This window comes from Moorena sp. SIO3H5 (assembly GCF_010692395.1).
Lineage (GTDB): Bacteria > Cyanobacteriota > Cyanobacteriia > Cyanobacteriales > Coleofasciculaceae > Moorena.
Window position 1 is genome coordinate 1621 of record NZ_JAAHHS010000029.1, and the last position, 46239, is coordinate 47859.

The window sequence follows — 46239 nt, forward strand, 5'->3', positions numbered from 1 at the left end:
AATTTCTGCCATCCATAGCTACTAAATGGGCTTTGAGGAGTGTAAAAAACTGCCGCTTGGCGTTGACCTATCTTAAGTAGGTGGTCAACTAAAATATCAGTTTCGTCTTCAGTAGTAGGTACAGTCCGAAATAAAAAATTTCGAGGGTTACTTGTGAGTTCTGTTGTCATCGCATAGGGAGCAATCAATACCAGCTTCCCATTTTGATAAGTATCTACAGCGGCAAGAGTTGTTTCACTACTCCAGTGACCGATGACTCCTAGAATACTCGATTGCTTCACCAATAAGCTTGCTCTTGCTTTCGCCTCCTCTTGACGATTGGCATCATCAGCAATTAAGACTCTGAGTCCAATCCTATTATTAATCCCTTTACGCTCAGGCCGTTGGCCAGGCTTCGCGCTCAGAAAATCTTTACCTGGAAATTGCTGAATCAGTTGGTTATTGTCTTCAAAGAGTCCCAAATTAACTTCCGTTTGAGCTTGGGCAATTCCTCGCATAATTTCTTTAGCAGCATTAGCATCTTTTACTGATTGATTTGGGTTATCTTGATTTGGGGTATCAATTATGGGAATTGTAACAGCTATTGTATAATAGTTTTTTCCTTCAGCTTCCAGTAGCGCATTATTCAAGTAAATTAAGGTTTCCGGATCCGCTCCATCCTGTTGCCAGGATTGTTTAAGTAACTTAACAGCTGTTGTATAGTGAGCTTTTGTCCAAAAGCAATTCCGAACTTTTTTCCTAGTTTCTTGACGCCAAATTCCTAAATAATTTCTGAATGGCTCCTGACACGTGGCTACTAACTTCACACTCCGTTCCTTTAAGTATGGTGCAGAGGTTGTATCCAGTATTTCTTCTCCATAACTAATCTTGTCTCCTAGTGGGTTAGGCTCTGTGGCAATTTTATAAATTCCATAAATGCTAAGGATCGCAACAGTTCCTAACGCTAATTTAATCAAAAGTTTAACTAATGATCCTGACACTGGCGAACGCCAAGGTTGTGCTTTAGGATGGTGATAAATCACCGGTAACCAGGTGGCGTAGGGTAATTTTTTCTCTAATCGATTCTCTAGATAATGCAGTCTTTTTCGTGCTAGTTTAACTGCCTTATGGAGAGACTTTCCTTGAGAAAATTCTTCCAAAAATAACCTGAGAAAAGTCTGGGCAACTTCATCGGGCACTGGCTCTTTCATAATAATGGCTTGTGGCATTTGTAATCTAGCTAGACGATTGGCTAAACCTAAGCCATCACAGCTATTAAATATAGCTAGCTTCAAGCCGTTTTTAATGGCTTGCTTGAGACCAGGAATTAAATCATCAATTATAATACTGTCTTCCTGATTAATATAAATTCGACCGGTTTCATCATTAGATTCGCTAGAACTATGACCAGCAAAAAACAGAATATCCCAGCCTTCTTTTTCCCAAAGTTTTTGGTCTAACTCCTCTCGTGTCGGTTCTACTAGAAAGCAAGAGGATGAGTCTAAATTAGAGACTTGCTGCCAATAGTTGCGGTCAGCTTCGATATCAATTCCGTCACTGTTACCAAGAATGGCTAATAGTCTGACTCGATTTCTCAGTTTAGTTTCTGGAGTTGGCTGGTATTCCAAGGGAATTAAACTAAATTCAACGGAGTCATGATTATTTTCCCATACATCCCAGAGGTGCCATGGTAATCGTTGAAGCTGAGGATTATCGGTCTGAATCAATACCCGAGTATCACGATGACGGCTTAACTCAGTTGTTAATTGATTTCTGATCTTGTCAAAGCCATCCGATTTAGAATTCAGCCATTGGTTAATATTGTTGCTTAACTCGTCAACCAATTGCTCACAGGATTTAACCGAAGAGATGTACACTCCTTTGGGAGTTAAGCGCGGCTTTCGGTAAAAATACTCTAAAGTACGATATCCTTGCTGCCAATCGGTGTATAGTTGATAAATTTCGGGGTTTGGTGCCAACCGACTCATAATTTTTCCTTCAGCTGACTTGTCTGTTGTTCCCCATGTCAAAGTGACTCGAATTCCACTATCTAGGTCACCATCTAGTGTTAAAATAATTACTCTATTCATTTCTATTGATTGCCGTATTTTGCTAGATTGCCAGATCCAATAACCTACAGGAGTCTGCTTGACTCTGATTCACTGACGAAAATTTGCATGTTGATGATTAGCGCTGTTACTCCCTCAGGATTTACTAGGAATTTTAATCCTAAGAATTGTAATTCAAACAGCGCTTTGAGTTATGGGGGTATGGGATTTAGGCAACTAGCATACTTTATAGTATATGGATAATACCATATTTTTGATATTATCCAGAAATATTTAAACTATCTTCACACTCATTTGAACAAAATCGCGACGCATTCCCCCACCTGGGCGTAGGCCACGCTACGGGAACGCCAAATCAAGACACCTTTTCATAAAACCTTATTTTTAGACTGAAGATAAATATATGGGTAGATTCAGGTAACTAGCATTGCACAAAAAAAGACAAACAATGATGAACCTTCAACAAACCCAACTCTATCAACGCCTTCAGGCATTTTCTTTAGATGACCCTGATGCCAAATTTCCCTTTAGCAAGCGACTAGCTCGGGAAAATCAGTGGAGTCTTAAATACACTCAGCGGGTAATTGATGAATACAAAAAATTTGCGTTTCTAGCAGTAGTAGCTGACCATCCCGTCTCCCCTATGGTGTTTACAAATTCAAAGGACGAAGCGATGCACTGAGGTCTTGGGGAGCCAGTTGCTCCCCACACTTTCCACACTTCCCTTACTCTTCCCCCTAAGCCGAAGTTCCTTATTATTGACGCAGGCAGCCTTCAACCGCCTATCTTTAGATGGCGGATGAAGGCAAGGTAGCGCTTTTAAGCGCCGTCTTCATCAATGAGTATTGTGATGAGGGTCATTAATATATTTCATAATGACTTTAGAACTGACACTACCTGCGGTTGTGTGAAAATATGAACGAGTCCACAAGCTTGGAAGCTTCAGCAGGTGAGGAAATTCTCGTCTTAGATAACACGATGACCTACCTTTGAAAGCTTGCACAACCTGGGTAATAGAATAATTGGGCTGATGACAAACGAACAAGTGAATGTGGTCGGGTGCTATTTCAACGGCTTTAATTTCCCATTCTTTCTCAATAGCCAATTCATAAAATATTTCTCTACAGCGTGTTGCGACATCCCCGATTAGGACAGGTTTCCTCCTCTTGGGAATCCATACTAGATGAACACACGCCAATCCCACTGAATGGTTATGATGCTTGTATTTTATAGACTTCAGTCTCATTGTTGAGTTGTTTGGCGAATCCTATCGACAACTAGATGGTACTGTGCTATGTTGATAGCAGCAAGCAAACAACCATATTGACTCGGTCGAATCAATGCTAGTTTTAGAGTACAAAGTCAAAGCCAAACAAGCTCAATATCAGGCTATTGATGAAGCCATCAGGACAGTTCAATTCATTCGCAATAAGTGTTTGAGGTACTGGATGGATGCACCCAGAGAAGCCAATATATTGCGTTTTGACTTAAACAAGTACTCAACAGAACTACGCAACGAATTCATTTTTGTTAAAGACCTTAATTCTATGGCTTGTCAAGCATCTGCTGTTCGCGAAGCGTGCGCGTTAGCGCATACGGGCGTGGTTGGCAATTTCTCGGTTTTACGACAATTGCAAGTATCATAAACCAGGAAAGAAAGGATATCCCAGATTCCAGAAAGACAACCGCTCTGTTGAGTACAAAACCACGGGTTGGAAGCTTCACCACACAAAGCGGCGTATCACTATTACTGATCAAAAAGGTATTGGTGAGCTGAAGCTTTTAGGTAAGTGGGATATTCATATCTATCCTGTAAAATCTATCAAGCGAGTTCGTTTAGTACGTCGGGCTGATGGCTATTATTGCCAGTTTTGTGTTGATATTGAGTGTGTTGATGCTCAGCCCAAAACAGGTCTTGAGATTGGGCTAGATGTTGGTCTGGAGTTTTTCTATACTGACTCCAATGGCTACCAAGAACCTAATCCCAGGTTCCTAAGAATTGCTGAATCTGACATCAAACAGGCTCAACGTCGCATCTATAAAAAGCAGAAAGGTTCGATTCGACGCCGTCAAGCCAGAGCTAGATACTCCAGAAAACACTTGAGAGTAAGTAGGCAACGGAATGAACATGCCAAGAGAGTGGCGCGTAACGTCTGCAAATCTAACGATTTAGTAGCCTATGAAGACTTAAGGGTTAGCAATATGCTCAAGAACCACTGCTTAGCTAAGTCAATCGCTGATGCTAGTTGGTATCAGTTCAGACAGTGGATAGAGTACTTTGCTGCCAAGTTTGAGAAACTAGCTGTTGCTGTTCCACCACACTACACTAGCCAACAATGCAATCAGTGTAAACGGGTAGTCAATAAATCTCTGTCTACTCGTACTCATGTCTGTCAGTGTGGCTGTCAGTTGCATCGGGACACCAACGCGGCTATCAACATTTTGCAGAAGGCAAAATCTAGGGTAGGGCATACCCGAAGTAACGCTAAGGGAGTAGCAACCTCTACTTTGCTTGGGGCAACCCTGGTAGAGCAAGTAGCTACGGTGAACTTAGAATCCCCGTCGCTAAAGCGCGGGGAGTGTCAATCTTGCTGTTTGTGATCACAAGAAGAATACTCAAGGGGCACAAACTCTAACCCAAAGAAGCTCTTCGGACAAGGCACGATATGAACTAATTCTCCAGGAGGATTCTTGCGATGACCGTTGGATGTAAACTCAATGGTTCCTGTTGCACCCTCGGCACTAAAATCAGGACTTGCTAATGTTTTCTGGATACCCTTACGTGTCGGTTTCTTTGACATTTCTAACGCCTTAATGAAGGTACGAGTGGCATCATAGGTCATAGCTGTGGTCGGATTTACTGATCCATACCACAATTTATCAGTGTCTTCAGTAAATTGTTGGTTGGGACTGCTTTGGGGATGCCAGGGAACAAATAAAACTACTTTCTCCAATAGCTTTGAATCTTCGATGCTTAGAGTCTGGGGACTGTAGAGAACCCATCCCCCTACTATCAAATTACGACTGTTGTTAGTTTTGATTAACTCAATAGAATTCTTCAAAGCATCAGTGATGTTACCATCTGGAAATAACACCAAGGGGGTTTCCCCATATTTCCTTACTTCCTCTAGGGCTTTGTTGGCGTTGAATTTACTTTTGGATAAATCATTCTCTCGGACTTTTATGATCTTTCCTCCCTTGGCTTGAAATTTTTGTTTGAATTTCTGCCATCCATAGCTACTAAATGGGCTTTGAGGAGTGTAAAAAACTGCCGCTTGGCGTTGACCTATCTTAAGTAGGTGGTCAACTAAAATATCAGTTTCGTCTTCAGTAGTAGGTACAGTCCGAAATAAAAAATTTCTAGGCTTAGTTCTGAGTTCTGTTGTCATCGCATAGGGAGAAATCAATACCAGCTTCCCATTTTGATAAGTATCTACAGCGGCAAGAGTTGTTTCACTAGTCCAGTGACCGATGACTCCTAGAATACTCGATTGCTTCACCAATAAGCTTGCTCTTGCTTTCGCCTCCTCTTCACGATGGGCATCATCAGCAATTACGACTCTGAGTCCAATCCTATTATTAATCCCTTTACGCTCAGGCCGTTGGCCACGCTTCGCGTTCAGGAAATCTTTACCTGGAAAGTCCTGAATCAGTTCGTTATTGTCTTCAAAGAGTCCCAAATTAAATTCCGTTTGAGCTTGGGCAATTCCTCGCATAATTTCTTGAGCACCATTGGCATCTTTTTCTGATTGATTCGGGGTGTCAATCATGGGAATTGTAACAGCTATTGTATAATAGTTTTTTCCTTCAGCTTCCAGTAGCGCATTATTCAGGTAAATTAAGGTTTCCGGATCCGCTCCATGCTCTTGCCAGGATTCTTTAAGTAACTCAATAGCTCTTTTATAGTGAGTTTTTGTCCAAAAGCAATTCCGAACTTTTTCCCTGGTTTCTTGACGCCAAATTCCTAAATAATTTCTGAATGGCTCCTGACACTCGGCTAGTAACTTCACACCCCGTTGCTTGGAGTATGGTGCAGAGGTTGTATCCAGTATCTCTTCCCCAGAACTAATCTTATCTCCTAGCTTGTTAGGCTCTGTGGCAAGTTGATAAATTCCGTAAATGCCAAGGAGCGCAACAGTAGCTAAGGCTAATTTTATCCAACGGTTTACAGATGGTGCTTCCTCTATAGGTGGTGCAGTTTCTTCCAATGATACTGACACTGGCCAACTCCAAGGTTTTGCTTTAGGATGGTGATAAATTACCGGTAACCAGGTGGCGTAGGGTAATTTTTTCTCTAATCGATTCTCTAGATAATGCAGTCTTTTGCGTGCTACTTTAACTGCCTTTTGGAGAGACTTTCCTTGAGAAAATTCTTCCAGAAAGAACCTGAGGAAGGTCTGGGCAACTTCATCGGGCACTGGCTCTTTCATAATAATCGCTTGTGGCATTTGTAATCTAGCTAGACGATTGGCTAAACCTAAGCCATCACAGCTATTAAATATCGCTAGCTTCAAGCCATTTTTAATGGCTTGCTTGAGAGCTGGCATTAACTCATTAATCAGAATACTGTCTTCATTATTAATATAAATTCGACCGGTTTTATCATTACATTCACTATAACTATGGCCAGCAAAAAACAGAATATCCCAGCCTTCTTTTTCCCAAAGCTTATGGTCTAACTCCTCTCGTGTCGGTTCTACTAGAAAGCAAGAGGATGAGTCTAAACTAGAGACTTGCTGCCAATAGTTGCGGTCGGTTTCGATATCAATTCCGTCACTGTTACCAAGAATGGCTAATAGTCTGACTCGATTTCTCGGTTTAGTTTCTGGAGTTGGCTGGTATTCCAAGGGAATTAAACTAAATTCAACGGAGTCATGATTATTCCATACATCCCAGAGGTGCCATGGTAATCGTTGAAGCTGAGGATTATCGGTCTGAATCAATACCCGAATATCACGATGACGGCTTAACTGAGTTGTTAATTGATTTGTGATCTGGTCAAAGCCATCCGATCTAGAATTCAGCCATTGGTTAATATTGTTCCTTAACTCGTCAACCAATTGCTCACAGGATTTAACCGAAGAGATGTACACTCCTTTGGGAGTTAAGCGCGGCTTTCGGTAAAAATACTCTAAAGTACGATATTTTTGCTGCCAATCGGTGTATAGTTGATAAATTTCGGGGTTTGGGGCCAACCGACTCATAATTTTTCCTTCAGCTGACTTGTCTGTTGTTCCCCATGTCAAAGTGACTCGAATTCCACTGTCTAGGTCACCATCTAGTGTTAAAGTAACTACTCTATTCATTTTTATTTATTGCCGCATTTTTGTAGATTGCCATATCCAATAACCTACAGCAGTCTCCTTGACTCTGATTGACTGACGAAAATTTGCATGTTGATAACTAGCGCTGTTACTCCCTCAGGATTTACTAGGAATTTTAATCCTAAGAATTGTGAGTCAATCAACGCTTTGAGTTATCGGGCTATGGGATTCAGGCAACTAGCAGACTTTCTAGTATAAGAATTATACCATGTTTTTTATATTACCCAAAAATATTCAAACTATCTTCAAATTAGTTTGAAGCCAGACTGCCGCTCTCATGGTATTGGTAAGCAAATATACTGCTACGCGCAAGTCAGCAAAGTGGCAACTCAGAAGTCAAAAGTAAGCTATGACTTGAGCTACCTAAATCATTTGTAAAATATGCAAAATTGTAAATTATTACTGGGAAAAGGTTATAGCGATCGCTTCGGCTAATATATTTTACGAATCATATAGAATTGCTATAAGTTTCAGAGTTTAGGAGCGATGCCTCAGGTGCGACCCGTGGCGAATTTAATTACGGGTCAAACGCACCAAAGCCCAACCTGCGGGGGTTTCCCTATAAGCGACTGCCGTGGTCTCCCCCACTCGCGCTTTGCATGGCTGACAATGTCAAACACCTTAATGCCTAGTGCTATATCAGGCTGCTGAGAAATGGGATTGACCGTAGATCACCCTACGGGAACGCAAAATCAAAACACCTTTTCATAAAACCTGGTTTTTGGGCTGAATATAAATATATGGGTAGATTCAGGTAACTAGCATTGTACAAGAAAAAACAAACAATGATGAACCTTCAACAAACCCAACTCTATCAACGCCTTCAGGCATTTTCTTTAGATGACCCTGATGCCAAATTTCCCTTTAGCAAGCGACTGGCTCGGGAAAATCAGTGGAGTCTTAACTACGCTCAGCGGGTGATTGATGAATACAAGAAATTTGCGTTTCTAGCAGTAGTAGCTGACCATCCCGTCTCCCCTTCTGACCCAGTGGATCAAGTGTGGCATCTACACTTGACCTATACCCATTCTTACTGGGGGGAATTTTGCCCAAACATTCTACAAACCCCCTTTCATCATCTGCCTAGTGGTGGTGGTGCCAGTGAAAAGTCTAAATTCGACGATTGGTACACTAAAACCCTAGCCAGCTATCACTATTTCTTTGGGGAAGCGCCACCAGTAGATATTTGGGCACCTGCTGATATTCATGTTAGTCAGCATGTCAATTTTGTGCGGGTAAACCCTCAGCAGCACTGGATTTTACCTAAGGTTAGTTGGTTTTGCCCCCCTGCCCCCCAAAATTGGGGGATAATGATGTCAAAGTCCCCCAGCGAGGGATTGCTCGCTGGGGGATTTAGGGGGCACTTACCTAAGGTTAGTTTAAACTCACTCCCCAACTTCAGCCTCAACCAATACGCGATTGTTTTCCTATTGTTCGTTTTGGCAGTAACCATCACAGGTTGTGAGTCATTAGCCTTAGTCAATAGCGCAAACCCACTTAATTTTACAGGACCATTATTTCTCGGGTTTTATCTAGTTCTAGTAAGTGCTGCGGTAGTCTTGGCCTACGGTTTACGTTGGTATCTACTACAACCAGCTTCCGATCCTGAGGGGAAATCCATCTCTCTCCATGCCTATGAGACAGCCTATTTAGTTGGTGGTCAACAGCGAGCCATCGATACAGCCATCGTTAACCTTGTGCAGGAGCAACATTTAAGACCTGTGCCTGAATACCGAGGGCTAGAATTAGTGAATCCTTTGGTTTACAAAAATGATCCCCTTGAGTTGAAAATTGACATTGGTGCTAGAACTGGTCAGACTATAACTCAAATTAGAGCATCCGCTGCATCCGCTACAGACCAAATACGCGATCGCTTAACCAATCTCAATCTCTTACTTACAGAAGACCAAGCCAAATCAGCCCAGCAATATCCCGCACTTCTTCTGTTTGCTGTCTTGCTCCTAGGAATCACCAAGATTATAGTAGGCATTTCGCGAGATAAGCCAGTCGGTTTCCTGATCATACTGTGCATCATCACAGCAATTATTGCTTGGCGCTTTCTGGTGGTACCAGTAAACTGTAGTCGTTACGGCGATAGTGTATTAGGAAACCTAAGAGCTACCCATGGGATGCTGCGAAACCCTAAAGACAAGTCTCAACTAGCCCTGGCATTTGCTCTATTTGGTACTACAGTTTTAAACCAATATGGTCTAGAAGACTTGCAAAAGCTATTTAATCCTTTAACCAATTTTGGTAATAGCAGTAGCAATAGCAGTAGCCGCCGTAGCCGTAGCAGTGGTAGAAGTAATCGCAACAATAGCGGTGGTGGTGGCTGCGGTAGCAGTGGCTGCGGTGGCAGTGGCTGCAGTAGCGGTGATAGTGGCTCCAGTAGCAGTGATAGCGGCAGTAGTTGCGGTGGTGGCTGTGGTGGTGGTTGCGGTGGCTGCGGTGGTGGCTGTGGTGGTGGCTGCGGTGGCTAAAGAGTTATAGCGGTTTCAGCGACTGTGAGGTACATCTCGAGCAGCCCTACTAGGGGAAAGAAATTTGGTATGTACCTCATCTAACTACAGAATCGCTATAGTTGATGGTTATCTTTGTGTTTTCCTATTCCCTATTCCCTATTCCCTATTCCCTATTCCCTGTGTCCAGCGCTATAATTTGCTTAAGTTTCATATTCATTTGACGCAATAGAAGCGAGTGGCTTGATCGTATTTAAAATCTGATCAGCCAGGGTTGCCTCCGCTAGTTCAAGCTCATAATGCTGCTGGAGGTTCAACCAAAATTGGGCAGTAGTACCGAAATATCTGGCCAGTCTCAGAGCCGTATCTGTAGTAATAGTTTTTTTGCCGTTTACGATGCCATTGATCCGTGTTACGGGTACATGGATATCCTGAGCCAGTTGATTCTCGCTAATGCCTAGTGGTTTGATAAATTCTTCTAGAAGAATTTCACCGGGAGTAATAGGGGTAAGTTTTGTAGTCATTAGTTTTTAGTAATTAGTGATAATCCACAATCTCAACGTCATAGGCATCTCCATTTTCCCACCTGAAACAGACTCGATGCTGGTCATTGATTCTAATGCTGTACTGACCCTGGCGATCACCCTTTAAAGCCTTTAGTCTGTTACCTGGTGGAACCCGCAAGTCTTTTAGGTCATAGGCCGCATTAAGCATTTTAAGCTTCCTGAGAGCAGATGTTCGGAAATTTGCAAATCGAGAGACGCTGTAGTTTTTGAAAAGCCGTTCAGTATCTTTGCAGCGAAATGATTGTATCATCAATAGTATATTCCGTTTTCCGTTGTCCTGCAACATGGAATACAGGGTATCGCTGCACTTGTCAACCCTCGAAGATGCAAATACTTTTTTATCCTTAAGTCAGAGCAATTAACTATTACCCTGATCAGCCGCCCGTCCTATGACTACACTCTTACCCCTGAGCCGAAGTTACCTATTCCAAACTTCAGCAATCCAACCCTTACTCTTGCTTTTGGTAATCACAAGAAGAATACTCAAGGGGCACAAACTCTAACCCATGGTCCTGGTTGGGACAAGGCACCACATGCACTAAGATTCGTGAGGGATTCTTCCGATTACCGTTAGCCGGTTCAAACTCAATTTTTCCCGTTAGCCCATCCGCACTAAAATCAGGACTTCTCAAGGTTTTCTGCATACCAAGACGTGTGGGATTATTCTGTTTTTCGATAGCCGTAATCAACACACGAGTTGTATCATAGGCTAAAGCAGACCGGAAAGTTAAGGAATTGAAAGATTTTCCCCATAAGGTTTGAGCATCTTGAGTAACTTGTGGGTTAGCACTATTTAAGTGATGCCAGGGCACAGAAACCACAAACTTCTCGAATAGATCAGGATTTTCAAGTGCTAGTGTTTTTGACCTGGCCATTCCCGAGGAACCCACTATCACATTACCACGATTGTTTTCCTTGATCATATCGATAGCATTAGTGACAGCATTGGTGACTTGACCATCGGGAATTAAAACAATAGCTGTTTCCTGAGTTTGTCGGATTTCCTCTATTGCTTGCTTAGCATTAAAGTTCTGCTTAGATATATCATCGTGTTTGATATTGACAATTTCTCCTCCTTGGTTAGTAAACTGCTGTTTAAATTCCTGCCAGAACGAGTGAGTGAATGGACTTTCTGGATTATAAAAACCCGCCGCTTTTTGGTGACCATTTTCAACCAAATAATCAACCAAAGATTGGGCTTCGATTTTAGCGCTAGCTACCGTCCGTAAGAAAAAGTCCCTAGGGTGCTCTGTCAGTTCTTCCGTTGTGGAGCCAGAGGAGATTAAAACTAGCTTATTCGTGTTATAAATATCCACAGTTGGTATAGTCATATCACTAGCATAGTGACCAACTACCCCGTAGATATTTCGTTCCTTGACTAGTGCTTTTGCCCTTTGGATCGCTTCTGATGGGATATTGGCATCATCAGCAATAATAACTTTGAGTCCCTTACCCTTGATCGATTTACCGTTTAAAATATCCTTTCCTGGTAATTTGTCATTATCCTGAAAAAGTTCCAAGTTAACTTCTGTTTGAGCGTGAGCGATTCCTCGAAGAATTTCTTGAGCTAGCTCCCGATTTTTGACAGAGCCATCCTTGTTTCTAACAATGGGTACCGCCACCGCAATGGTGTAGTAATCGGATTTAGTAGCGTCTAAGAGGGCATTATTCAGATAAATTAACGTTTCTGGGTCTTTGTCTTCCTCTTGCCAGGATTTAGAGAAGAAATTAACAGCGTCTTGATAGTTAGTCTTGCTCCACCAACATTTCTGCCATCGTTGCCAATTTTTTTGACTAAAAATAGCTAAGTTATCTCTCCAGGGAGTCTGACATGCTGCCACCAATTCAACACCCCGTTGCTTAAAACGTGGAGCAGAGGTTGTATCCAGTATCTCTTCTCCAGAACTAATCTTGTCTCCTAGCTTGTTAGGTTCTATGGCAAGTTTATAAATGCCGTAAATGCCAACAAGCGCAACAGTAGCTAAGGCTAATTTTATCAAACGGTTTACAGGTGATAGTTCCTCTCTAGATGATTCTAATGATTCTGACACTGGCCAACACCAAGGTTTTGCTGTAGGGTGCTGATAAATCACCGGTAACCAAGTGGCGTAGGGTAATTCATGTTGTATCGATTCCAGTCTTTGCCTAGCTACTCTGACTGCTTGCTCCAGGGGTTTTCTTTGGGTAAATTCTGTCAGAAAGAACTCCAGGAACTTATGAGCGACCTGATCAGGAATCGGCTCCTTCATAATAATAACTTGTGGAATTTGTAGCTCAGCCAGGGCATTGCCTAAGCCTAAACCATCACAGCTATTAAATATCGCTAACTTCAAGCCATTGTTAATCGCCGTTTTTAGAGCATGTTTTAACTCATCAATGGTTAAGCTATCGGTGTCATTAATATAAATCCGACCCGTCATCCGGTCTCTTTTTCTCTCGCTAGAACTATGACCCGCAAAAAAGAGGATATGCCATCCCAGGGCATCCCGCAGGGAAGCTTCTAACTGCTCTCGTGTAGGCTTGACCAGAAACTCAAGTAACGAGTCTTTACCAATTAATTCCTGTAAGTGTTGTTTATCTGGTTCAATATCAATTCCCTCACTGTTACCGAGAATCGCTAATACTCTGACCTGATCATTAGGAGGGTTTGCTGTAATTGTTTCGTACTCCAGAGGACTTAAGGTAATTTCAACAGAGTCATGATCGTTCCAAAAATCCCACAGGTGCCATGGGAGTCGCTGAAGCTGAGGATTATCGGTCTGAATCATCACCCTAATATGAGTATTCCTATCTGTATTGCTTCTTAACTGTGCTGCTAATTTATCCCTGATCCGGCGAAAGCCATGATTAGAGTTAAGCCATTGGTTAAGATTTTTGTTCAATTCATCAGCAAATTCCTCACATTCTTGTTTAGAAGAGAGGTATATTCGTCTGGGCTTTAAGCGGGGATTTCGGTAAATATACTCTAAATTAAGATATCGTTGCTGCCAATTACTGTAAAGGTGAGCAATTTTGGGATTTGGTGCTAACTGAGTAGTAATTCTACCCTCAGCTAACTGACCCTGAGGTCTCCATTCAAAGGTAACCCAAATGTCACTCTCTAGGTCACCAATAAGTCTTAATACAACTACCTTAGTCATGATGGTATTCCTTTAGGGTTTAACGAGATTATACCAGGCAACTAGACAACAAAATACTCACTAAAGCTAGCATCGCCTAAGGCTACTTTTAGAGTAAACTCTTCTTGGCGTTCACCAAGAAATCCATGGCTGATAATAGTATCATTAATTCCAGCAGATACTTCCGAAAATATTTCTCCTGAGTCATCAATCACCATCAGCTTGAGACCAAGGGGTAGATGATCAATGTCTCGAGCATTCACTTGTATCTCTATATCACTCTCTTGCTGTGATTCTTGAGTGACAGTAACTACTAAATCCATGGGATAACTAACCAGGTTTGTCTCCAAAGTGATGGATTTAGCTGCTGTAACTCTAGGTCTCCTTAAACGAAAAGCTGGCTGGGGTGCTGAAGGATATTTTTGGGTTTTAACCCTTTGCCAACCTTTGTCACAAATCTGGTTAAACCATTGGCTCAAGTTTACACATTGGCTGAGGGTTTCGATATGTTCCAGGAAATCTTCCAGAGACCCTAACTCAGATAGAGGTAACTCCTGAGTGCTGGCGGTTTTACTAAATCCTAGTAAGGTTGCTTCTGTAAGAGATTCGTTTAGTTGTACAGCTATATAACCAATCCGATTGTTCCAGACAATAGGGGGAATCTTAATAACTTGGGATTGAGGTAGCACAGGTAGACACTCTAGTTTACCGAGATTATTGAGATATAAATCTGCTATATCTCCCAGAGTTGGTATTACTGGAGTCAAGCTAGAACTCTTGGACAAATCTGTATCAATTCCCATACACTGACAGTAAAAATTCATAGCATAGACAGCCAAGGTATTGAGATAAACTTGTTTGCCTTGATCAGGATTAGATTGCTGCCTCCGGAACTTTTCTGCCAAGCGATGGGCTGAAGGGGTTAGGGCAACTTTGAAGGTTAACTTTTCTTCTGTATTGTTCATAGTATTGTTGATATAGCAAAGGGAGCAGGGAACAGGGAACAGGGAATAGGGAATAGGGAGCAGGGAGTAAGGAGCAGGGAGCAGGGAGCAGGGAGCAACTAAGAGTAGTAACAAAAATATTTAATCAAAATAGTCTTTTAACTGATTAGAAAATTTATTTAAACAACGGTTGTGAAATCCACTCAAAGTCTTCAGGGAAATTCCTAAATTAGATTCTAAATCTTTCCAAGAATATCCTTCAATGCGTTTAAGGGCCAAAAATTTAAAATTGGCTTCAGGATGATTAGTGACGTAGGTTTCTTGAAAAATACCATCAGGGTCGGATTCTATCCAGGCGATGAGTTCACTTGACAAAAGAGGATTGTTGTGATGGTATTTTAGCTGATCCAACTCATCGATAGACACTCGTTTGATAGAAGAATCTTCTGGAAAAATAGCTAGAGTTCCTAAAATCGAGTTAATAGCATCAGGAAAACGTTTTCTGATCAGAAAGTTAACCCATTGTAAGACTTCACCTTTCTTGGGGTCATACTTATCAATATTTTGGCAGAGGTAAAGAAAGACTCGATTACAAGCTTCATCATAAATTTCTTCATAAAACCCGATAAATTTACCACGATGGGGACGACATAGCTGACCGGATTCCCGAATTGCTTTGACCAATTTGGTTAAGGCTATCTGTCGCATCCTTGTCTTAGGAGGATACTGTTGGGCTTTTGTAGCTAGCTGTCTGAGTTTCTCGTCTTGCTGTTGATTCCACACTTGAGTTTTACTAGGTATCTATAGGAAACAGGGAAAAGTCGGACAGAGCTCCGAGGATTTGTTGATATTATGATCAAATGGGATTTGATTTGATCAGCTATTTAGTTTTCTGTTCATCAGCTAAAGGCCTTGGCCTATGGCCACGCTACGCGAACAGCCATCAGCAGTCAATGGGCCAGGCATGAGATAACGGATGTAACGGATGGGAGTATCATCCTTGATTCTTTATCCTTGATCCTTCGATATAGTTCTCTGGCTTAAGCTTAGGGTTTTCTGCCAAATCCCGTTAATTGTTACAAAAGTTAATATTGCCCTGTATTGATGCGTTCGCGTAGCTACCTGTAGGGTGGGCAAGGTTTTGCCCACCCTACCCATGGATTATGTGCGTAAGTTTTGCCCACCCTACCCATGGATTATGTGCGTAAGTCCTGATTTTGTAAAAACCTAGTGTAAATTAAAGCTCCGATGGTTAATGGCGAATCACAATAAACCATACTCCGTAATTCTGCGAGATCTCATACATTAGGCAAACCCAATTGCAAACATTGCTTTGCCACCATGTATATATAAGTTCTCAAATAACGACATCACAAACTGGCCAAGGAAATAATGTTTAAGGCTTCCAGGATTTTGATGTCGTTATTTTATGTCCGTCTTTTTTTAGACTATCAAAGAATCGGCCTGAATCCTTTGTAATCTATCGCTTCCCGCCACCTTGAGCTACATCTCGCTCAGGGTAAAAGGGGAGAGTGGCAAGAGAGGAAGGAGGGGGAATAAATTTGGGTGTAGTTAATCCCAATGTTAACCCCTATCCGAACATTCCCGAAGGCAAAAACAAAAAGCTAAAAAGCATATATAAAAATCAAAATTACCAATTTAAAATTACCAATTTATAATCCCCAATTTATAATTAATAATTTCCAATTTTATTTTAATTATTGGATATTGCTACCAATCTAAACCATCGTCAACCCTATAGCTTTAAAGCTTTTAATTCTATGTTTACGTCAACTCTCGCCAAAGTCGGAGCAGTTTTTGCCACTGCTTCTGCTGTGATGCTAGGTTACACTTCCAATGCACAGGCTGAAATGTTGTTTGACCGAGGACTACCCACAGAAAATCTCAATACTATTTCTGAAGCAAACCGCAGTAATGTCCGTTGGGCTACAGATTCCGAAAACCTGGGCTTCTATGGTGATGATTTCACTATCGGCAATGTCGGAGACACTTTTGTTATCGATACTATCCGCACTTGGATGGTACCTGGTATTACGGGTATTGGTGACCCAGACAACTTGGGAGATTGGTTTGAGAGCTTTACTCTGTTAACAGGTCTTGCCGCTGAGGATGATATCTCTCCTTTCGCCAGTGTAACGTTAGACTTTAACAGTAACGTTACCAGCAACCCAGATGTTACCATCACCCAAGTCCCTTATCCAGATGCTGCTGAGTCGATATACGATAACTTTGGTGATTTCGTCAATATTTGGCAAGTGGATTTTAACAATCTCAACTGGACTATCGAAGGCGGTACAACCTATAACTTCGGAGTGCGGGGTGTTGGTCGTGAGATCCCTGATCAGGGTCTTTTCTATCCCTGGTTTAACCATGCTTCCAACGCAGCATTGAGTGCTTCGCCCCAGGATGGTGCTGACAATCGTTTCTTGCAGTTTGATGCCTCAGGTAACTTCGTTGATACCGTCGATAGCAATGGTAACGGATGGGACAAGTCTTCGGATATTAATGTGCAGATTTTTGGCGAAGCGACTCCTAAGACTTCTGTACCGGAACCAGCTTCTGTATTAGCTTTACTGGTGTTTATTACGTTTTTGAGCGCAGGTTCACCAAAGAAGCAAGAGAAATCAAAGTAACCATTCAGCCTTATGGGATCAGCTAACCTTAAAATAAATCCCCTACCGAGGTGAGAGGTAGGGGAGCAAGGTATTGTCTTGAACGCAGACTGAGAGCTAGTAACTTGTGTCTAGAGCTTGTGTGTCTAGTTACTTGTGTTTGAACAAAAACAGACTAAGCAATACTTTAATTACAATACTGTTTGCTCTGTTTGTGTCGCCAAAATGGCTCCAATTAAAAAAAAAGGGAGCTTTGGAGTAGGGAAGTCGGAAGTGGAAAAAAATCCTGTGTACCTGATTACGATGAGCACCGCTATAACCAGTGGGGATGAAAACCGATGCGATCGCTAGCCAACGCCCTTCGGGCTAATCGCATAAGCGCGGAAGCTGAGGCCTTTGGCCACGCTGCGCGAACGCTTCATCGCTAGCCAACGCCCTTCGGGCTAATCGCATAAGCGCGGAAGCGTTTCGGCAAAGCCCGAATCGCATCCCCAAATCCCAATCATACTGAAGCAGTACCCGAAACCCCCAAGCCAGAAGCAAATCAGCCCCCTGTAGAGCCGAGCGCATTATTTTGCTTGATACGGCAGAGATGAATGGTGCAGATTGATTTTCAGATCACCGTTTTCATCGCGAACATAACCAAAAGAGTATTCTACCTTGATCTCGCTACCGTCTGTTTTGGTGAAAAAATACTCACCCATCGACATGGCTGTATCGCAGTCGGTAATAATTCCTTCATTCTCAAAGCGCACTTTATTATAGGGCGCAAGAGCAAAACCTTTATCTTCGCTGATGCTGCCGCCGACAAAATAAGACAAAGCCTCTTTCTCCGTGCCTCTGAACGGATCATCGCTGGCCAGTGTTGGTTTGAACAAAACCGTACTAATATCATAAGCATAAAGTCTGTCAAGAGTACTTTGTGCTTCTGCTTGTGGGCTTTCTGCCTTACCAATGGCGACAATGGCTTTGCCCCAGCTTTCCTGTGCAGCTAGAACATCGTTTGTTGTGACAGGATTTTCGCATGGCGCAGCCTGTGCACTTGGCGTACCACCAACGTTCGTGCAACCAGTCATTGTGGTTACTGTGGATAGGATTAAAAGTGCAGAGAAATATGGTTTCATGGTGATCTTTTTATTTTATAAGACTAGGCGTAAATGTCAGTACAGGACAAAAGTTGCGAAGAGAGCAGCTTGGGCGTAGCGCAATCGGTGATGCGCGAATAAAATAAGCTGTTAGCGCAGCGTGAGCTGTTAGCTCACGGCTGTTCCCTTAGCTTGCTTGACGGCCAACGGCTGACGGCACCTCAAGTAGCGTCAGCTTTTGGCTGACGGCTTAATGCCGACGTTACAGATTTCGAGATCAAGCTGCTGAATCCGGATTCAGCTGTTTTAGCGATCTCAACCCCGTAGCAATACCAAAAATACTCTACCACCATTCCCCTCACATAATCCCAAATAATTGGGGTAAGTCGCTGATTTGAAATCTCCTCGACTTGAAACGTTGAGGATTTTGGGCTGATGGTGTGCAACCCTTGGCTAATCGCTGTTAGTTGACGAAATTTCAGATTACCACAGCAACCTATGTATTTTACATTACATTTACAATTCTTTACATTTAGGCGAAAATTGATATAATGAAACAGATTGTGTACATGTGATCTACATCAGGAGCAATATCTATAGGGAAATCAAAAGCTGTTTAGGCTTGAGCCAAAACTGTTCCGTGATCATAAGCTCTGGGAATTCTATTAGAAAGTCCTAGACAGATTGATCTGAGTTTTCTAAATCCGGAACCAACAGCTCAACTGTTGAAGTCAAGCATAGGCAAAACGCTTACCGTCCAAGCTTAAAGTCAGGATATCAGTCCTGAATTCATAGCGGGGAACAGTTTCAGCTTGACTAGCTCAGCTGAGATATTCAACCTTGCCTGGCTATAGAAAACAACCTATCCACCAAAAGCAAAGCATCTACTGAGTTTTTCGGTATTGAGTAATTCTTACTACTGAACACTCAATCTATACTCACTATACTCACTACTCAATACTCCTCCAACGGATCGGTTTCGGGAGGGGTTTAGACTCGCTTTCTTGAAATTGTTACGGATATCCCTACGGAGTATACCTTATGAATATTACCATTATTGGTTGCGGTTATGTTGGCACAGCTCTAGCAAATTTCTGGCATCACCACCAGGGTCACCAGGTGACAGCTACCACTACTACCCAAGAACGGGTAGCAAAGCTGAAGGAAGTCGCCTCACAGGTAGTGGTGATGAAAGGGGATGATGCCCAAGGGATGCAGTCGGCGCTTATGGATCAGGACACTATTGTGCTGAGTATTGCTCCGATCAGTAATCGGCAAGTTGATGCCAACCTCTACGAAGCGACCTACATCCCCACCGCCAGTAATTTGGTAGCAGCTTTAGCAGATCATCCCACCGTGAAGCAGGTAATTTACCTAAGTAGTTGCGCCGTCTACGGTAACCAAGAAGGGGCATGGGTAGATGAAAATTCTCCTATCGTTCCAGCCAACGACCATGGTCGGGTTTTGTCTTTGACGGAACATATTCTATTAGGAGCAAGCAGTGAAAATTGCAACGTCTGTATCCTGCGCCTTGGAGGGATTTATGGTCCCGGTCGTGAGTTAAGCAAGCGCTTTGAGCGACTGGCTGGCACGACGCTTCCTGGCAGTGGCGATAACTTTATTAATTGGATTCACCGAGACGACATTGTTCAGGCTGTGGAGTTTGCCCGACGAAATCGTTCCCAAGGTATCTACAACTTAGTTAATGACGTCAAACTCACGACGCGGGAGCTGACTGATCAAATATGCGATCGCTACAATTTTCCCAAAGTGTTATGGGATTCCTCACAACCTAACTTCCGAACCAATAACGCCCGTGTCCATAATGAGAAGTTGAAAGTTGCTGGTTATGAGTTAATTCATGCCGAAACCTTGATTTAAGCAATGCCTAAGAATGTGAACTAAAATCTAGAAGCTGAGTGCGGTGAGGCGCACGACCGAATAGATCATAAAAATCAAGATCTCCCCATCTCCCCGCGCCTCCCACACCTCCCACACTTCCCTGTCTTTCCCGATTCCCGATTCCCTACTCCCGATTCCCGACTCCCTACTCCCGATTCAACACTTCTGGTAAAATCCCATCACACAATTTGCGATCGCTTTCACTCAAGGTCGGATTATGCTTCAAATAGTCACTGATCCAATAGCACCCCTTCACCAATAAATCCTTTAAATCAGAGGTTAAATCAGAGGTAGTGCTATGACTCCCCCTGGTAACTATTCGCTGCCCAGGTTTTACACCTACGACTGTACTGTCATTAATCGGTCCGCCAAAGGTTTTGATTTCTGTACCATCGATATTCCAGATTTTAGCAGTACCATCTTCACTGACCGATACCAAAGTTTCACCATCAGCCAGGAAACAAGCATTGCACACAGGAGCAAGATGTCCTTTTAGGGTTTTGAATTCCTTACCATCACGAGTCCAAAGCTTTACCGTCCTATCAGCACTAACGGAAGCAATAATTTGACTGTCAGGACTAAAAACAACACCTCTAACTCCTGCAAGATGTCCTTGTAAGGTAGTGATCAGTTTACCATCCAAGCTCCATAGTTTCACTGTTTTATCAGCACTAGCGGAAGCCATAATTTCACCATCCCCACTGAATCTCAAACAGACAATTTTTAGACTATGGGCTGGAATAGTATCGATTAAGCTACCATCGAGATGCCAACGTTTAATGGTTTTATCTTCCCCAGCGGAAACCAGCATCTGACCATCCTGACTGAATCTAATGGTAAGGATTTTAGCAATATGGCCGTTGAGAGTATTGAGAAGTACTCCTTTATCCTGTCCATACTTATGATCAATTCCCCACAGCTTAATGATTCTGTCATTACCCGCAGAGGCCAGGATTTTACCATCAGGACTAAAACTTAGACTCCTGATACTCCGACCATGGGCTGGAAAGGTTTGCAGTAACGCTCCATTAAGATGCCAAATTTTAATGATGCCATCCACACTAGCAGTGGCCAATAGTTTGGCTTTAGGACTAAAACTGACACTCCTGACACTAGCTTGATGTCCTGAAAATGTTCTGAGTAATGTGCCGTCTAGACTCCATAGTTTCACTGTTTTATCTTCACTAGCGGAAGCATACTGCTTACCGGTAGAATTAAAACAAAAGCCGATAAGTTTACCAGTATGGCTTTGCTGAGTATTCAGTCCAATGCCTTTGAGACTCCAAAGTCTGATAGTTTTATCTACACTAGCAGAAGCCAGTAACCGTCCATCGGGGCTGAAACTTACCCCACACACAGACCCTTTGTGTCCTCGTAAGGTCTTGAGCTTAATTCCATCAAGGTTATAAAGTCGAATTCGATTATCTTTACTGGCTAGTGCTAATAGTTGACCATCGGGACTAAATCTAACCCGATAGACTGGCAAGCCATAATTATCGATGGAGTTGAGTTCTTTGCCATCGATATTCCAGAGTTTAGCGGTACCGTCCCAACTCCCGGAAGCCAGCATTCGACCATCTGGACTAAAGCAGACACTCAAGACACCCATAGCATGACGATTGAAAATTTTCGGCCAACTACTGTCTAAATTCCAGAGTTTGATAGTGCCATCTTCACTAGCGATCGCAAGGGATTTACCATCAGGACTAAAACTAATCCCAAAGTTAGCAGGACCAAACCTGGTCAGGGTTTTAATCCGAGTACCATTAGGATGCCAGAGCTGGATGGTGCCATCCTTACTAGCAGCAGCAATGGTGTGACCATCGGGACTAAAACTAATGTTGAAAACTTGGTTTTTATGACCTCTGAGAGTTTTCAGTAACTTGCCATCCCGTTGCCAGAGTTTGATGGTGCCATCAGCACTGGCAGAGGCAAACATCTCACCATTGGGACTAAAGTTAATGCTAAACACTTGCTCGTTGTGACCCCGACAGCTTGCCAAGGCTTTCCCATCAATTCCCCAAATCTTGATCGTGCCATCTTCACTAGCAGAAGTAATTAGTTTACCATCAGGACTTAAACAAACACCAAATACTCCCGCATCATGTCCTTCCAAACGATTGCACTCTTGCAAGTTATTGATAATTTCCTGAAGCTGATTCACTTGTTGCTGTTTAATCTCACGAGTAACCTCTGTGGTGAGTAATCGTTTACCAGCTTTTACACTAGCGATCAATGCTCCTAACTGGTCGTGGGAAGACAGTAGAGCTTGAGATAGAGAACTCAAGGCTTTAATTTCTGCAATTTCTGCTCGTCTTCGTTCCTCTTGTTCTTGATGGAGTGCTTGCTTTAGCTCTTCTTTGGTCAGTTTTAACTCCGCTAAGATTTGAGGCTCTTGTCCTTGGCGAATAAATGATACTAAATAATCATGAACTAACTGATAACGATCAGCAGGGTATTCTGGCACTTCAAAGACTAACCCAGAACCCACTAACACTTCTAATACTAAATCTAGTTGCTCCTCTTCTAAGTCCAAATCTTCTGCTAATTCAGCCTTAGTCTTTAGGGGCCGCATCCCGTTTTCGTCGGTAAGTAAATACAAAACAAGTTTAGTGATTCGTTCGTTCTCTTCACCACAGTCTTTAATCGCTGTTTCTAGGTATCGTTCAACCAGTTTTTCCTTAGGACCTTTGGCTATGTAATCTGCTAAGGTGGTAATTTTTTCGGCTTGGAGCTGAGCTCCTACCACTTGCAACTCAATGGGGAGCACCTCATTGGTATCTCCTGCTAAATCCTTAACTAAAGCATCGGTTAGGGTTGGCTCGAGAGAAAATGCCGTGTGTGCAGTTAAGCTTTGAATAACTGATTGAGCTTCCTTTGGGGAAAAGTTACCGAGATAGTAAAGAATCGTTTTATTTAAAATATTGTTGTTAATGACATCTAAGTTAATTAGACGGTTACACTCTAATAAATAATGAAGGTCATCTTCTCGAAGGGATAAAATAATTTTAACATAGGGAATATTCAAACAGCTCTTCATGAACTCATAAAAAACCATTCGTTGTTTTCTGTCTTTGGCAGCGAAGAAAAATTCTTCAAATTGGTCAAAGACTAAAACCACTAGGATATTGTCTTCTGTTATTTTCCATAATGTATTGAGAATTGCAGCTGTTGTTCCTAGAGTATTACCCTGATACTTAATCAGGTGTTTTTCGGCCAGAGACTTGGCTAATGCTTTCCCAAATTCGGGAATCCAATCGGTATAAACTTGCTGGAAAACCGTTAACACCTCACGGGAGGCAATCGTTTTTTGTTTCAAGATGGGAATTAACCCAGCTTGGACAAGGGAACTTTTACCTACTCCTGATTGACCATAAATTACGGTGAGTTTATGGTCACTACGGCTCATACGTTGCATTAAGCCGTTGAGATCCCCTTGTCTACCAGAGGCCGCAATGGCTGGGGTCACAGAATTGTGGTAGTCTAGATTCGGTAATGCTGGGTTAGTTACCTGTTGTTTAGGCTGCAATCGACCAGCACCAATAAAGGCTCGAAAATTGTACTGCTGCTCAATGGAGCGTCTTTGTTGTTTAACCCGAAAAGCAGTCAAATAGTTACCTTGTTGCCAGTAGCACTGGCGCAGTTCTTCTAAAATCCGAATGTAAAGGTCTGGATCATACTGGGGTTTGGTTCTGGCTTTGGCTGTTTCCAGAGTTGTCAGACTGTCTTGGATTTTATCTTGGTGCTGTTGCTGTTGCGATCTCGCAGCCCCACCAAGCGATCGCGCTGCCCCACGATGCGATCGCGCTAGAGACAATAAATACCAACCTTGGTGAAATGAGCGCTCCCAATCACAATCGGTATCGAGTGAGCATGAGGTTGGTGTACAGAATTCACACAATGCCTGTTCTAAGATTAACAGAGCCTGTTGGGCTAACTGTTGCGCGTTAGTCCAATCAGATTTCCATAAGGCGACTTCTGCTAAAAAGCCATAGGCTCGCGCTAGTCTAAACGGATTACCATAGGTTTGATGGAGAGTCAAGGCTGTGTTAGCAACTGCTTCCAAGTCATCCCAGTGTCCCAGTCGTTGCAGTACCTCTGCCCAAGGATTAATAAACTTGGCAACTAAGTCCGGTCGCTCAGCCTGTTCAAAGACTTTAATACATTGCTGATAATACTCTGCGGCATGACCACAAGCGACTTGATGTTCAGCCCGATGTCTCTCAGCATAGGTACGCCACCATAGTCCTAAATAGTACAGTAAGCATCCAACCCGCTCTGATGAGGAGGTGAATGTTTGGGGTTTTTCGTCGGTTTCTCTGGCCTCTGGCTTAATCTGCTGCCATTGGGCTAAACTACGCTGATAATGTTCCAGAGACTCTTGTGATGACCCATCAGCGGCACGACCCAAGACAAATTCTAAGCTAGCTTCTAACGGTGGGTCTAATCTGACCTTACGATGGTTTAGCTCATTCTGGGCTGACTTTAACTCCGTGCGGCGAGTCGAACCAATGCCCAAATTCAGGTCATCATTGTCTAGAAATCTGCCAGCACCAGAGTTTAATACTTTGCCATAGACCTGATTGACGGTTTGCTCGATAAAATCAATTAACTCATCCGTTGCCATCTCAAAGCCAATGGGAGTAGCAGCCCAACTGGTGAAATCTGGTGCTACTCGCCTCAGCTTGTGCTGGACCTGATCGGTTACCCATAACACCAGGGGGAAGGGGAAGGTTTTGCGAAATTCATCCCGTGCATTATTGGTAGAAACCAATAGCCGATCAAGATCCCTGACTAATTCCAAATTGTGAACAATCAGGGCATCGGGTAGTAGTGACGTCAGTTCCGCTTGAACATTGCTATAGAGGTTTGTAGCCGATGAGGCCAAAGCCCTGGAGTGAAACTTAATCTGGTAGCGTTCTGTCAGTTGTTGTGTTAATCGCTGCCGCAATGATTGATAATTACAACGGGCTAAAATCAGAGAAAACTGTCCCTTAGAAAATGCGATCGCCCGTGCTAGCATTCTTAATGATTCATTGTTATTGCCATTGAAATCTTTGGGTTGGAGGGTCATATTTATTCCAACTTTTGTGGTTCTGCCAAAATCGGATTTACGCCCTGACCATCCCCTCTGCTGACCTTGGTAGCCATGGAGCGCGTTCATGGGGGGGTTTCTACCATCAGTGACTAGTGCTAACCCTTTGGGTTCCCTCCCTTGGGCAACGGTTACGGTTTCCAAGGGTAGCGCGTTCCCGTAGCGTGGCCTAAAGGCCAGTGTATTAAGACAAGGGTTTGATAGGGAGCTTCACCTTTTACTCGTCTTTGCTGCAACACCTGAAACAGTCATTCCCATTAATCATCGGTAACGGCTGGCATCAGAATTTTCCGTTGCTTTCTTATTACCTTTTCCAAACAACTACCTATAGGAAGTTTGTCTATTATACCACGTTTTTTTGGTTGAACGCGAACCCGTGGCCTTTTGGCCAAGGTGGTGTGGTGGTTTGGTAGTTTGGTTCTGGGTCGGATTACCATATCATAATCAGATCATAGCCGTTGCCATGGGATCTGATATGGTAGGCAAGGTTAGAAGAATATAAGTTGTCACCACAATAGTTTAGGAGTAAAACGATGTCATTAGTTAACTCGACAATGTTGTCCTTAGGTACCAAAGCACCAGAGTTTCAGTTACCGGATGCAGTGTCTGGCGAGACGATTTCCTTAGAGACCTTTGCGGGTAAACAGGGGTTACTGGTCATGTTTATCTGCCGCCATTGTCCTTTTGTTAAACATATACAGGGAGAATTGGCTAAGTTAGGGAAAGACTATGCCGATGCTAATCTCGGTATGGTGGCGATTAGCGCTAATGATGCCGATAATTACCCCGATGATGCTCCCGATAAACTTAAGGAAATGGCTCAGGAGCTGGGATTCACTTTTCCCTTCTGTTATGATCAGACTCAGGAAACCGCTCAGGTGTATACAGCTGCTTGTACCCCAGATTTTTTCCTATTCGATGCTAACCAAGAGCTAGTTTACCGAGGTCAATTGGATGATAGTCGTCCTAGTAATGGTATACCAGTTACCGGTAAAGATTTACGAGCAGCTATTGATGCGGTGCTAGGGTCGCAACCGGTGAATTCTGATCAAAAGCCTAGTATTGGTTGCAATATTAAGTGGAAGCCGGGGAATGAACCAGCTTATTTTGGTGTTTGAGATGTTGTTGAATTGAGAATGCAGAATTAAGAATGCAGAATGTAGAATTAAGAAGGTAGAATTAAGAAGGTAGAATTAAGAAGGTAGAAGGTACAATTATTAATTTTAAATTCTCAATTATTAATTTTAAATTCTCAATTATTAATTTTAAATTCTCAATTCGCAAGTTCTTAATTCTTAATTCTTAATTCTTAATTATAATCCTCACCGAACTGAGAACTGCTAAAAGATTAGATATTATATTCCTCTGCCCATTTCTTTAGCTCCTCCAGAAATCTCAGAGCTGTTCGACCAAAATCTGTGATCTCATAGGCCACAGCAATGGGCTTGGTACTGATGACATTACGGTTGACTAAGCCCGTATCCTCCATTTCTCTTAGCCGCTGGGTCACCATTTTTTTGCTAGCTCCCCCGATCTGGCGCGCTAGATCGTTGAAGCGCATCGGGCCATCCTTGAGATGCCAAAGAATCGATCCTTTCCATTTGCCACCCAAAATCCTCATTCCACGCTCGATTGGACAGGGGCTGAGACAGGGGTCAATGGCGGTTTTGATGTCGATGTCACTATCAGTTTCGATGTCGATTACTGAACTCATTTTTTATACCTGGTTACTAAACGTATACTAGTTGACTATAGTAACTTTGATTTTTACTATGAAGCAATAACTGTACACATTATCTGATGGGGGGAAGTAATAGTGATGAAAACTTTGCTTTTGATTTTGGGCAAAGAAACTAAAGAGTTCGCTAAAGGCCGCTACAATCAAGGTCTTTTCGAGATAGCAGTGGATATATTGAAAGATCAATACGAGCTACTGACCACTGTTGTGGAACACGGCTACAACATCCCAGAGGAGATTGGGAAATTCAAGCAAGCTGATGCGGTCATCTTTCAGTACCCAGTGTACTGGTTCATGATGCCGTCAAGTTTAAAGCGTTACATAGACGATGTCTACGCTTATGGTGAATTCTTCGGGCACAGTAATGGCTCATACGGATCGGGTGGCCTGATGAATGGCAAGAAATTCATGCTATCCACTACATGGAATGCGCCCGCCGACGTCTTTAACAATCCCAATAGTTTTTTTGAAGGACTCTCACTAGAAGAGGTGCTGCTACCCATGCGTAAGAGTCATGAGTTTTGTGGCTTCAAGGAATTGCCCCATTTCGCCTGCTACAACGTCATCAAAAATCCAGAATTTGAGGCTGACCGAGACCGATACATCAGTCACCTAAAGATGGTGTTTCTTGACTCCGCCCATGATTTAGGTGTTGAACTAGCAGAGCCTCTGTCTGCTCCGTGCTCCAAAACTCATTAAAACTAACTGAAGCGTCAATATCTCATCTAAAGAAAAATCATGACAAAACAAGCTGAAATTCATCTCTACACTGCATCGACTATGAACGGATGGAAGCCGCTGATCTTTCTTGAAGAAGCAGAAGTGGACTATGAGATGACCTATATTGACTTTTCCAAAAAAGAACAAAAGTCAGACTGGTACAAATCTCTTAACCCTAACGGGCGTATCCCGACTATCGTTGATCGTGGTAATGACGATTTTGTGGTTTTTGAGTCGGGTGCAATTCTTTGGTATCTAGCTCAGAAATATGGGAAGTTCCTTCCCGAGGCAGAAAAAGCCCGATCCCAAGCACTTCAGTGGCTGATGTTTCAGATGAGTGGCATTGGACCGATGATGGGTCAGGCGATGTACTTCCAGCGGATTGCAGAACCTCAAGGGCATCGTGATGAATTTGCCATCAAGCGCTATGGGTCAGAATCACGCAGGCTGCTGGAAGTATTGGATCAGCAGCTTGAAGGGAAAAGTTATATCCTTGGTAATGACTTCACTATTGTAGATATGGCTACTTATCCTTGGGCACGAGCTTATTATTGGGCGAAAGTATCGGTGGATGGGCTGAATAACCTTCAAGGCTGGTTTGACCGTATTGATACCCGACCTGCAACTCAACGTGCACTAGAGATCCCCAAACCCTTTCCTGCCTTTTTTGGAAAAGGGGATGTAGCTGCGGCAGAAGCTGCTAATTCTGCACGTTTTAAAAATGATATTAAACCATAAGCCATGGATGATGGAAACAAAAATTAACACTCGGGGAAATAAAAATGTGATAAAATCCTAGTCGTTGATCAGGGAAGATTGGGCAAAGCAAAATTTTTGTCCAAGGTTTTTGTTTGCCAAAAATGTTGGTCAAAAATAAGCACATCCCTTGATTTGATCCAATAAAAGGCTATCTATAACCTTTTTGACTGTTTACAGTTAACTGTTAGCCGTTAACTATTGATTGCCCCGGGATCTTAATTTTAGGGTTAGATATAGAGGATTATTAAGGGATAAATTCTGTCAAAATCCTGAAGATTTGGGGAAAATTCAGCTCCTATCCTCTTGAGATCTGACCCCCTCAGTCTAAATCGAGCAATGTTACAGCTGTGCCGATCTTCCGGTGGTACGGTCGGGAGCAACTGTTGACAGTTAACGGTTCACACTGAACAGTGAACCAAACTATACACCTTATATCTTCTGTGATTAACACTGAAAAGTCAACCAAACTTTACAGGTTACATCTTCAGGTGCGCTCTTACCATTAAGAATTTAATTCTTAATAGTAAGAGCGCACCTAATTAACGTCTTATTAACACGAAAAACCAATGATTCGTTACCGACAAAAGAAAATTAGCATTTTGTTTGGCAGTCTCTTAATCGTTGGGGCATGGTGGTTACCTGTCCAAGCTCAACAGAGCACTAATTCACCCAATGAGCAAGAAGCGGTTACGACTGAAGATTCAACTATTCCGAAAGCGGTTACAACTGCAGATCCAACTATTCCGATTGAGGAGCTAGAGCTATTGCTCAAGCCATTCACTAAGGATGAGCTGGATGGTGAAGCTCAGGGGTGGATGTCCTTGCTTCAAACTAAAGTTAAAGAACTCAGCGATGCGGAAATTGCTGTCAAGCGCAAAAATCGAGAGCTTCAAAAAACTAAGGAAGCTGTTGATGCCCTAGAAGATGCCAAAAAGGCTCTTGAGGAAGGGACTGAGCCATCCCCATCAGGTGGCGTAAAAGCTAAAGAGGCGGCTTCTGAAGCACAGGAAGCTCTCGAAAAAGCTCAGGAGTCAGTAAAAGAAGCGGTCAAACAAGGAGAAAAGACCGAGCAGGATAAAACCTCGCAAGGGGCGATTGATCAAGCAGTTGAAGGTACTCAACAGCAGAAAGATAAAGCCAAAACCTCAAGCTCAGAAGAGGAAGTTGCTAAGGTTCAAGAGCAGATCGGGACAATTAGCAACAAAGCGGTTACGGATGAACAAGAGCAGAAAAAGACTGAACAGGGACTGGAAAAAGCCCAAGAAAACATAGAAGAAGCGGTCGATGCGAAGGCCGAAGTTAAAAAGCAAGTACTGCTTAACATGACCAGACTGCGGGAGGAACGCACTGCTTTGAGCGATCGCTTTGAGGTGGTACTTCAAGAGCTGGAACTCAAAGGCGGTGATGTCGAGTCTTACAAAAAATACATGGATGCCATCAGTGGGATTAAGGTAGACGTAAGCGACACTCAAGGAACCTGGATTACCATCGTCGGCTGGCTCCAGTCTAAAGAAGGAGGTCTGCGCTGGGCGAATAACATTGGCAAATGTATAGGAATCGTTGCTGGTTTTAGCATCCTCTCGGTGATCTTAGGGAAAATCCTTGAGAAATCGTTGTGGATGTTCCCGAATATGTCAGTGATGCTGGGTCAGTTCTTGGTTACTCTAACCCGCCAAGGATTAATTGTGGTAGGTATTATGTTAGGGATTACTGCCCTAGAGATCAGTATTGGTCCACTGATGGCTATGATTGGAGCTGCTGGTTTTGTGGTAGCCTTTGCGTTCCAAAGTACCCTCGGTAACTTTGCTAATGGCTTAATGATCTTGGTCTATAAACCTTTCGACGTGGGGGATAAGATTGAAGTAGCTGGGGTAAAAGGTACGGTGAAGGATGTCAACTTAGTTTGCACCACCATCAATACTTTGGAAAATAAAATCGTTATCTTGCCAAACAACTCAGTCTGGGGTAACGTTATTACGAACGAAAGCAGTAGCCCCGTCCGCGCTATGTTTCTCTCGATCAGGATCAGCTACCGCAATAGTATTCCTCAAGCGATCCAAGTTCTTAAGGATATTGCCAAGTCTCATCCTCTAGTATTGGAAGACCCTGGACCTTGGATTGATACCGGTGAATTGGCTGAATATGCTGTTAAGATTTGGTTTTTGGCATATACGAAGAAAGAGGATTACTGGAGTGCCTATTGTGACATCAGCCGAATTATAAAAGAAAGATTTGAACAAGAGGGAATTGTGATCCCACTGCCGAGGCAGGAAATATACATCAGCGAAGCAATGGCGTTGGAAAAGGGCAGTATGGCAAAAAGGCTTAAAGACAATGACCTTCCCCTAGAAGAAGTGATGCCCAGATAGCAACTCCTTGCGCTCCATAACTCTCTCCCCAAGGGTTAAACCACACATTCCGCCGATTAATTTGTAGTATGCAAAGTAGTACGCTAATCCTGTGTACCTTGGGGATTTTTTACATATGAATATTTAATTATATAATTATATATATTTTATAGGCTACACATAAATCTTGATAATTACTTAGTACACGGTGAAGTGCGGAATATTGGTTAAAGGATGCTCTAATTAGCAGCCAGGTAAATAAAGATATGATAAAATCCTAGTCGGTGCTCAGGGAAGATTGGCCAAAATTTTTGTCCAAGATGTAAGTTGGATGAAAAATTTTGGTAAAAAATAAGCATATCCCTTGATTTGAGCCAATAAAAGGCTATCTATACATTGTTGAATATTTACAGTTAACTGTAAATTTTTCACTATTTACAGGTGCATCTTAACTTTGTAAATCTATAACTCAAGAAACTGGAGAAGTGTTTTAGCCTTCAATGGTCGTATTTTTCCAAAAGCGGTGCAGCGAGGTAGCACGGTCTTGGGGAGCCAGCGCGGTCATGGGGGGAACCCCCACTCGCGGTCTGCCGTAGTTTCCCCCATTCGCGCTTGGGATCAAGACAGTGAGATGCAGCCACTATTGACTGCCCCCGGCTCTTCATTTCTTGGTTAGATACAGAGAATTAGAAAGGGATAAATTCTGTTAAAATCCCCAATATTTGCGGAAAATTCAGATCCGCTCCTCTGGTGCTCTACCCCCCTCAGTCTAAATCGAGCATGGAACAGCCCTGCCGATCTTCGGGGGGTAATGGGGGGAGCAACGGTTCACAGTCAACGGTTAACACTGAACAGTGAACCAAACTCTACACGTTACCTCTTCATTAACGTCTTATCAACACGAAAAACTAATGATTCGTTACCGACAAAAGAAAATTAGCATTTTGTTTGGCAGTCTCTTAATCGTTGGGGCATGGTGGTTACCTGTCCAAGCTCAACAAAGCACTAATGCACCTAATCAGAAAGCAGTTACAACTGCAGATCCAACTATTCCGATTGAGGAGCTAGAGCTATTGCTCAAGCCATTGACTAAGGATGAGCTAGAGGGTGAAGCTCAGGGCTGGATGTTCTTGCTTAAAACTAAAGTTAAAGAACTCAGCGATGCGGAAATTGCTGTCAAGCGCAAAAATCGAGAGCTTAAACAATCTCAGGAAGCTGTTGATGCCCTAGAAGATGCCAAAGAGGCTCTTGAGGAAGCCCAAGACACTAAAGAAAAAATAGAGACTGAGCCATCGCCATCAGCTTCCGTTGAAGCTAATGACGCGGCTTCTGAAGCACAGGAAGCTCTCGAAAAAGCTCAGGAGTCAGTAGAAGAAGCGGTCAAAGAAGAAGAAAAGACCCAGCAGAATAAAACCTTGCAAGGGGCGATTGATCAAGCAGTTGAAAGTACGGAAGAGGATAAAAATAAAGCCAAAACCTCAGACGAGGAAGTTGCTAAGGTTCAAGAGCAGATCGGGACAATTAGCAACAAAGTGGTTACGGATGAACAACAGCAGAAAAAGACTGAACTCGGACTTGACAAAGCTCAAGAAAAGATAGAAGAAGCGGTCGAGGCCAAGACCGAAGTTAAAAAGCAAGTACTGGTCAACATCACCAAACTGCGGGATGAACGCACTGCTTTGAGCGATCGCTTTGAGGTGGTACTTGAAGAGCTGGACACTAAAGGTGGTGATGTCGAGTTGTACAAAAAATACGTCAATGCCATCAGTGGGATTAAGGTTGACGTAACTGACACTCAAGGAACCTGGATTACCATTGTTGGCTGGCTCCAGTCTAAAGAAGGAGGTCTGCGCTGGGCGAATAACATTGCCAAATGTATAGGAATTATTGCTGGCTTTAGCATCCTCTCGGTGATATTAAGTACACTCCTCAAGAAATCTTTGGGAATGTTCCCAAATATCTCAGTTATGCTGGGTCAGTTCTTGGTTACTATCACCCGCCAAGGATTATTTGTGGTGGGTATTATGTTAGGGATTACTGCCCTAGAGGTCAGTATTGGTCCACTGATAGCTATGATTGGAGCTGCTGGTTTTGTGGTAGCCTTTGCGTTCCAAAGTACCCTTGGTAATTTTGCCAATGGGTTAATGATTTTGCTCTATAAACCTTTCGACGTGGGGGATATTATTGAAGTCGCTGGGGTAAAAGGTACGGTGAAGGATGTCAACTTAGTTTGCACCACCATCAATACTTTGGAAAATAAAATCATTATCGTGCCAAACAACTCAGTCTGGGGTAACGTTATTACGAACGAAACCAGTAGCCCTGTCCGCGCTATGTTTCTCTCGATCAGGATCAGCTACGGCAATAGTATTACTCAAGCGATCCAAGTTCTTAAGGATATTGCCAACTCTCATCCTTTAGTATTGGAAGACCCTGGACCTTGGATTGATACCGGTGAATTGGCTGAATATGCTGTTAAAATTTGGTTTGTGGCATATACGAAGAAAGAGGATTACTGGACTGCCTATTGTGACATCAGCCGAATTATAAAAGAAAGATTTGAACAAGAGGGAATTGTGATCCCATTGCCGAGGCAGGAAATATACATCAGCGAAGCAATGGCGTTGGAAGAGGGCAGTATGGCAAAAAGGTTTAAAGGCATGACGTTATCTTAGAAGAAGTCATGCCAAAATAAGCAACTGCAAAGCTTCATAGCGGTCTCTCCAAGGGTCAGACAGCTTGAATTTCTAGAATCTTCTGTAGAATGCGATCGCTCTCAACTGAATCCCAAATCCTGGTGAAATCAAGTCCGGTGAGCGCCTATCTGTGACTTGCTGCCGCCCAGAGGACTTGATCTTAAACTTGATATTAATTAGCGATCATGCTTTCTTGACAAATAGCCAAGTCCCAGAAAGATACCTAAGCCCAGGATAGTGGAGGGTTCAGGAACTGTTTGGGATTCGTTGAAGGCTCTGATCGCACTCTCAAAGAACCGACTTACTTGTTGGCGAGGGAGAACACCTGTGTTAAATAGGTCTGTGAGTGCTGTATCGACACAGGTTTCATATTCTAGTCGATTAGACCAGTACCCATCAAAGCTACAGGGAATTTCGGGGAAGAACAGTCGTTCAAAATTCCTAACATTGTAGAGTCGATTGCGAACTCCACCTGGCCAGAGTACTTCAAGAGTTCCTTGGAGACTAGACCCAAGACCAAAGTTGGCAGCTAAACTATCCTGGGAGGCATAGCTTGAACCACCTAGAATTGGCTGCATCACTGTCTGACCATTGTCTGGAGTAAAGAAAAACACAGCGCCAATGCCATCACGATTGACATGACCATCGGGTGTGAGACCAACGGTGCCTATGCCTTGCACTTCCACCCAGCCGTTACCATTATCGCCACTATTGATTTCTACAGAGAGGGTACCATCTGGTAGTTCCAACCCACTCCAAACCAATTCTCCAGGGTTCTCAGTGGGAACAAAAGTGGGTACAAACAGTGCTGTTTCGTCAAACGGTGAACCATAGGTGACGGAATAAGGCTGTAGGGGTATGGGTTCGGGGAAGTCAAAGTTAGACACCGAAACGATATCAGAGAAACCATCATGGTTGAGATCGCCAACGGCTACGCCGTGAACATTGCGCCGGATGTGGTTGGTAGAAGTAGCCAGTGCATTGGCATCGTAAGTGAAATTACCAGCACCATCATTTTCTAGAATCACACCTGGATTGGACGCATCTACAAAACGCCCGAAATCTAAAGCACCGTGAAAGATAATGTCTGTGTCACCGTCGTTGTCATAATCAGTTGTCGAGGTTCCCCAGCCAAAGGGCGTAGTCACTAGCTCACCCACGCCGGGGTCTGTAAAGCTGCCGTCTGCTTCCCCCAAAAACCAACGAGATGCCACCAACCCTGCGGGGACAGGGCGATTGAGAGCATAATCCCCTAAATTGCTGGCAAAAATATCCATGTTGCCATCGCTATTCAGGTCACCGAAGGAAAGACCCATCCATGCACCGGTTTGGTTTGTGTTAGCTTCTACGGTCACATCAGTAAAGTGTCCTGTGCCATCATTATTGAGAATGTGAATTAAACCGCGATCAACCCCACCTTGTTCTGCATTAGGAAAAGCGGCTTGGTCATCTGCATGGACAATATCAAGGTCTCCATCTAGGTCATAATCCACCATGGCAATCGCCCAGGTAATAGAAGCTGAGCCCGCTGCTTCTTCAGGGAAACCAGCCAGATTTGTAATGCCGGAGCTATTGCTGACGTCCACAAAAACGTTGTTGCCAGTGTTTAGAAATAGCTGATTATGCTCATTTCTGGCAAAGGGTTCCCTAGCAATGGGGATTTGATCGTCCCAGTTTGTGTAGGAATTGGCAATCACAATATCTAGGAGTCCATCCCCGTTGACATCCCCCATGGAGGCTGAGGTAGAGTACTTAGAACCGCCACCAATACTACTGGTTTCAGTAATGTCAATAAACGTGCCATCTCCCTGATTCTCGAAAAGCTGATTGGGTTGACCAGTTCCGAGAACCAATAAATCAAGGTCGCTGTCATTATCAATATCTCCATAGGCAACACCACTGCTGTCTTGATTAAAAGCAGCGACCCCTGCCGAGGAGGCTAAATCTAAGAATTTGACCTGACCAGTTTCCTGTAACTGATTGGAGTAAAGACTGTTGTTAGCACCAGGCCCGTTAGTGACATAGATGTCGAGGTCGTGGTCGCCATCAAAATCTAGAATTGCCACCCCAGGAGCCCCACGAGCTTTCCATGGCGTGGTAAGTATGTCCTGAAAGGTATAAATTGGCTGTTGTTTTAATGCATCGAAAATGGCGTTTCGTGGTGATGGGACACGACGATAGGTAATCCCAGCATTATCCCCTGCAGCGAGATCCGAAAAGGTGACATTACCATCAAGAGCGGTTTTCCCTTGCTCAAGGGAAGCATTAACTAGACCAGCGAAAGCTGCAGACGGTGACAAAAGAGGCTGTAAGCCACTGACCAAACAAGTAGCGAATATAAGCTTAGTGATTTTCATCCTTATGTTTTAGATTTCATATCAATTATTTCCACAATCTAGAACACCATAAACTACTACTCCTTAGCCCTAGCTTAAGACTATGGGGAGCGTAACTGTTCAGGATAATTTGGCTATCAAATTAACCGGGTAGAGTCGATAGTAAATGTTTTTTGATAAATGATGAACGGTATGATTTTTGCATCATTAGTCATTACCGATCACTAATTACTCATTACTAATTACCCATTAACAATTAACCGTAAGTGTAAGGCGCTGACCTAGGCTTAAGCTACTAGCTAGCGTCAAATCAACTATTTGATTTGAATGGCTGATTTATATCCAAGATTAAGTTTAGATCTAACTGAAACAAAAACTATTCAATTAAATTAAAATTTACAAAAACTTTAAATTGATCAAGATTAGTGATTTTAGCTCCCGTTATTTTGACCAGACTAACGCTTACACTACTACAACTTTCCCACTACTGCTATATCTATCAGGAAACTTGTACAACTGGCACAGAACTTACCGATAGTTGGTAGCAAAGCTTCTAGCATAACCAATAAAGTTACCACCGGAGAATTTCCAATGCTCAAGACTGACTCTGGTCAAAATCCCCTATTAGCTTTGCTACTGCTAGTTCCTGCTGCGAGTATCGGTGTAGCAATGGCACTATATATTGCTCCAGGATTCTTAGGGCAGGCAGTATTCTCATGTTGCAAAGTCTGGTTACTAGCACTGCCCCTTGCTTGGTTTTTCTGGGTGGATCGTGGCAAGTTACGCTTATCCTGGCCGAAGCGCCAGGAGTTGTTGACTGGAACTATTTTGGGACTGTTGATGTTTGGGATCATCCTTGGGGCTTATTGGCTTTTCGGTCAGCACTGGATTGATAAGACGGATGTTCAAACTAAAGCCCAAGAAGCTGGGATAACTAGTGCATACATTTACCTACTTGGGGCGATGTATTGGACTTTGATTAATGCGTTCTTGGAAGAGTATATCTGGCGTTGGTTTGTCTGGAGCAAGTGCCAGATTCTCATCCCAGGACTTGGGTCAGTATTACTTTGTGCATTACTGTTTACCCTCCATCATATTATTGCTTTAACCTTTTACACCCAAGATTGGCTGGTGGTCATCCTTGGCTCATTAGGGGTGTTCATGGCTGGAGCTGTATGGTCGTGGTGCTATCTAACCTACCGTTCCATCTGGTCTGGTTATGTTAGTCATATTCTGGCTGATTTAGCGATCGCATTTGTCGGTTGGCAACTTTTATTTGGGTAGCGAAGCTATTGACTAGACTTCTTGCAGTTGTGGGGAACAGGGAACAGGGAACAGGGAACAGGGAACAGTGGACAAGAATTGACGCAAAGCATCAAGAACACTATCAGAAAACTAATTTTGCAAGAGGTCTACTCAGGATAATTATCCTTAATACAAATCTCCCTATCTCCCCATCTCCCCACCCTGCCATTAATTATGGTTATTCAACCGGACTTGATATTAGGTTTCATATATCGGGTACCAGAGGTACAGGTTTCTTGAATTTCAACGGCATACAATCCTGGTAAACCGGCTTCTTCAAGTCGCTCAAAAACCCACTTAGCGATCGCTTCACTACTAGGATTCTCCAAGCCGGTGGTTTCATTGAGGTAATAATGATCCAAAAAGTTATCCAACAGAGGCTTGAGATAGGTCTTGATATCACCATAGTCCATTATCATCCCCTGTTTGGAGCCCTCCTCAATTAGTTGATTACCTTTGACATATACTCGCCCCACCCAGCTATGGCCATGTAACCGACTACATTTGCCGTCATGATGGGGAAGGCGATGAGCAGCTTCAAACCGAAACTCCTTGTAAATTAACCATTCTTCCATCATTTAGAATTAAGAATTAAGAATTAAGAATTATCTTACACTTCATATAAAACAATCTATTGAGTTTAACCTAATTATAATAAGTAATCTAGACAAATTAATATAAAAGAGAACAGGTGACCGGATAAAATAGAGTGGATTATGGTAAAAATTTATAATAACTTAAGATCATTTTTAATCATTTAGTTTAAAATCATAATCAAGTTTTAATCCACCCATAAACGGTTACCAAAGTTGCTGATATCTATCGCTATTTTCAAGATAGCATGAAGTCCGATAAAAGCGATGCATCCCTACTCCCTACTCCCTGTGCTATACCATAAACGGAAGGAACCAAGGGAAGTTGATATCACCGATGACTAAGATGCGAACAGAAACCGATAGCATGGGGGAAATCGAAGTTCCTGCTAATCGGTATTGGGGCGCTCAAACTCAGCGATCGCTAAAATATTTCTCGATTGGACAAGACTTTATCCCTGCGGAAGTCATAACAGCGATGGCTATTCTGAAAAAAGCGGCTGCTCTGACTAACTCTGAACTGGGTAAACTACCAGAGGATAAAGCTAAGTTAATCATTGAAGCAGCAACAGAGGTGATCGAAGGCCAGCTAGACGGTAACTTCCCTCTCCGTGTTTGGATGACTGGTAGTGGTACCCAGTGCAACATGAACGTGAACGAGGTGATTGCTAATCGTGGGATTGAACTAGCTGGGGGGGTGATGGGTAGCAAAAACCCAATTCATCCCAATGACCACGTCAATATGTCCCAATCTTCTAATGATACCTTTCCCACGGCTATGCACATCGCGTCAGCGGTAGCCTTTCATGAGCGACTGATGCCCAAGGTAAGGAAAATGCGGGATGCTCTAGAGGAGAAGGCGAAAGCATGGGATAGTATAGCGAAAATTGGGCGCACTCACCTTCAAGATGCTGTACCGTTAACCTTGGGTCAAGAGTTTTCCGGTTACGTTGCCCAGCTAGATGCTAATTTAGCACGGATAGACTCTGTGCTTCCTGGCTTATACGAGTTGGCGATTGGTGGAACGGCGGTCGGGACTGGGTTAAATGCTGGCAAGGGGTTTGCTGAAAAGGCTGCTGAGCATATTGCTAAGTTGACCGGCTTGCCCTTTGTGTCTGCTCCTAACAAGTTTGCGGCTCTAGCAGCTCATGATGAGATGGTTATGGCTAGCGGTGCCCTGAAAACCCTAGCGTGCTCGTTATTGAAGATTGCTAATGATATCCGTTTCCTAGGGTGTGGACCACGCTGCGGATTTGGGGAACTGAAACTGCCATCCAATGAGCCAGGGTCTTCGATTATGCCAGGGAAAGTTAATCCGACCCAGTGCGAAGCGATGACTATGGCAGCTACTCAGGTGATGGGCTACGATAGTGCGATCGCATTTGCTGGTGCTCAGGGGCACTTTGAATTGAATACCTTTAAGCCTATGATTGTGTTCAACTTGCTCCAATCTGTCCATCTACTTGCTGACAGCTGCAACAATTTTACTGACTTCCTGCTCAAGGGACTAGAACCGAATCGAGAGAAAATCCAGTATTTCCTGGAACAGTCCCTGATGCTAGTCACTGCTTTGAGTCCAATCATCGGTTACGACAAAGCAGCAGAAGTGGCGCACCATGCTTCTGAGAAGAACCTTACCCTGAAAGCAGCTTGCCTAGAATTAGGCTATGTTTCTGCTGTTGAGTTTGACCAGATTGTTGATCCCTATCGGATGGCCTATCCCTTTGATTAGTCATTTTTAGGGAGTAGGGAGTAGGGAGTAGGGAGTAGGGAGTCGGTGGAAGCGTGGTAAGTGTGGTAGATGTGGTAAATGTGGTAGGTGTGGGGATAGGGGGGAGATTTGTATAGCACTACGCATTAAAGTTAGGACATTGATACAAGCAGCAAAAGCTGTTTTAGTCAACTTTTAGGTGCGACCCGTGGCGAATTTAATTTTTAATGGGTCAAGCGCACCTTTGCATGCATGCCTCTTGCCGTCTTGATGCAGTCGCTCATGGGGGAAACCACGGCAGTCGCTCATGGGGGAGACCCCCAAGACCGCGCTGCCTCCCCAAGACCGCGCTGCATCGCTCTTGCCTCTTGCCTTGTAAATGCTATATTGAGCAATTCTAAGAAACCTTTAAGTTTAAACTGATAAGGATAATCTTAGCAATTTTACAATGTTTGATTTTAATATCCTATTTGATTTCTCCCGTAACCATTGTGTAGCCATCTGTGCCATTTTAGTTCCTGCTAATTTGCTGCTGACCTTACAAACCATCATTTTCACTGTGATTGGTTATCCCCAAGTTCAGGTGCGGAAAGCTGCTTTAGTGGCGTGCATCCCAGCTTTGGTAATGCTATTCCATGTGTATAGTTGGTTGATGATTGGAGTAGTGATGGCTCCGACCTACATTCTGTTTTTTTTAGCAGCTGTCTGCTTAAGTATTAATTTTTGGGCAATTAACTATTATGGTAGGTTAGTTTATTCTAGGGAATAGGGAATAGGGAACAGGGAATAGGGAACAGGGAATAGGGAACAGGGAACAGGGAACGGGGAACAGGGAACAGGGAACAGGGGTACACAAGTCGTGATTTTGGCGTTGCTTAATAATGGAATGATTTTAAGACTCAGGTAGAATGGGCATCTTGCCAGTTTCAATAAATATTTTCGCGCGGGCAGGATGCCCACTCTACTCCTATTCATTCCAAGACTGACGCAACGCCGTGATTTTAGCTTCGGTTACCTTGACCAGACCAACGCCTACTCCCTACACCCTACACCCTACTCCCTACTCCCTACTCCCTACTCCCTACTCCCCATCTGGTTCATCTTTACCGTTGATTTGTTGGTTACGGTTCGAGCGATTCCATCGTAAGGATTCGGTTAAGTCATCATCGATGTGGAAAATAGCTTGTACCGGTCCGTAGCGTTCTTGAATTCCCCCCTGAATCCGTTCAGCAATCAGGGAAATGACTCCTGAGAACTCTGGATGCACGACCAAATGCATTTCAACATACATGAAGCGTCCTACAACACCCCGGCACTGAATTTGATCACAGCGAGTGACACCTCCAACTTGATGGGCTATGTTAGCGATCGCTTCTGGATCAATGGGAGTTTGTTTGACTAGCAGGGGCAACTGCCAGTTGATAACTTTCCAACAATTTTTCCCGGCAAAGAGCACCAGCACAGTACTCAGTAGTGGATCCAGCCATAGGAAACCTCGGGAAACTCCCCAAAGCCCACCGAGTACTAGTATAGTTAAGCCCACATCCTGAAGCATTTGAGCGGCCTGAAACCGTAGGGTAGGACTCCTGACCACTTTAGCTTGGTAAATCATCAGGCAAGACCAACCAAGGCTCATGGCTAACACGGCTCCCAACAGCTGTGCTAAGGGTAAACTGAGCCGGACAGGAATAGTTAAGGTTCCTCCCTGAATCAGGGTTAGTAACTGCTGAGAGGACAGTAGGCACAAATTTCCCCCAGCAAAGCCGAAAAAGGCAATTAGCACAAAGGTAATCACGGTTTCCCGTTTACCATGACCATAGACTGACAGATCTGGCGGATTGTCAAAGGTAGTGATCATCAGCAAATTGACAAGGGTATTAAAGCAAATTAATAGGGTGAACAGGGATTCCCCCATCAGACTGAGCGATTGGGTAGCCCAAGCTGCTGACACCTTGACTGATAAAACAAACAAGCTGAGCCAGAGGGTAATGAATAATACCAGACGACTAGTCTGATCGCGGTTTGGTCCTTCGGTCATGGCCTGAAGGTAACAGATGTCGATTACCTTCACATTATCTTGGATTACCCTATTATTTATTGAGGCATCAGGCAATTATGCCATTTTATGGCAGTTCTTAATGGTTTTGGGGAGTTGGGAGTGGGGTGTGGGGAGTTGGGTGTGGGGTGTGGGGGTACAGACAAGCGATGCAGAGTGCGACAATCAAGCGAATTTAATTACGGGTCAAGCGCACCGAGGGAGTAGGCAAGAGGCAAGAGGCAAGAGGCAAGAGGCAAGAGGCAATGCTGACTTCAGACTTCAGACTTCAGACTTCAGACTTCTAACTTCTAATGTTACCTAGTCTGGAGGAAAGGGGAAATCTATATAGTGAGTCCGGTTGAATTGGTCCGATTGGCCGTATCCCCTCACCTAGGTATGTCACCCATGAACACAACTCCTCCCAAGATTAAAGGCTATTGCATCACTGACCTGGTCTACCATGGGTCGAGAACTGTAGTTTATCGTGGCACTAGGACCAATGACCAAAAACCAGTAGTACTAAAACTCCTCAATAATCCCTATCCCACCTTCCAGGAACTGGTCCAGTTCCGCAATCAGTACACCATTGCCAAAAATCTTGACCATCCCGGCATTATCAAAATCTATAGCTTGGAGTCCTACCAAAATACGTTGGTATTGGTGATGGAAGACTTTGGTGGCATCTCCATCGAAGAGTATACCACCTTAAGCTTTGACCTCAGAAATATACAGGAATTTCTCGACATCGCCATCCAAATAGCCTCGATCCTGGATGAACTCTATCGCCACCGAGTCATCCATAAAGACATCAAGCCTAGGAATATCCTGATTAATCCCACTACCAGTCACGTCAAACTGATTGACTTCAGTATTGCCTCCTTACTGCCCAAAGAAAGCCAAATCCTAATTAGCCCTAACTGCCTCGAAGGTACCCTAGCTTATCTGTCTCCGGAACAAACTGGACGAATGAATCGGGGAATTGACTACCGCAGTGACTTTTATTCGACGGGGATAACCTTCTACAAGCTGCTCAGCACAGAGTTACCCTTTAGCACTACTGACCCGATGGAGTTGGTTCACTGTCATATTGCTAAACAACCAGTAGCTGCACACGAGCGTAACCGAGCTATTCCCCCAATCCTGTCGGAAATTATCAGTAAACTGATGGCAAAAAATGCTGAAGACCGTTATCAGAGTGCTTTGGGGCTCAAGTATGACTTAGAACAGTGTTCGGAACAGTGGCACAGATTTGGGGCGATCGCTGATATTAAGTTGGGCAGTCGAGATATTTGTGATCGCTTCGTAATTCCGGAAAAACTCTACGGGCGTCAAGGCGAAGTAGATACCCTACTCGCCACCTTTGAGCGAGTTACTCAAGGAGCTACAGAAATGATTCTGGTAGCGGGCTTTTCCGGCATTGGTAAAACCGCTGTAGTCAATGAAGTCCAAAAACCGATTGTGCGGCAGCGGGGTTACTTCATCCAAGGTAAGTTTGACCAGTTCCAGCGTAATATTCCCTTTAGTGCCATAGTCGTTGCACTGCGGGACTTGATGGAACAATTACTCACCGAAACTGATGCCCAACTGCAACAGTGGAAAGCACAAATTCTGTCTGCTGTGGGTGAGAATGGCCAAGTGATGGTGGATGTGATTCCAGAATTAGAAGGGATTATCGGCAAACAGCCTCCTGCTCCTGAACTGTCTGGTACGGCAGCCCAAAATCGGTTTAATTTGCTCTTTAGTAAATTTATCCAAGTGTTCACCACTAAGGAACATCCCCTGGTGATTTTCCTCGATGACTTGCAGTGGGCAGATTCTGCTTCGTTGAAGTTACTGCAATTGTTGATAGCAGAAACTAATACCATACATCTACTGCTAATTGGTGCTTATCGAGATAATGAGGTAAATCCTACTCATCCGTTGATGGTCACCTTGTCCGAGATGGCCAACCTTGGCGTTTCACTCAATACCATTACCCTTGAACCCCTGAGCAAATCCGACTTAAACCATCTGATTGCCGATACCCTGACTTGTGGGATAGAACTGGCGGAACCCCTAACCGAACTAGTGGCTCAGAAAACCAAAGGAAATCCGTTTTTTGCTACCCAATTCCTGAAATCCCTCCATCACGACCGATTAATCACTTTTAATTTTGAGCAAGGGTATTGGCAGTGCGACATCGCTGAAATTAGATGCTTGGCCCTCACGGATGATGTGGTTGAATTTATGGCACTGCAGTTACAAAAGTTGCCAAAAGAAACTCAGGATGTCTTAAAACTAGCGGCTTGTATTGGCCACCAATTTGATTTAGATACCCTGGCCATTATCCATGATAAATCTCCAACTGAGACGGCAACTTCTTTATGGAAATCTCTGCAAGAAGGGTTGGTGTTACCCACCACGGAAATTTACAAATTTTTTACTGTTAATAGTAATTCCCCATCAAACACTGAAGAAAAATTATCCCAAAGCTCAATCCCGAATCACCAATCCCCAAGTTACAAGTTTTTACATGACCGAGTCCAGCAAGCGGCTTATTTTCTGATTCCTGAAGACCAGAAACAGTTAACTCACCTAACCATTGGGCAACTGCTGTTGAAAAATATCCCCACAGCAGAACGAGAAGAAAAGATTTTTGATATTGTCAATCAGTTAAATTATGGTCTGGAGTTAATTAAAGATCAAGCACAGCGAGATGAATTAGCTCAATTAAATCGTATTGCTGGAGAAAAAGCCAAGGGGGCCACGGCCTATGGGGCGGCTTTTAACTATTTAACAGTAGGTCTGGAATTGCTAGGGGAAAATAGCTGGCAACATCAGTATGACCTTAGCTTAGCTCTATATCAAGGTGCCGCCGAGGCCGCATACCTCAATACCGACTTTGAACAGATGGAGCAACTGGTAATGGTAGTTTTGGCACAAGGGAAAACACTACTGGACAAAATCACTGTCTATCAAGTCTTGATTGACGCCTATAAAGCCCAAAATCAGCTTGAGCAAGCCATTACCACCGGGCTGCAAGTGCTGAACCTATTGGGGATAGAACTGCCCCAACAGCCCAGTCCAGAAGATATTGAGCTGGCTCTAAACCAAACACAATCAGCTTTAGACGGTAAAGAGATTGAGGAGTTAATGGATTTTCCGGTGATGAGCGCACCGGAAAAACTAGCGGCGATGACTATTCTCTCGCGACTCGCACCAATTACTTATATGACCCTACCTCTACTGTATCCGTTACTGGCTTTGAAACAGGTCAATCTCTCCGTGCAAGAGGGGAATTCTGCTCTGTCTGCTGTGTGCTATGCACATTATGGCATCTTGCTCTGGCAGGTCGGAGATATCAATGGCAACTATCGCTTCGGTCAACTGGCTCTGGAGTTATTAGCACGGTTCAATGCTAAACAGCTTAAATGTACAGTACTGTATGTGGTCAATATCACCATAAAGCCCTGGAAAATGCATGTCAAAGAAACATTAACCTCGTTGCTAGACGCTTACTCTGTCGGGATAGAAACTGGAGATTTTGACAACTCTGCCGCCTCTGCGTTGATGTACTTAGAACATTCCTTTTGGCTCGGCAAAGAGCTGACTGAGCTTGACCAGACCTGTGCCAACTATCATCAAAGGATTGATCAACTCAAGCAAGAGATCCCACGTCAGCTTATTGCCATCACCTGGCAAGCAGTCTTAAACTTACTAGGACAAGCTGAAAATTCTTGCTGTTTAAAAGGTGAAGTCTACGACGAAGAGATCATGCTCCCGCTCCATCAGGAGTTCAATAACCTCAGGGCACTTTACACCCTACACCTGAATAAATTATTTCTCTGTTATCTATTTCAGGATTATCAGCAAGCTTCGCAACAAGCCACCATTACCGAAAATTATATAGATGGAGTACCAGCCCTTTTCATTTTTGCCCTTTTCTATTGGTACGATTCTCTAACTCGCTTAGCTCTCTATCCTAAACAGAATCACGCTCAACAAAAACAAAGTTTAGATAAGATAGCTAAAAATCAACACAAGCTCAAAACATGGGCAGACCATGCCCCGATGAATTATTTGCACAAATTTTATTTAGTCGAAGCCGAGCGCTATCGTGTTTTGGGTCAAAAGCTGGAAGCCATAGAGTATTATGACCGCGCTATTGCTGGAGCAAAGGAAAACCAATACATCCAAGAAGAAGCCTTGGCTAATGAACTGGCGGCTAAATTCTATTTGGAGTGGGGTAAAGAAACTATTGCCCAAGCCTACCTAACTCGTGCCTACTATGGTTATAGCCACTGGGGCGCAAAGGCTAAGGTGGAGGATTTAGAAATTCGCTATCCCCAATTTCTCAGTGCCATTCTTACCCAGAAAACTGTCAATATCAGCACCGACGAGACGCTCACAAACCTTACCACTCAAGGAGTTAATACCACCACTAGCAATGCTTCAAGCACTTTGGATTTAGCTACGGTGATCAAAGCCGCCCAAGCTCTATCTGGGGAAATCCAGCTTGATCAGTTGCTCTCGACGTTGATGCAAGTGGTGATGGAAAATGCTGGAGCTGACAAATGTGCTCTGATTTTGGTTAAAGGTGAGAGGTTAGTGCTCCAGGCTATGAAAACCGCTAATCAACTCGCTTTAGTGGAATCTATGCCAGTAGAAGAAAGCCCAGATATTCCCCAAAGTGCGATCAATTATGTTAAGCGGAAATTGGAAACCTTAGTTATCAATGATATTACCGTTGAGACTATCTTAGCTGCTGACCCCTATTTTATTCGTCAGCAACCCCGGAGTCTGATGTGTAGTCCCATCATCAATCAAGGTCAACTAATTGA

Annotated in this window: 34 protein-coding genes and 1 pseudogene; 19 read left to right on the plus strand and 16 right to left on the minus strand. The window is 43.5% G+C overall.

The genetic code is table 11. From position 1 onward, the window contains the following. A partial coding sequence (locus F6K52_RS05185) for a CHAT domain-containing protein (RefSeq protein ID WP_293075006.1) occupies positions 1 to 2069 on the minus strand: 2069 nt, incomplete at its 3' end. Positions 2070 to 2496: 427 nt separating this feature from the next. On the opposite strand from F6K52_RS05185, the gene F6K52_RS05190 reads away from it, so the two are divergent. Continuing rightward, positions 2497 to 2730, plus strand: coding sequence for a hypothetical protein (locus F6K52_RS05190; protein WP_293075008.1), 234 nt, complete (start codon positions 2497 to 2499; stop codon positions 2728 to 2730). A 153-nt stretch (positions 2731 to 2883) separates the two neighbouring features. On the opposite strand, the gene tnpA is transcribed toward F6K52_RS05190, so the two are convergent. Continuing rightward, the gene (tnpA, locus tag F6K52_RS05195) at positions 2884 to 3294 is read right to left on the minus strand and encodes an IS200/IS605 family transposase (RefSeq protein WP_293075011.1); all 411 of its coding nucleotides are present in this window, start codon (positions 3292 to 3294) and stop codon (positions 2884 to 2886) included. A 94-nt stretch (positions 3295 to 3388) separates the two neighbouring features. Between tnpA and F6K52_RS05200 the strand changes: the two are divergent. Next, positions 3389 to 4649, plus strand: a pseudogene (locus tag F6K52_RS05200) (transposase). Here the strand turns inward: F6K52_RS05200 and F6K52_RS05205 are convergent. Next, a complete protein-coding gene (locus F6K52_RS05205; RefSeq protein ID WP_293075014.1) occupies positions 4631 to 7354 on the minus strand; it encodes an ABC transporter substrate-binding protein in 2724 nt (907 codons plus the stop codon). The pseudogene F6K52_RS05200 and the gene F6K52_RS05205 sit on opposite strands and share 19 nt — an antisense overlap. Before the next feature lie 803 nt (positions 7355 to 8157). On the opposite strand from F6K52_RS05205, the gene F6K52_RS05210 reads away from it, so the two are divergent. After that, on the plus strand, positions 8158 to 9852 hold the full coding sequence (locus F6K52_RS05210; protein ID WP_293075017.1) for a TIGR04222 domain-containing membrane protein: 1695 nt from the start codon (positions 8158 to 8160) through the stop codon (positions 9850 to 9852). A 182-nt stretch (positions 9853 to 10034) separates the two neighbouring features. On the opposite strand, the gene F6K52_RS05215 is transcribed toward F6K52_RS05210, so the two are convergent. From F6K52_RS05215 to F6K52_RS05235, 5 genes are all read right to left on the minus strand, one after another. Further along, positions 10035 to 10355 carry a HigA family addiction module antitoxin gene (locus tag F6K52_RS05215; RefSeq protein ID WP_293075021.1) on the minus strand — a complete coding sequence of 107 codons (321 nt, stop codon included), beginning with the start codon at positions 10353 to 10355 and terminating at the stop codon, positions 10035 to 10037. 13 nt (positions 10356 to 10368) lie between these two features. Continuing rightward, complete coding sequence (locus F6K52_RS05220) at positions 10369 to 10647, minus strand: type II toxin-antitoxin system RelE/ParE family toxin (RefSeq protein ID WP_293075024.1); 279 nt, start codon at positions 10645 to 10647, stop codon at positions 10369 to 10371. A gap of 199 nt (positions 10648 to 10846) precedes the next feature. Further along, complete coding sequence (locus F6K52_RS05225; RefSeq protein ID WP_293075027.1) at positions 10847 to 13537, minus strand: ABC transporter substrate-binding protein; 2691 nt, start codon at positions 13535 to 13537, stop codon at positions 10847 to 10849. Between the two features lie 41 nt (positions 13538 to 13578). Next, positions 13579 to 14595, minus strand: a complete 1017-nt coding sequence (locus F6K52_RS05230) for a DUF1822 family protein (protein ID WP_293075030.1) — start codon at positions 14593 to 14595, stop codon at positions 13579 to 13581. A 6-nt stretch (positions 14596 to 14601) separates the two neighbouring features. Then, entirely contained in the window at positions 14602 to 15243 is a 642-nt protein-coding gene (locus F6K52_RS05235; protein ID WP_293075033.1) for a sigma-70 family RNA polymerase sigma factor, read from the minus strand. 998 nt (positions 15244 to 16241) lie between these two features. Here F6K52_RS05235 and F6K52_RS05240 point away from each other — a divergent pair. Together F6K52_RS05240 and F6K52_RS05245 are read left to right on the plus strand one after the other, a co-directional pair. After that, entirely contained in the window at positions 16242 to 17114 is an 873-nt protein-coding gene (locus F6K52_RS05240) for a hypothetical protein (protein ID WP_293075036.1), read from the plus strand. Positions 17115 to 17318: 204 nt separating this feature from the next. Beyond that, positions 17319 to 17444 carry a hypothetical protein gene (locus F6K52_RS05245; protein ID WP_293075039.1) on the plus strand — a complete coding sequence of 42 codons (126 nt, stop codon included), beginning with the start codon at positions 17319 to 17321 and terminating at the stop codon, positions 17442 to 17444. A 218-nt stretch (positions 17445 to 17662) separates the two neighbouring features. Here the strand turns inward: F6K52_RS05245 and F6K52_RS05250 are convergent, their stop codons facing one another. Continuing rightward, positions 17663 to 18217, minus strand: a complete 555-nt coding sequence (locus F6K52_RS05250) for a hypothetical protein (RefSeq protein WP_293075042.1) — start codon at positions 18215 to 18217, stop codon at positions 17663 to 17665. Positions 18218 to 19219: 1002 nt separating this feature from the next. Here F6K52_RS05250 and F6K52_RS05255 point away from each other — a divergent pair. Continuing rightward, positions 19220 to 20059: an SDR family oxidoreductase gene (locus F6K52_RS05255; RefSeq protein WP_293075044.1), complete on the plus strand. Its 840-nt coding sequence runs from the start codon at positions 19220 to 19222 to the stop codon at positions 20057 to 20059. Positions 20060 to 20225: 166 nt separating this feature from the next. Here the strand turns inward: F6K52_RS05255 and F6K52_RS05260 are convergent, their stop codons facing one another. After that, complete coding sequence (locus tag F6K52_RS05260) at positions 20226 to 25319, minus strand: hypothetical protein (protein WP_293075048.1); 5094 nt, start codon at positions 25317 to 25319, stop codon at positions 20226 to 20228. Between the two features lie 389 nt (positions 25320 to 25708). Here F6K52_RS05260 and F6K52_RS05265 point away from each other — a divergent pair, with 389 nt between their 5' ends. Next, entirely contained in the window at positions 25709 to 26293 is a 585-nt protein-coding gene (locus F6K52_RS05265; protein WP_293075051.1) for a thioredoxin family protein, read from the plus strand. 230 nt (positions 26294 to 26523) lie between these two features. Here the strand turns inward: F6K52_RS05265 and F6K52_RS05270 are convergent, their stop codons facing one another. Continuing rightward, positions 26524 to 26889 carry a helix-turn-helix domain-containing protein gene (locus F6K52_RS05270; RefSeq protein ID WP_293075054.1) on the minus strand — a complete coding sequence of 122 codons (366 nt, stop codon included), beginning with the start codon at positions 26887 to 26889 and terminating at the stop codon, positions 26524 to 26526. Between the two features lie 105 nt (positions 26890 to 26994). On the opposite strand from F6K52_RS05270, the gene F6K52_RS05275 reads away from it, so the two are divergent. From F6K52_RS05275 to F6K52_RS05295, 5 genes are all read left to right on the plus strand, one after another. Then, complete coding sequence (locus F6K52_RS05275) at positions 26995 to 27612, plus strand: NAD(P)H-dependent oxidoreductase (protein ID WP_293075057.1); 618 nt, start codon at positions 26995 to 26997, stop codon at positions 27610 to 27612. A 39-nt stretch (positions 27613 to 27651) separates the two neighbouring features. Further along, positions 27652 to 28371 carry a glutathione S-transferase family protein gene (locus F6K52_RS05280; RefSeq protein WP_293075060.1) on the plus strand — a complete coding sequence of 240 codons (720 nt, stop codon included), beginning with the start codon at positions 27652 to 27654 and terminating at the stop codon, positions 28369 to 28371. 587 nt (positions 28372 to 28958) lie between these two features. Then, entirely contained in the window at positions 28959 to 30761 is a 1803-nt protein-coding gene (locus tag F6K52_RS05285; protein WP_293075062.1) for a mechanosensitive ion channel domain-containing protein, read from the plus strand. A gap of 502 nt (positions 30762 to 31263) precedes the next feature. Next, positions 31264 to 31416 (plus strand): hypothetical protein, encoded by a 153-nt coding sequence (locus tag F6K52_RS05290; RefSeq protein WP_293075065.1) that lies wholly within the window; start codon positions 31264 to 31266, stop codon positions 31414 to 31416. A gap of 178 nt (positions 31417 to 31594) precedes the next feature. Then, positions 31595 to 33415, plus strand: coding sequence for a mechanosensitive ion channel domain-containing protein (locus F6K52_RS05295; RefSeq protein WP_293075067.1), 1821 nt, complete (start codon positions 31595 to 31597; stop codon positions 33413 to 33415). 197 nt (positions 33416 to 33612) lie between these two features. On the opposite strand, the gene F6K52_RS05300 is transcribed toward F6K52_RS05295, so the two are convergent. Beyond that, positions 33613 to 35793: a CRTAC1 family protein gene (locus F6K52_RS05300; protein WP_293075070.1), complete on the minus strand. Its 2181-nt coding sequence runs from the start codon at positions 35791 to 35793 to the stop codon at positions 33613 to 33615. A gap of 570 nt (positions 35794 to 36363) precedes the next feature. On the opposite strand from F6K52_RS05300, the gene F6K52_RS05305 reads away from it, so the two are divergent. Continuing rightward, positions 36364 to 37056, plus strand: coding sequence for a CPBP family intramembrane glutamic endopeptidase (locus F6K52_RS05305; protein WP_293075073.1), 693 nt, complete (start codon positions 36364 to 36366; stop codon positions 37054 to 37056). A gap of 203 nt (positions 37057 to 37259) precedes the next feature. On the opposite strand, the gene queD is transcribed toward F6K52_RS05305, so the two are convergent. Next, positions 37260 to 37652, minus strand: coding sequence for a 6-carboxytetrahydropterin synthase QueD (gene queD / locus F6K52_RS05310; protein WP_149031448.1), 393 nt, complete (start codon positions 37650 to 37652; stop codon positions 37260 to 37262). A gap of 355 nt (positions 37653 to 38007) precedes the next feature. Between queD and fumC the strand changes: the two genes are divergently transcribed. Then, positions 38008 to 39402, plus strand: a complete 1395-nt coding sequence (gene fumC, locus F6K52_RS05315; protein ID WP_293075076.1) for a class II fumarate hydratase — start codon at positions 38008 to 38010, stop codon at positions 39400 to 39402. Here fumC and F6K52_RS05320 read toward each other — a convergent pair. Continuing rightward, positions 39399 to 39521, minus strand: coding sequence for a hypothetical protein (locus tag F6K52_RS05320; RefSeq protein WP_293075078.1), 123 nt, complete (start codon positions 39519 to 39521; stop codon positions 39399 to 39401). The genes fumC and F6K52_RS05320 overlap by 4 nt on opposite strands. Positions 39522 to 39651: 130 nt before the next feature. On the opposite strand from F6K52_RS05320, the gene F6K52_RS05325 reads away from it, so the two are divergent. After that, positions 39652 to 39804 (plus strand): hypothetical protein, encoded by a 153-nt coding sequence (locus F6K52_RS05325; protein ID WP_293075080.1) that lies wholly within the window; start codon positions 39652 to 39654, stop codon positions 39802 to 39804. A gap of 25 nt (positions 39805 to 39829) precedes the next feature. Beyond that, the gene (locus F6K52_RS05330) at positions 39830 to 40150 is read left to right on the plus strand and encodes a hypothetical protein (protein WP_293075082.1); all 321 of its coding nucleotides are present in this window, start codon (positions 39830 to 39832) and stop codon (positions 40148 to 40150) included. Here the strand turns inward: F6K52_RS05330 and F6K52_RS05335 are convergent. Beyond that, positions 40135 to 40341, minus strand: coding sequence for a hypothetical protein (locus tag F6K52_RS05335; RefSeq protein WP_293075084.1), 207 nt, complete (start codon positions 40339 to 40341; stop codon positions 40135 to 40137). The genes F6K52_RS05330 and F6K52_RS05335 overlap by 16 nt on opposite strands. Here F6K52_RS05335 and F6K52_RS05340 point away from each other — a divergent pair. Further along, a complete protein-coding gene (locus tag F6K52_RS05340) occupies positions 40334 to 40528 on the plus strand; it encodes a hypothetical protein (RefSeq protein WP_293075086.1) in 195 nt (64 codons plus the stop codon). The genes F6K52_RS05335 and F6K52_RS05340 overlap by 8 nt on opposite strands. On the opposite strand, the gene F6K52_RS05345 is transcribed toward F6K52_RS05340, so the two are convergent. Then, the gene (locus F6K52_RS05345; RefSeq protein WP_293075088.1) at positions 40463 to 41419 is read right to left on the minus strand and encodes a cation transporter; all 957 of its coding nucleotides are present in this window, start codon (positions 41417 to 41419) and stop codon (positions 40463 to 40465) included. The two genes, F6K52_RS05340 and F6K52_RS05345, sit on opposite strands and share 66 nt — an antisense overlap. A gap of 16 nt (positions 41420 to 41435) precedes the next feature. Here F6K52_RS05345 and F6K52_RS05350 point away from each other — a divergent pair, with 16 nt between their 5' ends. Together F6K52_RS05350 and F6K52_RS05355 are read left to right on the plus strand one after the other, a co-directional pair. Continuing rightward, a complete protein-coding gene (locus tag F6K52_RS05350) occupies positions 41436 to 41741 on the plus strand; it encodes a hypothetical protein (RefSeq protein WP_293075090.1) in 306 nt (101 codons plus the stop codon). A gap of 83 nt (positions 41742 to 41824) precedes the next feature. Continuing rightward, positions 41825 to 46239 (plus strand): AAA family ATPase (locus F6K52_RS05355; RefSeq protein WP_293075093.1); only part of this gene is annotated, 4415 nt, incomplete at its 3' end.

Excerpts from the sequence above, each read along its gene's own strand:
- F6K52_RS05350 (WP_293075090.1), top strand. The coding sequence starts at position 41,436 with ATGTCGATTACCTTCACATTATCTTGGATTACCCTATTATTTATTGAG.
- F6K52_RS05265 (WP_293075051.1), top strand. The coding sequence starts at position 25,709 with ATGTCATTAGTTAACTCGACAATGTTGTCCTTAGGTACCAAAGCACCA.
- F6K52_RS05255 (WP_293075044.1), top strand. The coding sequence starts at position 19,220 with ATGAATATTACCATTATTGGTTGCGGTTATGTTGGCACAGCTCTAGCA.
- F6K52_RS05220 (WP_293075024.1), bottom strand. The coding sequence starts at position 10,647 with ATGATACAATCATTTCGCTGCAAAGATACTGAACGGCTTTTCAAAAAC.
- F6K52_RS05190 (WP_293075008.1), top strand. The coding sequence starts at position 2,497 with ATGATGAACCTTCAACAAACCCAACTCTATCAACGCCTTCAGGCATTT.
- F6K52_RS05285 (WP_293075062.1), top strand. The coding sequence starts at position 28,959 with ATGATTCGTTACCGACAAAAGAAAATTAGCATTTTGTTTGGCAGTCTC.
- queD (WP_149031448.1), bottom strand. The coding sequence starts at position 37,652 with ATGGAAGAATGGTTAATTTACAAGGAGTTTCGGTTTGAAGCTGCTCAT.
- F6K52_RS05270 (WP_293075054.1), bottom strand. The coding sequence starts at position 26,889 with ATGAGTTCAGTAATCGACATCGAAACTGATAGTGACATCGACATCAAA.
- fumC (WP_293075076.1), top strand. The coding sequence starts at position 38,008 with ATGACTAAGATGCGAACAGAAACCGATAGCATGGGGGAAATCGAAGTT.
- F6K52_RS05210 (WP_293075017.1), top strand. The coding sequence starts at position 8,158 with ATGATGAACCTTCAACAAACCCAACTCTATCAACGCCTTCAGGCATTT.
- F6K52_RS05240 (WP_293075036.1), top strand. The coding sequence starts at position 16,242 with ATGTTTACGTCAACTCTCGCCAAAGTCGGAGCAGTTTTTGCCACTGCT.
- F6K52_RS05225 (WP_293075027.1), bottom strand. The coding sequence starts at position 13,537 with ATGACTAAGGTAGTTGTATTAAGACTTATTGGTGACCTAGAGAGTGAC.
- tnpA (WP_293075011.1), bottom strand. The coding sequence starts at position 3,294 with ATGAGACTGAAGTCTATAAAATACAAGCATCATAACCATTCAGTGGGA.
- F6K52_RS05340 (WP_293075086.1), top strand. The coding sequence starts at position 40,334 with ATGCCCACTCTACTCCTATTCATTCCAAGACTGACGCAACGCCGTGAT.
- F6K52_RS05305 (WP_293075073.1), top strand. The coding sequence starts at position 36,364 with ATGCTCAAGACTGACTCTGGTCAAAATCCCCTATTAGCTTTGCTACTG.
- F6K52_RS05325 (WP_293075080.1), top strand. The coding sequence starts at position 39,652 with ATGCAGTCGCTCATGGGGGAAACCACGGCAGTCGCTCATGGGGGAGAC.
- F6K52_RS05245 (WP_293075039.1), top strand. The coding sequence starts at position 17,319 with ATGGCTCCAATTAAAAAAAAAGGGAGCTTTGGAGTAGGGAAGTCGGAA.
- F6K52_RS05345 (WP_293075088.1), bottom strand. The coding sequence starts at position 41,419 with ATGACCGAAGGACCAAACCGCGATCAGACTAGTCGTCTGGTATTATTC.
- F6K52_RS05300 (WP_293075070.1), bottom strand. The coding sequence starts at position 35,793 with ATGAAAATCACTAAGCTTATATTCGCTACTTGTTTGGTCAGTGGCTTA.
- F6K52_RS05250 (WP_293075042.1), bottom strand. The coding sequence starts at position 18,217 with ATGAAACCATATTTCTCTGCACTTTTAATCCTATCCACAGTAACCACA.
- F6K52_RS05215 (WP_293075021.1), bottom strand. The coding sequence starts at position 10,355 with ATGACTACAAAACTTACCCCTATTACTCCCGGTGAAATTCTTCTAGAA.
- F6K52_RS05280 (WP_293075060.1), top strand. The coding sequence starts at position 27,652 with ATGACAAAACAAGCTGAAATTCATCTCTACACTGCATCGACTATGAAC.
- F6K52_RS05330 (WP_293075082.1), top strand. The coding sequence starts at position 39,830 with ATGTTTGATTTTAATATCCTATTTGATTTCTCCCGTAACCATTGTGTA.
- F6K52_RS05205 (WP_293075014.1), bottom strand. The coding sequence starts at position 7,354 with ATGAATAGAGTAGTTACTTTAACACTAGATGGTGACCTAGACAGTGGA.
- F6K52_RS05275 (WP_293075057.1), top strand. The coding sequence starts at position 26,995 with ATGAAAACTTTGCTTTTGATTTTGGGCAAAGAAACTAAAGAGTTCGCT.